This window comes from Klebsiella sp. K5-204 (assembly GCF_030128585.1).
Taxonomy (GTDB): domain Bacteria; phylum Pseudomonadota; class Gammaproteobacteria; order Enterobacterales; family Enterobacteriaceae; genus Klebsiella; species Klebsiella quasipneumoniae.
The window spans coordinates 228684-282203 of the sequence record NZ_JAKUZS010000001.1; the positions used below are offsets into that span (position 1 = coordinate 228684).

Genomic DNA, 53520 nt, shown 5'->3' on the forward strand with positions numbered 1-53520 from the left:
CACCACCACCACCGTAACCTGCGGTGGTGTGGGCGTATCTGTGACCGGCTCCTGACAAACAGATCCTCACTCCCCGCCAATGTGGACGGGGAGCGTCTTCTCCGTTCGTGACAGACTGAATGGAGACCCATCATGATTTCATCTGAACATGCCCTGTTAATTATCGATATGCAGCAGGGGCTTTTCCGTGGCCCGGTTTCCCCGTATCAGGCCGATGCGCTTCTGGCGAACGTTTGCCTGCTGATTGAAAAAGCGAGACAGGCTGAGGTGCCAGTCTTCTTTGCCCGCCATACCGGACCTGACGACTCTCCGTTCTCCGCGCAAAGTCCATTAACCCAACTGCTGCCTGAGATGGGGGTTAACTGCGAGCGGGATATCGTTTTGATTAAAAAATACCCCTCCTGTTTCCAGCAAACTGACCTTGAGCATCAGCTCGCCCAGGCCGGCGTAAAACAGCTGGTTATTGCCGGGATGAAAACCGAATTCTGCGTGGACACGACCTGCCGAGCGGCATCGGCGCTGGGATTACGGACGGTGTTAATCTCGGATGCGCACTCAACCATGGATAACGAACGTTTATCAGCGCCTGACATCATTGGCCATCACAATGTCACCCTTGCGGGGCCCTTTGTGACGCTGTCGACCGCCGCAGAGTGGCGCTTTTCGGCAGAGAAATAAGGGTGAAGAAAGGGAGCCTGAGGGCTCCCGTTTGCGACGCCTGCTCATCCGGTTTTACTGCGTAGGGCGACGCAGGGTGGAGGCGGGGTGACGCCGGAGCGCCTCTTCGGGACGCACCGGGCGCCGCACCAGCTCGCCGCCGCAGTTCGGGCAATGGCCGTTCAGCCGGGCCGTCATGCAGTCCTGGCAAAAGGTACACTCGAACGAACAGATAAACGCTTCGGGTGAGTCTGGCGGCAGATCTTTATCACAGCATTCGCAATTCGGGCGTAACTCGAGCATGACCTTCTCCTGTGGTTAACGGCGGTATCCGCCACGGCGGGCCAGCGGATGCTGTTTTTATATCACGGCCCGCACTGGCCGCCGAAGGGTTTCGCTGCGTTAACCTGCGCCTCAAAGCGTTGCCTTTCCGGGCTGCATCCCCGGCACGAGGATCACTTTGCGGCATGCCTCTTCACGCTTCTCAAAGATCTGATAGCCGCGCGCGGCCTCCTCCAGCGGCATATGGTGCGTGATAATCTCCTCCGGGGTGAGCAACCCTTGCTCAATTAGCGCCAGCAGATCCGGCAACCAGGCATGGACGTGGGTTTGCCCCATTTTGAAGGTCAGCCCCTTATCAAAGGCATCGCCAAACATAAATCCGTGAATGAAACCGGCGTAAACCCCGGGCACGCTGACAATGCCGCCGCGGCGCACGGCGGCGATGCACTGGCGCAGCGCTTTCCCGCTGCTGCCCTCGATTTTCAGGGTGCTGAGAACGGTTTCCGTGAGGCTGCCTTTCGCCTCGAAGCCGACGGCGTCAATCACCGCGTCGACGCCGCGATGGCCGGCGGTGTTGTCGATAATCCACTGCGCCGGGTCGTCATGGTGGTCGAAGTTTATCGGGATCGCGCCATAGCGCTGCTGCGCGAAGTCGAGTCGGTAATCGTTATGATCAATGATGAATATCTGCTCTGCGCCATTGAGCCTGGCGCAGGAGGCGCACAGCAGGCCAACCGGGCCGGCGCCAAAAATAGCCACGCTGCTGCCGGGTTTGACCTCGGCGTTTTTTACCGCCTGCCAGGCGGTGGGCAGAATATCTGACAGAAACAGCACCTTTTCATCGGGTAAGGTGTCCGGTACTTTAAACGGGCCGGTATTGGCTTTGGGAACCCGCACATATTCCGCCTGGCCGCCGGGGATCCCGCCGTACAAATCACTATAGCCAAACAGCGCAGCGGGTGGCGAAATACCTTTGCGATTGAGCGTCGCCCCCTGGCCGCTATTGGTGCTTTCGCAGGCGGCATATTGCTGCAGGCGACAAAAGAAGCAGTCTCCGCAGGCAATGACAAACGGGATAACCACCCGATCGCCTTTACGAACCGCGGTAACGTCCGAGCCGGCGTCCACCACTTCCCCCATAAATTCATGGCCGAAAATATCACCATGGTGCGTGCCGGGGATCTTTCCGCGGTAAAGGTGCAGATCGGAACCGCAGATCGCCGTCGCCGTGACGCGCAGAATAATATCGTCCGGCGCCTCAAGGGCCGGGTCGGGCATGGTGTCAACGCTGACATGATGGGGGCCATGATAAGTGAGTGCTTTCATAGAGTCTTCTCCTGGAGAGAATGGCTGATCGCATCAGGCGCAAAGGCAAAGTGACCTGACGCTAATGCCGCCGATAAACCACCGTGAAAATAAAGCGTAGAGTACTAATAATGGAACTGCGTGATATTCCAGTCGCTGAATATATGCCACGCTTCGCTTATTTATTGGCGTTATTTGCCTGTTTCCCCTGAATATGCCAGGCTTAATCGGGCATGATATTCGCTCCATTTTATTTTTCCAGTCGCTTCCCCAGCGGCTTTTTTTTGCCTTAAAAACAAGAAAAATTCCTAATTTCAGTCGGGCTACAGGCAATACTGCCGCTTCGTTATATAACCCAACGGGAGTAACCCGCCGGTATAAATAATTCTTTGCCGCATGGGTGGTCTCCATGCATTATTTCCCTGAACACAGTAAGTTAGCCGAAATGTGCCGTCTGGTTGTTTTTGATGTGTTTTATAGAATTATTCCGAATTGCTGCTAAAAGACATCGGAAACACCGGATAATAATTTGACTAACCAGCATTACCCGCTAGATTTAAATATCGAACGACGAGTGATACGGAATATTTTCGTATCGTACTGACATAACCGATATACATGAGGTGAAAATATGGCAGAGCATCGTGGTGGTTCCGGTAATTTTGCTGAAGACCGTGAAAAAGCTTCTGAAGCAGGTCGTAAAGGTGGTCAGCACAGCGGCGGGAACTTTAAAAATGATCCGCAGCGTGCGTCCGAAGCGGGTAAAAAAGGCGGACAAAACAGCCACGGCGGTGGCCGCAAGTCTGATAATTCCTGATTATCCTTTTCCTTGCACCCTGAAGTGAAAGTATCTCCTGCGAGTCTGTCACAGACTCGCAGTTATTTTCTGACTCCGGAAGGTATTTCTATGAATATGAAAAGCATTGAAGATGTATTTATTCACCTGCTCTCAGATACCTACAGCGCAGAGAAACAATTAACCCGCGGGCTGGCTAAACTGGCCAGAGCGGCGTCCAGTGAAAAACTCAGCGCGGCGTTCAATGCTCATCTTGAAGAAACCCAGGGCCAGATTGAACGTATCGACCAGATCGTTGAGCAGGAATCCGGTCTGAAAATCAAACGCATGAAATGCGTGGCCATGGAAGGATTAATTGAAGAGGCCAATGAAGTCGTTGAGAGCACGGAAAAAAATGAAGTACGTGATGCCGCGTTAATTGCCGCTGCGCAAAAGGTCGAGCATTACGAAATTGCCAGTTACGGTACCCTGGTGACCCTGGCGGAACAGCTGGGTTATAAAAAAGCGGTCAAACTGCTGGCCGAAACCCTGGAAGAAGAAAAACAAACCGATGTGAAATTAACCGACCTGGCGGTAGGTAATATTAATAAAAAAGCAGAAAAATAAACGCTCCCTGACACGAGGAAATCACGATGAATCACATTGAACATTATCATGACTGGCTACGAGATGCGCATGCCATGGAAAAACAGGCTGAATCCATGCTGGAATCAATGGCTGGCCGTATCGATAATTATCCGGATCTCCGTGCCAGAATTGAACAGCATATTAATGAGACCAAACGGCAAATTACCGTGCTGGAAGAGATCCTCGACCGCAACGAGATTTCGCGCTCGGTGATTAAAGATTCGATGAGTAAAATGGCGGCTCTCGGCCAGTCCATCGGCGGGATGTTTCCTTCCGATGAAATAGTCAAAGGCTCGATCAGCGGGTACGTCTTCGAGCAGTTTGAGATTGCCTGCTATACCTCTCTGCTGGCGGCGGCTGAAAAAGCGGGCGATACCGCTTCCATTCCGGCCATTGAGGCCATCCTGGCGGAAGAGCAGGCCATGGCCGACTGGCTGATCAAACATATTCCTCAGACCACGGAGCAATTTCTCCTGCGTTCAGATGCTGACGGCGTAGAAGCGAAAAAATAACCAGGAGGCAGGCCTATGTTTCGTCATGTGAAACAACTGCAGTATACCGTGCGCGTTGCTGAACCCAATCCGGGGCTCGCGAATTTACTGCTCGAACAGTTTGGCGGCCCTCAGGGCGAGCTGGCCGCCGCGTGTCGTTATTTCACTCAGGGATTAAGCGATGACGATCCCGGCCGCAAAGACATGCTGATGGATATCGCGACAGAGGAGCTGAGCCATCTGGAGATTATTGGCACCCTGGTCGGCATGCTAAATAAAGGCGCCAAAGGGGCGCTGGCGGAGGGCACCGAGAGCGAGGCGGAACTCTATCGTTCGCTCACCGCCAACGGCAACGACAGCCATATTACGTCGTTACTGTACGGCGGCGGTACCCCGCTGACCAATTCGGCGGGCGTGCCGTGGACGGCGGCCTACATTGATACTATCGGCGAACCCACCGCCGACCTGCGGTCGAACGTCGCGGCGGAGGCGAGGGCGAAGATCGTCTATGAACGGCTGATCAACGTGACCGACGATCCCGGCGTAAAAGACGCGCTGGCGTTCCTGATGACCCGCGAAGCGGCGCATCAGCTCTCTTTTGAGAAGGCGCTGCAGTCAATTCGCAACAACTATCCGCCGGGCAAACTGCCGCCCATTAGCGAGTACGCGAACACCTACTACAATATGTCTGAAGGTGGAGAAGTACGCGGCAGCTGGAACAGTGACAAACACTTCGATTATGTCAAGGATCCGCAGCCGGCCGTGGATGGCGGAGATGGCAGCGCCTCTGTCGGCCTGACGCCGGAGCAGGAAGCGCTGTGCAAAGCGATGCTGAAGCGAACAGAGTCTGACCCGCAGGGTGATCCTTTGACCGGCGCTGAACTGGGCGCCGGTAAGCAAAACACGTCATCATCGGCTAAGTGATGTTCGCATAAGCCCCGGCTGCGGCCGGGGCGTTTCATAATGATGGGTGCGGATTATGTTTGAATTTGACGCGTTTCATCTGGCCCGACTGCAATTTGCCTTTACCGTTTCCTTCCATATTCTGTTTCCGGCCATCACCATCGGCCTTGCCAGCTACCTTGTGGTGCTGGAAGGGATGTGGCTGCGAACCCGGGATAACGTCTGGCGCTCGCTCTACAACTTCTGGCTGAAAATTTTCGCCGTCAATTTTGGCATGGGCGTGGTTTCCGGATTAGTCATGTCCTATCAGTTCGGCACCAACTGGAGCGGGTTCTCCCAGTTTGCCGGCAGTATTACCGGCCCGCTGCTGCTGTATGAAGTGCTGACCGCCTTCTTCCTCGAAGCGGGATTCCTCGGCGTGATGCTGTTCGGCTGGAGCAAGGTGCCGCCGGCGCTGCATTTTTTTACCACCTGCATGGTAGCCCTTGGCACCCTGGTCTCCACCTTCTGGATCCTCGCCTCCAATAGCTGGATGCAGACGCCGCAGGGTTTTACCCTCGAAAATGGCCACCTTATCCCGCAGGACTGGCTGGCGATTATCTTTAACCCCTCATTCCCGTATCGCTTGTTCCATATGGCGATCGCCGCGTTCCTCAGCAGCGCCATGTTCGTCGGGGCCTCCGCCGCCTGGCATCTGCTGCGCGGCAACGACTCGCCGGCCATCCGCAAAATGCTGTCGATGGCGATGTGGATGGCGCTGCTGGTGGCGCCCATCCAGGCGGTGGTGGGGGATATGCATGGCCTTAACACCCTTGAGCATCAGCCGGCGAAGATTGCGGCGATTGAAGGACACTGGGAAAACCGGCCGGGCGAGGCCACCCCGCTGCTGCTGTTTGGCCTGCCGGATATGGAAGAGGAGCGGACCCGCTATGGCCTGGAGATCCCGGCGCTGGGCAGCCTGATCCTCACCCACAGCCTGCATAAGCAGGTGCCGGCCCTGAAAGATTTCCCGAAAGAGGACCGGCCCTATTCGCCCGCCGTGTTCTGGTCGTTCCGTATCATGGTTGGGATGGGTGTGTTGATGATTGGCTTAGGGATCTGCAGCGCCTGGCTGCGCTATCGGCGGCGGCTGTACCATTCGCGTCCCTTCCAGTGGTTTGCGCTCTGTATGGGGCCCGCCGGTCTTATTGCGCTGGTCGCCGGGTGGGTGACCACCGAGATGGGCCGTCAGCCGTGGGTGATCTACGGTTTGCTGCGCACCCGGGACGCGGTGTCGTTGCACAGTACGCTGCAGATGGCTATCAGCCTGCTGGTGTTTATCGTGGTCTACTGCGCGGTGTTTGGCGTGGGGTATTACTATATCTTCCGGCTTATCAAAAAAGGGCCGCAGCCGGTGACGGAGCTGACCTCGCAAACCGCAGGCACCCCGGCGCGTCCGCTCTCGGCGGCAGAGCCGGTGCGGGATGAGGAGAACGCATCATGAGCATCGATATCTCGGTGATTTGGTTTGTCATCATTGTCTTCGCCACGTTGATGTATATCGTGATGGATGGTTTCGATTTAGGCATCGGGATGCTGTTCAGCGTGGTGCATGACGCCGAAGAGCGCGATGTGATGGTTAACAGCGTGGCGCCCGTCTGGGATGGTAACGAAACCTGGCTGGTGCTCGGCGGGGCAGGGCTGTTCGGCGCGTTTCCGCTGGCTTACGCGGTGATCACCGATGCGCTGGTTATCCCGCTGACGGCGATGCTCATCGGCCTGATTTTCCGCGGCGTGGCGTTTGAGTTTCGTTTTAAAGCGGTTCCCTCGCATCGCACCTTCTGGGACTATGCCTTCGCCGGCGGCTCGCTGCTGGCGACCTTCAGCCAGGGGATTGTCGTCGGCGCCTTTATCAACGGCTTTGCGGTAGCCGACCGCCGCTTCGCCGGCTCGACGCTGGACTGGCTTACCCCCTTTAACCTGTTCTGCGGTCTGGGGCTGGTGGTGGCCTATCTGCTGTTGGGCACCACCTGGCTCATCATGAAAAGCGAAGGCGCGCTGCAGCAGCGGATGCGCGAGCTGACCCGCAAGGTGCTGCTGGCGCTGATGGCGGTGATCGCGGTGGTCAGCGTCTGGACGCCGTTGGGCTGGCGCTACGTGGCGGAACGCTGGTTTACGCTGCCCAATTTCTTCTGGTTCGTGCCGGTGCCGATCCTGGTGCTGACCCTGAGCCTGTGGATCTGGCGCCTGAGCGCGCGCCCCGCCAGCCACGCTCGTCCCTTTATCCTGACGCTGGGCCTGATATTCCTCGGCTTCAGCGGGCTGGGGATCAGCGTCTGGCCGAACATTATTCCGCCGCACATCTCCCTGTGGGATGCCGCAGCGCCGCCCTCCAGTCAGGTATTTATGCTGCCGGGGGCGCTGCTGATCATCCCGGTGATCCTGATGTATACCGCCTGGAGCTATTACGTCTTTCGCGGCAAAGTGTCCGGCAGCGAAGGCTATCACTGAGAGGACAGCAAGTCGGCTATTGATGATTGACCGGCGTGCCGCGCCGTCCGGTCAGGGATGACCGAAATGGTCGCGGACAGACCGGCGACCCGCTCCACCCCTGCGGGCAGGGTATCGATATGGATACGCACCGGCACACGCTGCGCCAGCCGCACCCAACTGAACGTTGGCTCGACCTGCGGCAGGCCCAGGGCGCCGGTTTCATCATTGGTATCGCCGATCCCGTGCCCGATGCTCTCCACATGGCCGGTAATAACAGGGTCGTAGCCCATCAGCGTGATGTGCGCGGTATCGCCAATGTGGATGTGGCGCAGACGGGTCTCTTCAAAATACCCCACCACCCAGAAGCTCTGACCATCGATAATGGCGACTGTCGTCACCCCGGCGGTGGCATAGTCGCCGGGGCGCAGCCGGAGATGGGTCACGTAGCCGGATACCGGCGCCCGCACGGTGGCATGCGCTACATTCAGCTGCGCCAGCGCCAGTGCCGCCAGCGCGCCCTGGTAGTTAGCGGCCGCGACGCTGGCCGCGCTGTTGGTCTGTTTCAGATCTTCGCTGGAGATGACGCCCTGGATCTGCGCCCGACGTCTGGCGGCATCCTGGCGCATCGCCATCTCCTGGCGTCGGGCTTCCACCTCCGCCTGAGCGCTGCTGACCGCCAGCTTCAGCCAGCGCGGATCGATGGTATAGAGTACCTCTCCCCGATTGACCCACTGGTTGTCTTTCACCGCCACGCTGGCCACCGGCCCCGAGACATTGGGGGCGATCTGCACCACGTCGGCCCGCATCCGGCCATCGCGGGTCCAGGGCGTCTGCGCCTCCTGTTTCCAGAAAATGAAAGCCAGTAGCGCGGCGGCGGCGACGGCGCCTAAGGTCAGGGCATAGCGGCCCAGAAGTGTCAGATACAGTGTCATACGGATAACCCCAGCGTGTGAACGCCCTGCAGGAGCAGGAAGAAAAGCGCGATAAAAAGGGACAGCCCCCACAGCGGCCGGCACGGCAGGCGACCCGGGCCGCGGGCGGAGAAGATAAGCGGTTGCAGCAACAGTGTAGCGAGCAGGGCGATAAGGCCGACAATCAGCAGGCCGGGGAAAAATACCCCGCCCAGCGCGAGGTCACGCATGGTTCTGGCTCTCCTCAGGCTGGTGTAAGGCGCAATACAGCGCGATGAGCGCTTCCGCGCGTTCGCGCGAGGCGGCATCGGTCGCCGGTAAAGCCTGGGCCAGCAGCGCATTGACCGGTTGCTCCAGGGCCGTCATGTCCGGCTGCGGGTTCAGCGCGTCCAGGAGCGCTTGCACTGCGTCCGCCGACGCACTGTCCGCCTGCTGATAGCGACGGCGCAGATGGATCACGGCGAGACCGGTACGAATATCGCGCAGCATCTTGTCAAGCAACTGACCGGCTGCCGGTCCACTCTGCGGCAGGCGGGGCAGCAGTAATGCGGTTCGGTCGATCATCAGGTTGGTCCAGCGGTGGGCATTGTGCGCCAGCCGGCCGCGAGCGGCGCGGCGGATATCGCGCTGGCACAGCGTCAGCAGACGACGGATAGCGGTTTCCGCCTGCACGGTTTGCAGCAGGCGCATACCAAACGCCGCATAACCGACGGCGATAAACAGCGCGAGCGCGGTATTGATCGCCGTCGCGAAGTCGCCACGGTAGCTGGCCCCCAGCTCGCACAATATCGGCAGCGTCAGGGTGATGCCCATCGCCATAAAGGTGGTGGCTGGCCGCGCCTGCAGCGAGCCGGCCAGCAGATAGACCGGGGCGAGCACCGCCGCCAGCAGCGCAAATTCGTTCACCTGCGGCAGCAGGACGAAGCTGTAGAGCAGGCTGAACAGCACGCCCCACACGCAGCCGATCAGGTATTTCACCAGATGCGCCGCCGGCGCGTCGAAGCTGGCGAACAGGCTACAGCAGACCCCGAGGATCGAGACCGCGGTGCCGCCATCGGGCCAGGCGGATCCTATCCAGATCAGGCAGCCGCTAAGGATGATGACGAAGGCGCCGAAGGAAGTCCGCAGGGCGCTGAGCGGGTCGCGATGGAAAACATAACCCTTCGCCGCGCCGGCGTCGGGGGGCAGGGCAGGCGACTGCCGACGATAAACCGCCTTCGCCAGCCGCTCGCTCTCCTGCAGGAGGCGGATGGCTTCCGCCAGATGGCGCGCCAGGCTGAGCCGCAGCGCCTCGTCCATGGTCTGCGCGTCAGCAGCGTACCGGACGATGAGCCGCTCGCAGCGGGAGAGAAGTCCGTCTGCCGAGGGCGCCGACCTGGCGGCTTGCGGGCCTGTTAGCCAGGCCTCTGCCTCCGCCAGCAGCGCCTGCAGGTCGTCAGGTGGCGGCCCGCTCCGCTGTAAACGGTCATATAATTCGCCATTGACGATCAACAGTCGCGCCAGCCGGTCGTGGATCGCTTTTCTCGCCTGGCGGTGAGGGACAGACAGGCCGTCATCCCAGGGCAGGTGGTGGTTGATGCCCTGGAGAAACTGCAGGCTCAGCGCCAGCCGCAGCGTTTCCGCCGCCACCGGCTTGCCTGCCAGCGTATCGGCGATCCGCTGCCGAGCGGTTGCCAGCGTCTGTGCCAGCGTGCTGTTAAACCGCCCGGCGATGCGCACCGGCAGCACGAAGCGATGGATCAGGCCGGCGCATAAGATACCGATGGCGATCTCTTCCACCCGGGTGACGGCGAGATCAAAGATCGTCCCGGGCGCGGAGACGGCGGGAAAGCCAATCAGGCTCGCGGTGTAACCCGCCAGCAGGAAGGCGTACCCGCGCGGCGTGCGTTCAAGCAGGGACAGGCAGAGGCTACCCGCGATCCACAGGGCCAGCACGACGCTGCACAGGATCGGCTGGTTAACGAAGGTGGGCACGATGATCACGGTGGCCGCCGCGCCGACGACGGTCCCGACCAGCCGATAGACGCTACGGCTCAACGAGGCGCCCGCCGAGGTCTGCGAGACGATATAGACGGTGATGATGGCCCAGGAAGGCCGCTGCAGACCGATGGAGAGCGCGAGATAGTAAGCCAGCATCGCCGCGGCGAAACTCTTCGCGGCATAGATCACCGCCTGGCCATCGCTGCGCAGCGCGGCTGAGGGTGTTTGCGGCATGAAACGGCGCGCGACGGCGCCTGCGGCCCGCAGCCAGCGGGCCTGACGAAAGAGGATGATGTTCATGCCGCCGATTATTGCCGGCTTGCGCTTGCGGAGAAATACTCTATTCTGTCAAAAAATACCTGAATCTTGCCAACCGTATGCCATCACCTTTTGCCAATACGCTGTACGATCCGGACGCGTCTTCCTGCCCGGCCGTCGCGCGCCATCTTGATTTTGTCGAGTATGAAGCCGAAGTGCCGGTGCATAGCCATCGCAAAGGACAACTGATTATCGTGCTGTATGGCGCGGTGCGTTGTCGGGCGGAAAATAACCTGTGGATCGTGCCGCCTCGCTGCGCGGTATGGATCCCGGGCGGTATTGCCCACAGTGTGACCGCCACCTGGAACGCGCGCCTCAACTACCTGTTTATTGAACCCGGGGCGGCGGCGCTGCCCGACAGCTGCTGCGCGCTGGCGCTCTCTTCCCTGATCCATGAGCTGGTGGGGCGGCTCACCCGCGAAGGGGCGGACTACGCGGCGGATAGCCATGCCGGGAGACTGACCCGGGTGACCCTTGACGAGCTGGCGACCATGCCGGCGCAGCGCCTGAATCTGCCCGTCTCAGCGCACCCCAAAATACGCGCCATGGCCGACAGGCTGGTGAGTCATCCAGACGATCGCAGTACCCTGCCGGTGTGGGCGAAACGTCTGGCGCTGAGTGAACGCTCCCTGGCGCGCCTGATGCGACGGGAGACCGGCCTCACCTTCGGACGCTGGCGCCAGCAGCTGCATCTGATTATTGCCCTGCAGGAGCTGGCCAGCGGCGTTTCGGTACAAAACGTGGCGGCTAAGCTGGGGTATGAGTCGGTGAATGCTTTCATTACCCTGTTTAAAAAAACGATGGGGACGACGCCGGCGCACTATTTTGCCGAACGGCAGACCGGCACTCGTTAAGAAAAAGGGACGGGCGACGACCGCTGGCCTGACGCCCGCCAGAGAGGGCGGGCAGGGGCTTAGGCTTTCGGCGACTTGATCTTAATAATAAATCGCTCATTCAGCCGGGTGATCCTCGCGCCAATGTCGCCAAACTCGGTGGCGATTTTAAAAAAATCGTCCGCGGCGACGTCGAAATCGAGTTCAATTTTCTGATGTTGTCCTGTCGCCAGTAATTCATAGAAATGGTCAAGGCTGCGGGCTTTTTCGCTGGGCATCGTATTTCTCCATGGTCAACCAATCAGCAGGGCGTTTATGACTTATCGCGCTTTCCGGATTATTCAGCAGAATGGCAATGGGGCCTGATATAAGATTATGCAATGACAGTAAGAGTGGGGTAGGGCGATATTATTCCGTGTTGTTAAACCGTGCGGTCGCGCGTTTGCCGGCGATACCATGACGGCAGGAACAATCCTGTGGCGTCGGCTGATGATAGACATTGTTTGATGACAATTTGATGTCAGTAAAATGAACCTGCAAGGGCTCGGGATTTCATATCGCTAAATAATTTTTATTCTGTGGCTGTTAAGGTAGTTCTTAACTACTTTATGGTGATGGGGCTTTATATTTTATGGCCAACGGCGAGGGAACAACGATGCAATTACTTGATTTATTCGCAGGCTTATTGTGGTTAAGCAGCGTTATTTTCCTGCTGTTTGTTCTTGATGTGGTCATCACCCGTTATCTTTATCGTAAATAACCGGCAGCGGCGACGGCGCTCGGCGTAGGGTACAGCGCCGGAGGATGATAGTATAACGCCGGGACTGATTCAGGAAGGAATGCGCGGTGGCCGGGAGAGTTGATTACGATATTGAAAAATACCAGTTTACCGAAGCCGGTGAAACGTCGCGGCTGCGGGAGCAGTGGCGCGAAGTCTATCAGGAGTGCCGTCAGCTGCAGGCCGGGGCAGAGGAGCGCCTGCGCATTGCGTTACTGAACGTCGACTATGTCACCAGCTTCGAGCTGCCTTTTCGCCTGCTGCTGGTGCGCGCGCCGCAGCTGATCGCCGACGTCCGCGAGACGCTGCAGCTCAGCCGTAAAGCCGCCGTGTTCAACGGCAAACGTTACGGCTGCGTCTACAGTTTGAAGCAGGATTTACAGGCTGTACCGGAGAGCTTTCATTACCACCTGACAAACCGCATTCGTCGCGTCGAAGCGACGGGCCTGACGGCGGCGCCGTACCAGCAGATCGCCCGGGAGATTAAACCTGCCCGGGATCGACTCCGCCAGGCATTAATCGCCGGCCTGCCGGTTACCGCGCTTGATGCTCTGTTCTGGTTCGGCAGTCAGCGGGTGGCGGCGGACATTGCCCAGCTGCGCCGGTCCGGGATGGCTATTGTCACTGAGGAGGTGGAGGTCAGCGACAATCTGTTCAATACCACCCGGCGGGTACCGGTTTATCGTCTGACCAGCGCGTGAGCGGGTCTCGCTTCGCCCAGCCGCTGCCTCTGCAGGCAGTCGACCATTGCGCCATCAAACCAGACGCACAGCCCTCTGGCGGCATGCCGCGGAGCCGGTTCCCGCCACGCGCTGACGCTGAGCATGATCAGCATCAGCGCCAGCGGAACCACGTATATTCTTTTCACTACCCTGTTCCCGCTTCGCCTTTTCTGCCAGTAAGGTAGCGGGAAAATATGACGTTTCGTTGACCCGGCTGCCTGATTTATCGCCCGCAGAAGGCATGGCCGGCGGGGCGTGCCGGGTGATGCGTTATTCATCTTCGGCATAACAATATGACAAAAACTGGCGGCTTGTTTTTTTCGTTTTTATTACATCATGCTTTTTATCCTGCAGGGAAAAAGCATGAAGTCGCCATGCCTGGCGGCGGGGTTATCTTGTAACTGGCTGGTTTGAAACGATATTTTAATTGTGATTTACGCGGGTCTGACAGCGGTGGCAAATTTATATTAATTCACTTTACCGATCAATAAATTATATCTTGATAGCTTTTAGCTATCGAATGTTTCTTATCGATCATTTTAAACTATTTTTGTTAGCGGGAAATATATGACATGCTTTAACCCTTTCTTATTTCTGGTATTTTTTAAATGGTTAATGAAAACGTGAAAAATACCTCTTATCGCTTCGTTCTGGAGCCCGCTATTAGCGATGGTGGCGGCTACCACTCGTGGGAATTGCTCACTAAAGACATTATAGCACCCGCACAAAATAACACCTCAGCGCCCACGTTTTCTTTCTCCACGCTCACCGAAAGCGATAAGCTTGCACTATTTACCCGACAAATCGAGTTGCTTTCCGTATTTGATTTTTCCCAGGTCGATAATAAGCCGATCTCTCTGAATATTGATGATTTATTAAGCCATTTTATTCTGACCGACCGCTATCTCTGTGATTTTCTGCGCTCCTGTAAAAACATTGCTCTGGAAATAAATGAGAATTTTCATGAATTTATCGCTGGCCGTGAACTGACGGCGCTGAGCACGCTGGCGGCGCTTTGCCCGGTCTGGCTGGATGACTTTGGTCGCGGACGAACGACGTTCCGGCTGCTGGAGCGATTTCGCTTTGATTGCGTCAAAGTGGATAAAGACTATTTCTGGGACAAAGAAAACGATCCCGCATTGCCCGGGCTGTTACAGGCTATTCATACCCTGACCGGGCATGTGATTGTGGAGGGGATCGAAACCGAAAAGCAAAAACGGCTCATCACTGCGGCCGGGGATATCATTGGTCAGGGCCGTTACTGGAAGGATGAATATATCTTTCTTTGCTGCTGAGCGCCCGCCGGGGTCAGGTTTCGGTTACCTGCCATTCTTTTCTTATCCAGTTTTAAACGAATGCTTTGTTACAGATAGTCTTTATTCCCGCGATGATAATCCAGTCTCTTTTACTTGCCTGAAGGATAACTCATTGTGAATACACGCTTGCGTAACACCCTGATCGCCATTGCGCTGACCACCTGCTTCACCGCCGCCAGCCAGGCGTCGACCTCGGCTGACGTGCCGTCTGTCTCGCAGGACCCGGTCGTCCAGCACCTGAAGCTGAGTGAGGATCAGGTCGCCAAAATCCAGGCGCTGCGTCAGGGCTTCGAGAACAGTGTGAGCCAGATTAAAATCAGCGGCTATCAGGACGGCGCCCTGGCCGACGTGATTCACTCCGGGAAATGGGATGAAGCCAAAGTCAAACAGCAGCTGGCTGCCTTTAGCCAACTGGATCAGCAGGTGCGCTATTATCGCGTGAAATACTACTTCGACGTCAGCCAGGTGCTGACCGCCGAGCAGCGTGAGCAGGTGAAAAAAGACCTCGCCGCGGCGATCAACTAACCCGCCTCCGCCATCCGCTCCGGATGGCGCTGCATCGGACGACAGACGCCGCGTTTCCGGCGCCTGTCGCCCCGCTTGACTGACTTACTGACCGTGGCCGTTTTCCAGACGGGCAAAATACTCCGGGGCAAACGGACGCGGGTCGACATCGGCAAACGGCGCACGCTCAAAGTGCGCTTTCAGCGCCCAGGGAACTGTGCAGTCAAAAATCGTCTTGCAGCTGATACCTTCCCCGCGGATCGACGGACTGTATTCCGGCGTCTGGGAAGGATCGAGCTGGTGACCGCGGATACCGGGGAGGGTGGTGATGCTGACATCCCCCTGCATGCGGGTAGTCATCGCCCACAGGATATCGTCGCTGTCAAAGATATCGACATCCTCATCAACCAGAATGATGTTTTTCAGTTCGGAATAGGTTGCCAGCGCCAGCAGCGCAGCCTGTCCCTGACGTCCTTCGTCGGCGGGCTGACGTTTTTTCACCTGCAGGATCCCCAGAAATTTACCGCCGCCCGCGGTGTGGGCGTAGACGTTTTGTAAAAAGCCCGGGATGGCGGCCTCGACGGCATTCCAGATACTGGCTTCGGTCGGCAGCCCGGCGAGGGTGGTATGTTCTTCCCCCGGTCCCACCAGCGTCTGCAGGATGGCATTGTGCCGCATGGTTACCGCCTTGACTTTGATCACCGGCAGCGACGGGTTGGCGCCGCCGCAGTAGCCGGGAAATTCCGGCATCGCGTGGCCGCTGTTGGTGTGTTGATCTTCTCTGACGCGCACGCCGGGCAGCAGTTCGCCTTCAATGACGATCTCGGCGCGGGCGATGGCTTTCTCCGGGACGCTGACGCCCTGCACCAGCTCCACCGGGCGCTGACGCAGCGCGCCGGCGACGCCCAGTTCGTTATAGCCAAACGGCGTGGTAGGGGCTTCGAAGCAGGCGCCAATATAGATGGCCGGATCGAGACCCATATTGATGGTTATCGGCAGCGGTTTGCCGGCAGCCTCGGCTTTCTGGCGAAACACTTCGATATGGCGGCCGGCGGCAAGAAACATCGACAGCTCATCCCGGCCCTGCACGCACAAGCGGTGGATGGTGACGTCGGTGAGCGAGGCGTCGTCAGGATCGCTGGCCAGCGCCAGGCCCAGGCAGAAGAAGGGGCCGGCGTCGATCGGGGTGTTGGTGGGCGCCGGGAGCAGGGTGCGCAAATCAAAGTCCGGATCGTCGGCCAGAAAAACCTGCTCCTGACAGGGGGCGCTGCCGGCCGGAACCACCACCGGCGCGACCGGTGTTTTCACCGCTTTACCCACCTCCAGCGCCAGCTGCGAAGCTTCGCAGCCCAGCAGCAGCGCCGCCCGCTGGCGGCTGGCGTGCATGCCCACCAGAATACGCGAATGCGGATAGCCTTTAATATTGTTAAACATCATCGCCGGGCCAATGCGGGTGGGGCGCTTCACGGTGCCGCCGGCGCCGATATGACGATAGACGCCGGCCAGCTCGGCGTTGGGGTCCACCGGATGATTGGTTTCGAGGTATTGATTGTCATGCTGTTGCAGCAGTGCGATGGCGTCGCGCAGATCCTGAATCGGTGCGGTCATGATGTTCTCCTTAGCGTGTCGATGCGCACAGTATGCTTCGCAGGCTAATGGTTATCAATTGCATCATTCATGCATTATTGATAAGATTTTTATTATCAATAAAACCCTGGAGTCCGGCCATGTCCTTGCGAGCGTTACGCCATTTTGTGGTCGTTGCCGAAGAGTTACATATGCACCGGGCGGCGGAGCGGTTACATATCGCCCAGCCCGCCCTCAGCCAGCAGATTAAACAGCTCGAGCAGCGTCTGGGGGTGGTGCTCTTCTCCCGCGCCAACCGCCGTCTGACCCTGACCGCCGCGGGCGAGGCCTTTTGGCAGAAGACGCGGCTGGCGCTGGAGATGGTCGACCAGGCGGCACTGGACGCTCAGCGCACCGCGCGGGGCGAGCAGGGAAGGTTGCATCTGGGGTATGTCTCCAGCGCGATGTACGACAGTAAACTGCCGGGGCTGCTGCGCGAGCTGCGCGCCGACTGGCCGGGGATTGAGCTGTCGCTGGTGCATGGCGATGTGCAAATGCTCTACGAAGCGCTGCTGGATCTGCGCCTGGATATCGCCATCATCCGGGCGCCGCTGGCCTCGCCGCCGGAGGCGCTGGTGGTCAGGCCGTTTGTGCGGGAAAAGCTCTGCCTGGCGCTCTATCAACAGCATCCGCTGGCGGGCGTGGGGGCGCTCAATCTGGCCTCATTGCGCTCGGATAACTGGATCTCGCTTGACGATCCGCAGGGCACCGGGTTGGAGCAGGTGTTTATTGACGCCTGCCGCGTCGCGGGCTTTACGCCGCAGGTGGCGCAGCGGATTAACGACGTCACCTCGATGATTAGCCTGGTCTCCGCCGGGGTCGGGGTGGCCCTGGTTCCGGTCTCGGCGCGGGCCTTACGCCTCGATAACGTGGTGTATATCGATCTTCAGGACCGGCTGGCGGAGAGTGAGCTGAGCATGGTTTACCACCGCCATATCCGTTCGGCGGTGGTGCGGAAAGTTATCTCGCTACTCAATGCGACCGAGCAATCACCCGGTTAGCTGGTCTTGAGGCGGCCAAAGCTGACAATCCTTGAGCGGCCCAGCTCTTTCGCCCGGTACAGCGCGGCGTCCGCCGCGCGCAGCAGGCTGTCGCTTTGGGTGTGCTGCGGGTAGCTGGCGATGCCAATCGACACATCCACCTGGCCTATCTCGGTCAGACCATCGCGCAGCGTCATCGCGTGCACCTGGGTATAGATCTCGCTGGCGCACTGGTGCGCCTCGGCTTCGTCAAGGCCGGGGAGCAGCACCAGAAACTCTTCGCCGCCGTAGCGGAAAGCCGTGCCGATATCGCGCACCGCGCGCTGCACGATGGTGGCGACGCTCTTAATCACCAGATCGCCGGCCTCGTGGCCGTAGCGGTCATTGATGGCTTTAAAATGATCGATGTCGATCATCAGACAGCTCAGCGGGGTGTGGGTATGGACCGCCAGCGCCATCTGTGAATGCAGCGCTTCGTCAAGATGATGGCGATTACGCAGGCCGGTCAGGGAATCGAACAGCGCTTTTTCCAGCAGGGCGCTGCGTAAGCGCTGATTGGCCAGCGCCAGGCCCAGCGCTTCCGCCATCAGCTCAAGGTAGGCCCGGGAAGGGGCGTCACTGGCGGTAACGTTCTGAAAGGTCAGCAGCCCGATGGCTTCGCCCTGGGCGATGAGCGGTACGCAGAGCGACTGGCCGGCGTGCGCCTCCGGCAGATGATAGCAGGTGATATCGGGTTCGCCCTGCACCGGCGGATGGCTGAGTCCCCGACGTATCGCCCAACAGTCGTCGGGTGAAAAGGGCGTCGTCTCCCCGGCGGGCGCCAGCCACTGCGCCACGCAGCGCATCTGCCAGGGGTCGGTATCGAGAATATACAGTTTCCCGGGGATCGTCGGGGCGATATTCGGCGCAAACAGTTCCGCCACCTTAATCACATCCTCAATGGTTTCACAGCCCTGCAGACGCTGGGTCATGCGCGCCAGCAGTTCGCGGATCGCCCAGTCAGCGTCGCGCTGCTGCTCCAGCTGCTGGCGGGCCAGGCCGTTCTCGCGAAAAATACGGATGGCCTGGGCCATATCGCCAATCTCATCCACCTGAGTGAACTGCGGCGTCTCCACCGCATAGTCCTGGGAGGCGAGACGCTGCACCACGTCGCTCAGGCGAACCACCGGGTAGAGCACCCGCCGTTTGAGAATAAAGCCGAGGACGAACAAAAACATCAGCGCGGTCAGGCCGACCATGATTTCCGACAGGGTGCGCCAGATCCGCGAGCGTTCGGTGGCCTGGTCAATGGCGACGGCGGCGCGATTTTCGAGCATCTGGCGGAAGCGATCGATCTGCGTCTGCATGCGTTCCAGCTCGGTCTCGTATGCATTGCCGTACAGCACGGCGATGGCCGCTGGCGCATCGCCGTGGGCGACATGCGCCAGGGCGGCCTGTTGTTCATCCTGCAGTTCAGCGGCAATCTGCAGGCCATCGTGTAGCAGCGCCAGCTCCTCGCGGCTGGCGCCGTTATCTTTCAATCTGGCCAGCCGCAGCTCAATGCTTTTGTCGGTCCGCTGCAGCTGCTGGTACTGCTCCAGCGTCTCCGGCGAGGGCTTAACCACGTATAGCCGGGCGAGGTCAGACAGCGCCCAGGCGTCGTTTTCCACCTCGTCGGAGAGGGTATCAAAGACCTGGCGCTGCTGTACCGCCTGGCGTTCGACGCGGTCTGCGCTGGAGGCCATGAGCATGGCGCTCCCGGAGGTCAGCGTCAGGCCGACGGTGATCCCGTAGGCCCAGTTGGTGATGGTGGCGATTCTCACCCTGTGTTTCCTTGCATGCAGATGAAGCTGTTTTAATTATAGAACCCGTCCCCGTCACGACGGCGGTCCGCTTCAGGGACGGTGCTCGCTGCGGGGGTGTTCGAGGGTCTGAAGAATGATGGCGTGTAGCGTTTCCGCATGGTGGCGCAAAACGAGAAAGACATCGCGATCCAGAGCGCCATTTATAACATCCGTTTCCATAATCTGTAAGGCCTCCTGCCAGGCCATCCCTTTACGATAAGGGCGATCTTCGGTCAGGGCGGTGAAAATATCGGCGATGGAGATAATGCGGTCGGCGAGGGTCAGGTGATCCTTTTCGAGATGCAGAGGGTAGCCGCTGCCGTCCAGTTTTTCATGATGATTCGAGGCCCAGTTGATAATGTCGCCAAGCTCGCTGTAGTCGCTAAGGAGATCCCCGGTCATGTAGCTGTGCTCGCGTACCTGGCTCAGCTCGTCGTCATCCAGCTCCCCCTCTTTTTCCAGAATAGAAAGAGGGATATAAACCTTACCAATGTCGTGCAGATAGCCGGCAACCTGTATTTGCTGGCAGATGGGCTCCGGCAGCTGCATCCAGTGGGCAAGCTGGCGGGCGATTTCCCCCACCATAATACTGTGGCTGGCGGTAAAGCTGCTGTAGGTGTCGACAATTTTGGCAATCAGCAGGCAGACATCTTTCAGACCGTCAATATCCAGATACAGCGTGTTGATGGGGGCAATAATTTCCAGCAGCCGTTGAATATGCCCGGGATGCAGGTGCTGCCAGAAGCTCGCATTTTCAGCGACCTCGCACAGGGTATCGCAGAGTAACGGATCGATCTCCCGGTGCAGGGTGACGAACTGCTCCACCACTGCCCGCGTGGGCCAGGCGGTCACGCGGCTATCCGCCGGCAGCAGCCGTTCAAAGGCATCGGCGAAATAGATAATATGCTGTTCGCGGCTGCCGCGGTGCTCCGGGCTAAAGTGGTGGTCGCGAATAAAGGGGACGATGGGCCGGAAGGTTGCTAACCCCTCGAGCATCGCCGCCCCCTGGCGCTGATGCGGATCGTGGATATTATCGATAGCATCCAGCGAATGAATGGTGCGTCTATCACCCAGTACGCCGATATCGTGCAGCAGCGCGGCGCAAAAGATGGTCTGCTGCCGCTCGGCAGGCAAGCCCAGCCTTTGCGCCAGTGTCAGGGCGATTAAGGCCGTTCGTTGCATATGCCGGTGCAGATCAGGGTTAATGATCTGAATGACGTTGGTGGTCAGCATCAGGGCCGACTTCAGGGCAATACGCATTTCTGTTCTCCGTTCGCGTCACCCGGCGGGCATAAATGACCTCGGGGGTGACGGAAGTGTCGATAATCTGATCCCAATGCGTGTTGTGTGTTGCTGAAAGGGTAAAAACTCATAATGTATGGGTTCATGGCGCTTGCCCGGTTCAGATCCAGTCATGCACCAGATTTGGGCGATGTTGATGCGAGAACCTTATTATTGTCTGATAGTTAACCATTTACCCCCCGTAAAAGATATCAATTCTGGCAAGCCCTTTGCATTAAGCAAGCGTAAGTTTGATTAATGTCTATGAAGGGAGTGACTTGTATGAATTTTAGAGCATTACTTGCCATTGCGTTACTGACGATGAGCAGCCTGGCGTTTAGCGAGACGCGCTTACCGCATATTGTCATTTTAGCCACCGGTGGGACGATTGCCGGCTCGGCGGCCAGCAATACCCAGACGACGGGCTATAAAGCCGGGGCAATTGGCGTGCAGACGCTGATTAACGCCGTGCCGGAAATAAGTAAAATCGCCCACGTCGAAGGTGAGCAGGTGGCGAATATCGGCAGTGAGAATATGACCAGCGATATTATTCTGCAGCTCTCGAAGCGGGTGAATGCGTTATTAGCCCGGGATGATGTCGATGGCGTGGTGATCACTCATGGCACCGACACCCTCGATGAAACCCCTTATTTCCTCAATCTGACGGTGAAAAGCAATAAACCGGTGGTCTTTACCGCCGCGATGCGTCCGGCGACGGCGATCAGCGCCGACGGGCCGATGAACCTGCTGGAAGCCGTTACGGTCGCCGCCGACCCGGATGCCCGTGGGCGCGGGGTCATGGTGGTGCTTAACGACCGCATCGGCGCGGCGCGCTTCGTCACCAAAACCAATGCCACCTCGCTGGATACTTTCCGGGCGCCGGAGGAGGGTTATCTTGGCGTCGTGGTGGGGGGAAAACCCCAGTTTGAAACGCGGGTGGATAAAATTCATACCCTGCGCTCGGTCTTCGATGTGCGTCAGCTGAAGGCTCTGCCGAAAGTGGTGATCATCTATGGTTACCAGGACGACCCGGAGTATATGTACGATGCGGCGATCGCCCATCATGCCGACGGTATTATTTACGCCGGCACGGGGGCGGGTTCTGTATCGGTACGTAGCGCCGCTGGTATTAAAAAAGCGCAGCAGGCGGGCATCGTAGTGGTGCGCGCCTCCCGCACCGGCAGCGGCGTGGTGCCCCCGGACGACAGCCAGCCAGGGCTGGTGGCCGATTCCCTCAACCCGGCGAAAGCGCGTATTCTGCTGATGACGGCGCTGACGCAGACGAAAAATCCGCAGCTGATCCAGCAATACTTCCACACCTATTGATCCTCTACGGCCAGGGCGTGGTTCGCGCCCTGGCCGCGTTGTTCTCTCAATCACCCGACGCGAGTGCAAACCGGCGGCGGATCATTGTCCGTCATTCACCCCCGCCTGTTTTTATGCGCGAGGCGTAAAGAAATATTTTTTTAGCAGCCGGCGAGGGCGCCATTAAAATGCCTCCGCAGGAAAAGACGAGTATTTTTAAAGCAGGCTTAAATAAGCCTATTCTTAATTATTGTCTTAAGGCGAATTTAATCTTCCTTATGCTGATAGATTAAACATGATACATTCCACGGCGCGCGCGCTTTAATTATCACGCCCACAAATGACGACGCGACGCGATGCGCCACGCCGCTGGCCGCGCGGCTTAGCGGACGACATCTCCCCGCAGGCAGGGCGCCCCCGATGAAGAATTCGGTTTTTTCTGCTAGTAACGCGGATGATTAGCGTGAAAATGATATACATGATGAATATATTAAAAGGGTCGCAAGATTTAAGTTTACATTTAGTAACATTTGTGCCGCAATTATGTTTTTTTGTCAGCACGCAGTTTTTTACTTGCCGGAAGGAATTTCGCCGGATTAGTATTGTCGAACTTGCTGTACGTACCGCCTAATGATGATAAATGGACTCTGTTTTCCTTAAGCGTTACCACATAATTAATGTTTACAGGAAAAATCATGGCCTGCGTATTTCATAAACAACTTTTACACCCGCGCAACTGGCTGACCTGGTTCGGGCTCGGCATTCTCTGGTTGATCGTGCAACTGCCTTATCCGCTGCTGCATTTTATCGGCACCAGCGCGGGTCGTCTTTCCCGACGCTTTCTCAAACGCCGCGAACATATCGCCCGGCGCAATATTGAGCTCTGCTTCCCGGAGATGTCGCCGGCGGCGCGCGAGACCCTCATCGATCAAAACTTTATGTCGCTGGGAATGGGACTGATCGAAACCGGCATGGCCTGGTTCTGGAGCGATGAGCGGGTTAAAAAATGGTTTGATGTCGAGGGCTTTGCCAACCTTAATCATGCGCTTAGCGGCGGGAAAGGGGTGATGGTCGTCGGCATACACTTTATGTCGCTGGAGCTGGGCGGGCGCGCCATGGGGCTGTGTCGTCCAATGATGGCCACCTATCGTCCGCACAACAGTCCGCTGATGGAGTGGGTGCAAACCCGCGGTCGCCTGCGCTCGAACAAAGCGATGATCGATCGCAACAACCTGACCGGCCTGGTACATGCCTTAAAATCAGGCGAAGCGGTCTGGTTTGCTCCGGACCAGGATTACGGCCCCAAGGGCAGCGTGTTTGCGCCGTTTTTCTCCGTCCCGCAGGCGGCTACCACCAACGGCACCTATGTGCTTTCCCGTTTATCGGGGGCGAAAATGCTGAGCATCAGCATGGTGCGCAAGCTGGATCGCCAGGGCTACAGCCTGCACATTAGCGAAGTGATGAATGACTATCCGGGTGAGGATAAGCAGATCGCCGCCGGCTATATCAACAAGGTGATTGAGCGCGAGATCCTGCGCGCCCCCGAGCAGTATCTGTGGGTGCATCGCCGTTTTAAAACCCGCCCGCTGGGTGAACCCTCCGTCTATTAACCTTCCCGCACAGGCTGCGCTTTCAAAATCCCGACAGTTGGGGTAACGTGAGCCGGATCATGTTTTAGTCGTGCGCGAAGGAGTGCAGAGTGTTCGCTGAGTTTGGTGTTCTGAATTATTTGACCTACCTGGTCGGGGCGGTGTTTATCATCCTCGTCCCTGGCCCTAATACGTTTTTTGTGCTGAAGACGGGCATTGCCCACGGCGTGAAGAAAGGCTATCTGGCGGCGGCGGGCGTCTTTATTGGCGACGCGGTGCTGATGTTTCTGGCCTTTGCCGGCGTGGCGACGCTGATTAAGACCACGCCGGTGCTGTTTAACGTCGTCCGTTACCTCGGAGCGATTTACCTGCTGTGGCTGGGGGGCAAAATGCTCTATGCGGTGCTGACCCAGCGTGACGGCCAGGCCGACGCCAGCGCAGAGCCGGCGAGCGCAATCCTCAAGCGCTCCCTGACACTGAGCCTGACCAACCCGAAAGCGATTCTGTTTTATGTGTCGTTTTTCGTGCAGTTTATCGACGTCAACGCCAAAGCACCCGGGGTGGCGTTCTTTATTCTGGCGCTGACCCTCGAGGTGATAAGCTTCTGCTATATGAGCTTTTTGATCCTCTCCGGCTCGTTTGTCACCCGCTACGTCAAAACCCGCAAGAAGCTGGCCAAACTTGGCAACAGCCTGATTGGCCTGGTTTTCGTTGGGTTCGCCGCGCGCCTGGCTACCCTGCAGTCCTGATCCCCACGGGCCGGTTACCCACAGACCGGCCCGCCGCCTCTTATTCTGCCCTGTAACAAAAACCCTTCATTTTTTATTGCATTGGTGTTACATATACAGCCGTTTATCGCTCAGCAAAAAGGAAGCCCGGATGATTCTGCAAAAACTCCTCAGCAATAAAAACTGCAAAAAATACTGTCTGTCGCTCGCGGCGGTGTTTGCTATCGCGCTGGCGGTGGTGGGACGGGCGACCTTTGGCGGCGTGGTGAGCGAGTACAATATGCCGTACTCGGAGTGGACGACGTCCATGTTCTTCCTGCAGGGGGCGATGGTGACGGTTTACAGCATCGTCTTTACCGCGCTCTTCGCTATTCCGCTCGGCTTTATTTTCCTCGGCGACGAGCGTCAGGATTAAGCGTCAATGGGCGAACCAAAGTTCGCCCTGTTTTATCGGCTCATCAACAGCGTGAAGCATTAATCATCGTCATGATAGTGATGATGGTGGTGATGGCGATGGTGGTGATAGCCATCGTCAACAATGCATCCCGATAACAGCGTGCACAGCGCAATAATCAACGGTAACACGATCGGTTTTTTCATCCTTACTTCTCCCGCTATTTTTCTTTCCCCGGGGCCGAGAATGCCGCGGCGGATAACGTGAGTGTAAAGCGTTAACTTATTGATGGGATAGGACAACTCCGCAATATCGCCGCGGCGATCACCACCAGCCGAACTGGGCGCCGGCCACCGCCACGATGGCGACAACCAGCATAATAATGGTGCTTTTTTTCATTATGCTCCGCCCGGCGCCGCATAGCCGCCGACAAAAAACCAGCCGAGAAAGACGACGGCGATGATAAAGATCGCCACCGGGAAAAGAATACCCAATTTCATGATAGTGTCCCTGTACCCACGAATGATGCCCAGCATGATACTGGATATCGCGTGACTTTAGTCAATATGAATAAAATTCTCCTGCCGGCGAGACTTCTTATCCTGATACATCGCCTCATCGGCAGCGCGTAAGGCCGCTTCAACATCGATACTCTGCGGATCGCAGATGACCACCCCGAAGCTGGCGCCCTCATAGTTGATACGCTGTTCGCCGAGGAAGTAGACGCCGCACAGGGCCTGGCGCAGGGTGGTGACATACGCCTGCTGCGCCGCGGGCGGCTGGGCGCTACCGACGATCAAAAACTCATCGCCGCCAAGGCGGCCAACGATATCTTCCCGGCGCGCGACGGCGGTGAGTCGTTCGCCGACCTGCACCAGAAAGCTGTCGCCGCACGGATGGCCGAACCGATCGTTAATGGCTTTGAAACCGTCGAGATCGATAAAAATGAGCGCGACCTGTTGCTGCTGAGCGCGGGCGGAGGCAAAGCGTAGCGCCAGCTGCTTAAACAGCGCGCGGCGATTAGGGAGCTGGGTGAGCTCATCGGTCGACGAGTGCAGCTCCAGCGCGACGTTTGCCGCCTGCAGCTGTTGCACCAGGGTGTCTTTTTCCACGTAGTGGGAAATGAGCTTCGCGAACAGGCCCATGACCTGTTCACCTTCAAGGTTATAAGGCTGTTGTTGCCGGCTGGTGGCGCAGAGGGTGCCGAACAGAGAGCCGTCGGCCAGGCGCACAGGAATGCTTAAAAAGGTGGCGATCCCCAGCTCCTGGGCGGCGATGCAGGAGTGCCAGCGACGGGCGACGTCATTGCTAAACGTACACTGATCCTCAAGGGCGCGTTTGCACAGAGATTCATCCCAGGGGACGGAAAATCCTTCCGGGATCTGCATTTCGCTGCTGTTGTGGGCGAACATGATCTGCTGCCGCTGGGCGTTAATATCGATGCGGGTAAGGTAGGTGGACTCCATTCGCGTCACCGCCTCCAGCATCTCCAGCAGCTGGCGCACCAGGGTTTCCAGGGACTGTTCCGTAGCGAGGGTTTGCGACACCCGGGCAAGAATAAAATCTGACATGAATAATACAGCTCCAGCACGCCAAACGTCACCCCAGCATATTGGGCTGCAAACGGACATCAGCGTCGAGTAAACAGTGATATTTTTAAATTTATCACATCTGTCTTGGGAATACTTGTCGACACGGCGGGAAAAAAGCCCCGTCGGGGGCGACGGGGAAAAACTCATTGATTATGGAATGATCTGTTCTCTGGTCAGTTCGAGAACAAGGGTTAATCTACGGGGGAAAAGTGCAGGCAAGATGGAGAAAACGTGGAGATTCAGGCTAAAATCCCCGGGAATTGAAGAAAGGGAGAAAAGATGAAAAAGTTACTGGCTATTTTGCCCCTGGCGCTGGCCGGCTGCGCCCAGCCGCAGCCCACCGCGCCGACGAAAACCATCGGCATGGCCAATCCCGCGTCGGTCTACTGCCAGCAATCCGGCGGCACCCGGGTGCCGGTGCAAACGCCGCAGGGCGTCAGCACCCAGTGCAAGCTGCCCAGCGGCGAAACCCTCGATGAGTGGGCGCTATGGCGCCGGGACCATCCGGCTAAATCGTAACCGGCAGGGCCGCCAGCCAGGCGGCCAGCACCCGGGCATGATTCTGCTCGGTGTTCTTCGCGGCGTACAGCAGCGTCAGCGGCTGGCGCTGCGCCAGCGCCGCCAGCCGCAGGCCCGTTTCGCGATGTGCGTCGAGCTCCTGACGATAGCGCTGGCTGAAGTGGTCGAAATCGATCGCCTCGCCGTGAAAGGCTTTCCGCAGCTCAGCGGACGGCGTTAACTCTTTACACCACTCATCGCAGGCCAGCGCCTCTTTTTTAATCCCCCGCGGCCAGAGACGGTCGACCAGCACCCGATAGCCGTCGCTGCTTTCCTGTGGATCGTACACCCGTTTACATTGAATCATCATCCTGCTCCCTCTGTGCCATCCAGGCGAGCAACTGCGGGATCTGCCCGTCGGAAAATACCGTGATGCCGTGAGCGCGCAGCAGGTCGGCGGCCACGCCGGCGCCCGCTTTGCGCCGCCCGCGAAAGGAACCGTCATAGATAAACTGACTGCCGCAGGTGGGGCTGCCGTCGGTGAGTAATGCCGCCTGACATCCCGCTTCCCGGGCGGCGCTGAGCGCCAGCCAGGCGGCCAGCTGATAATGTCCCGTGACGTCGCGGCCGTCGCTTTCCACGATCCGCGCCCGTCCGGCAAGCACATCGCCGCCGGCGCCGCCGAGGATCTCCGCCGGCAGGCGGGGCGTCGGCAGACCGGCCGCCAGCTCCGGGCAGTGGATCACCAGACGATCCGCCTGCTGCCAGCGGGACAGGGTCGCCGCCAGCTGCGCTTTCTCGCTACCGTTATATCGCACCTGGAATCCCATCAGGCAGGCGCTGACCAAAAGCTTACTTTTCATCCTCTCTCCCTTTTGCGCTTGCTCCAGTATACCTCACCCACCGGCCACGGCGGTGGGGTGAAAATAAGGATTGTGTTCCGCGGAGGGGATCGCTATCCTGACGTGCCTTGTGCTGCTCGTCTCGTCCAGACATAAGGAACCTGCTATGAAAACCCCTTTACGCCTCGCCCTCGTCGGCGATTATCACCCCGATATTGTTGCCCATCAGGCCATTCCCCTGGCGATAGACGATGCTGCCGCCGTGCTGGAGCAGCCGGTGAAATATGACTGGCTCGCCACCCCGTCGATCGCCTCCGGCGACGCGCTGGCGGAGTACGATGCCGTCTGGGTCGTTCCCGGCAGCCCGTATCATCACCCGGAAGGCGCGTTTGCCGCTATCCGCTATGCCCGTGAAAACAGCATTCCTTTCCTCGGCACCTGCGGCGGCTTTCAGCATGCGGTGATTGAATACGCCCGTAACGTGCTCGGCTGGCAGGACGCGGGTCATGCGGAAACCGACAGTGAAGGGCGGATGGTGATCGCTCCCCTCAGCTGCTCGCTGGTGGAGACTTCTGCCGTCGTCGAGCTGCGGGCGAATACGCTGATTGCCCGCGCCTATGGTCGGGAGAGCATTGAAGAGGGCTACCACTGCCGCTACGGGGTGGATAGCGCGTTTGCCGCGGAGCTGGAGCAGGGCGATCTGCGCGTCACCGGCTGGGATGAAGAGGGCGAGATCCGCGCCGTCGAGTTGGTGACGCACCCGTTTTTTGTCGCCACCTTGTTTCAACATGAACGCCACGCGCTGGACGGGCGTCCTGCGCCGCTGGTGCAGGCGTTGCTGCGCGCCGCGGCACAATAACCCTACCGGCAGCGGGCGCTGCCGGTCATTTTCAGGGATGAATCTCCCGGTCGCGCCCGGCGAGGGCGCCGCAGACCGCCATCACCAGCGAAATCAGCGCCACCGCCAGCAGCGGAATATGCCAGTCGCCATTGGCATCGTGGATCCTGCCCATCAGCGGCGGTCCGCAGGCGGCCAGCAGATAGCCGACGCTCTGCGCCATCCCCGACAGCGCCGCGGCCTGGTGCGCCGAGCTGGCGCGCAGGCCGATAAACGTCAGGCCGAGGATCATCGTGGCCCCGGAGCCAAAGCCGAACAGCAGCGTCCAGCCGATGGCCAGCCCTGGCAGCAGCCACAGCCCGGCGGCGCTGATGGCGCACATCAGGGCGACCAGCACCGCGATCCCGCGCTGGTCGCGCAGCCGATGCAGGATCAGCGGTATCGCCAGGCCGGGCGCGGCGGTCGCCAGCTGCAGCAGGCCATGCAGCGAGCCGGCCTGCGCTTCGCTATAGCCCATACTCTGCAGAATCGACGGCAGCCAGCCGATAATCACGTAATAGACCAGCGAGTTGATGCCGAGGAACAGCGTCACCTGCCAGGCCAGCGCCGACCGCCAGATCCCCCGGTTATGCATGGCGCCTGAGCCGGTCAGCGGCGCCTCCGCTTGACGCCGGGACTGCGGCAGCCAGCTGACGAGCGCCAGCAGCGGGAAGATCATCAGCAGCAGCATCGCCCCGCGCCAGCCGAATCCGGCCATCGCCACGGGGACCACCAGCGCCGAGCCAAGCGCCGCCGCGCCGCCCATCGTCAGGGAATAGGCGCCGGTCATCCGGGCGACATGCTGCGAGAAATCCCGTTTAATCAGCCCGGGCAGCAGCACGTTACCCAGCGCAATGCCGCAGCCGATCACCGCCGTGCCGATAAACAGCCATGCAGCGGAGGGCAGGGAGCGCAGGGCAATGCCGGCGCAGATCAGCAGCATCGCCAGCAGCAGGCTGCGCTCCATGCCGAACCGGCGGGCAACCCCAGCCGCCAGCGGCGAGACAAGGCCAAAGGCCAGCAGCGGCAGGGTGGTGAGCAGCCCGGTCTGCGCGGTGGTCAGGCCATAGTCGCTACGAATCGCGTCCAGCAGCGGCGCCGCGCCGGTAAAGACCACGCGCAGGGTGGTGGCGATGAGCAGGATACCGGCAATCAGCAGCGCGGGGCGGCGGCCGGTGGAGGAGATCACAGAAGACATATCATTCTCAAGGTAACTAACGAGGGGGGTTACGATAGCGACTTTGTCCCCTGTTTAAATCAAGCTAAAATGACAGATTATCGCTAATATCGGACAACATGATGATCGGACTGGGTCTGGATGGTTATGAACCGGACAGTGGCCACGAATCGGCTATTGCCTTTCGTATTCGGGTGGTGGAGGCGGAGCAGTATATTCCGGCGCATTCCCACCGTAAGGGGCAGCTGATCCTCGCCCTGCACGGCGCCTTGACCTGCGAGGTGGAGAACGCGATGTGGATGGTGCCGCCGCAGTATGCGGTGTGGGTCCCGGGGCAGCTTTCCCACAGTAACCGCGCCACCCCCGGCGCCCAGGTGTGCTTCCTGTTCATCGAGCCGGGCGCCGCGCCGATGCCGGACCGCTGCTGTACGTTAAAGATTTCCCCACTGGTGCGGGAGCTGATCCTCACCCTGGCGGAACGCGGCGGCGAGTCGCTGGCCGCCCCTGCCACGGCCCGGCTGGTGCAGGTGCTGTTTGATGAGCTGCCCCGGCAGCCGCAGGAGCACCTGCAACTGCCGGTATCGAACCACCCGAAAATTCGTCAGATGGTGACGATGATGGCCGAGGATCCGGCGCGCTGGCAGACCCTGAGCCAGTGGGCGGCGGAGTTCGCGATGAGCGAGCGCAATCTGGCGCGGCTGGTAGTGCGTGAAACGGGGCTGAGCTTTCGCCGCTGGCGCCATCAGCTGCAGCTGATCCTTGCGCTGCAGCAGCTGATCCGCGGGCAGACGGTGCAGCAGACGGCCCAGGCGCTGGGCTACGATTCCACCACCGCCTTCATCACCATGTTTAAGAAAGGGCTCGGACAGACGCCGGGCCGCTATCACGGCAGCCTGGCTACGACTTCCCAATAAACAACGAGATGATCCCGGCGGCAATCAGCGGCCCGACCGGGACGCCGCGAAACAGGGCGACGCCGAGCACCGTACCGACCAGCAGTCCGGCCACCAGCTGCGGCTGGGAGCCCATCAGCGAGACGCCGCGCCCGCCGAGCCACGAAACAAACACCCCGACCGCAATCGCCAGCAGTGATTTCCAGTTCATAAAGGAGTGGATCAGGGTCGACGGCGGCAGCGTGCCGCTGGCGATGGGCGCCATCACGCCGATAGTCAGAATGATGATCCCGACGGTCAGTCCCTGTTTCTCAATCCAGGGAAAGAAGGCGTTCAGCGGCGTGACGCGCACGATAATCAGCACGAGGATGGAGATCGCTACGGTGGTGTTATGGCTGATAAAGCCGAGCGCCGCCAGACCCAGCAGGATCAACAGGGTGGTATCAAACATGTACAGAGGTCCTTGCCAAAAAAAGAAAGCTAAAAAATATCCCGCTTACTCTACGCATCGTGGCGTGAATAAACAGGATTTTTGCGCCATGCGGCGGAAATCAGGGCCGATGCCCGGTTAGCTAAGACGGCGAAAGGTCGCGATCTCCGGTCGGGCGATATGTAAATAGTCTTCGGTATCGAGAATGATCGACCGGTCCAGGCGCCCGGCGTTAAAGGCGATTTGTGGAAAGCGCTCAAACAGCAGCGGGTCGGCCACCAGGCGCAGCGCCGGATGGAAGCTGAAGGGGGGAATGGCGCCGAACACGCAGGCGGTGAGCGCCTCCACTTCCGCCGGGCTGGCCAGCGAGGCTTTGCTGCCGCCGATATGCCGGGCCAGGCTGGCCAGATCGGCCTGCTGATCGGCGGCGAGGATCGCCAGCACATGCTGGTTGACGCCGTTTCCTTTTACTTTACAGACTAACGCTTTCGCGCCCTGGCCAAGCGCGGTGCCGCGGATCGCCGAGACGGCTTCGCACTGGCCGACCGCGTCGTGCGCCATCACCCGGTAGCGCGCCTGGTGTTCGTCGAGCAGCGCGCACAGGCGCTGGTGGATATTACCTTCTACTGCTTCAAGCATAGCGTCCTCCTGACAGCATAAAGCAGCCAGCTTAGCGCTGTTGCGCCAGCCTGCCAACGGTGGGCCGGGAAATTCACTATTCACTCATTATTGCTTCACAGTGCTGTGTTGCAATCCCGCAGGGCTGGATGAGTTTTGTAAATAAAAAAAAGAATGATTTTCATTTTCAATCGAACTTTTTTTATTTCGCTCAGTCTTTATCGGACGACACAGAATATTAATGATTGCCGTAATGAGGTTAGGATGATGCACGATGCAACCATGCAGGGTTCCCCACGCAAGAAGTTTAATAAAATAAGGGAGCTCAACAGACGGCGAAATTACTTTACTAAGAAAGTACGTAATTCCCTGCGGGTGGGAGTGGCGAAAGCGCTCTGGGATCGCCGACGCCGTCAGCCGGTGGATTTGTCGTCCGCGAAAACCGTCTTACTGATGCGCAATGAGGGGGCGGTCGGCGATGTGGTAGTGGATTCCGCGCTGGTGAAATGCCTGCATCAGTCAGGCTATATCGTTGATTTCCTGCTGACGACCTCTAATAGCCAGGTGATGCGTTATAACCCGCGGATCCGCCATATTTATGAAGCTGACCCGGTCACGTCCGCCGATTTTTTGCGAAAATTTAATCATAACGTTCCCCGCGACGTTATTAATGAACTGGCTAATAATAAGTACGATATTATTATTGACCCTTCGCTGTTCGATATTCCCGTGCATCGTCTACGGCTTTTCCGACAAATAAAAGCGAAATCGGTGCTCGGGTTTAATAAATGGCCGTCGATTAAGCACTACTCCCACTCATTTGATTTTGACTGCCAGCGCTGGCACGTGACGAAAACGTTCGAGTTGATCGCCGACTATCTCAAACTGGACACCTGCGGGCTGGATGCTTACGACCTGGCGATCCCCGGGCCGATTATGCAGGAGGTGGCGCAGTATCTGGCGTCGCTGAGCGGAAAAGCGGTAGTGATTAATATTTTTGCCGGCCATGCCGACCGGAGTCTCTCCCAGACGCAGCTGGCCGAACTCCTCGACAAGCTGCTGGCTCGCCATCCGGGGATCGCGGTGATTCTGCTCGATCACCGGCGCGAGATCCGCATCCCGCTGCCGCCGGAGGTGGTGGTTAATCCATTTAACACGTTGCACCATGCGATGGCGCTGATTGCCCAGGCGAAGCTGATTATCTCCCCGGACACCTCGGTGGTGCACATGGCGGCGGCGTGGAACAAACCGCTGATCGCGGTCTACAAGGACGTTCTGCTCAACAACCGTCTGTGGGCGCCGGGCTATGACAACGCCAGGCAGGTTATCGTTAAATGCGGGAAGGTGCATCAGCATCGCGAGCTGGTGGATCGGATAATGGCGGCGCTGCCGGAGACGCTGTGAGGCGATGAGGGGAGGCTCACCTGCTGGCCGTATGCAAGAGCCAGCAGGTGAGCGAAGGTTGCATTGCCAGTCTGCAACCGCCGCTATTGTACTGTTGCCCGTGGCTCTGCCACATCCGGGAAAGCTCTTAAAGAGGGGGGGGCCGCGAGGGACGGGCGGGATTACCCTTCAGTGAGCCACATGTCCGCCTCTTCAAACATCTCCTGCACCGTGCGGCTGATCAGCTCTTTTTCATGCTTGCTGGCGTCGGTGTTGATCGCCGGGAGCGTCATCATCGGCTTCACCCGCACTTCCGCCTCCGGAAAAATGCGCTGCATGCGTTTGGTCAGCTCGTTAAGAATGGTCTCTCTGGCGCCCGGCAGCCCGGCAAAATTGCGCTTGTCATAAATCAGTTCCACAAACATCTTCTGTCCTCTGTATGCTGATCGCGGGCGATAGTTTTACTGTATTAATGTACAGTGTCAAGCGATTGCCGCGGCGCTGCGCATCCGCCACCACGCGCGACGGGCGGGCTGCGCGCAAAAGCAGCAAACGGTTCGCCACCGACGACGGTGACCTTCAGTGACATCAAGGAGTTATTTCAGTGCTGGCGATTGATAGCTGGAGCCGATATTGACCGGCAAAACCGGCAAAACTACTGTATATATATTCAGTATTATATGGTGGGTTGAAAAATGAACTTTTACACGCCGGTTGAGCTACGTCAGATTGTCTCCTTCCCCTTTTTTGCCGACCTGGTGCAGTGCGGCTTTCCCAGCCCGGCTCAGGACTATGTCGAGAAGCGAATCGACCTCAACGAGCTGCTGGTGCAGCATCCCAGCGCGACCTATTTTGTCAAAGCCGCTGGCGACAGCATGATCGACGCCGGCATTGACGAAGGCGATCTGCTGGTGGTGGACAGCGCGCGCAAAGCGGAGCATGGCGATATCGTGATTGCCGCCGTCGGCGGCGAGTTTACCGTAAAAAAGCTGCAGCTTTTGCCGCGGGTGCAGCTTAACCCGATGAACCCGGCCTATTCGCCCATCGTGGTCGGCCGCGAGGAGACGCTCGATATTTTCGGCGTGGTGACCTACATCATCAAGGCGGCGGGCTGATCATGTTCGCGCACTGTGATGTGAACGCCTTCTATGCGAGCTGCCAGACCGCCTTCCGGCCAGACCTGAAGGGGCGGCCGGTAGTGGTGCTGTCGAACAACGATGGCTGCGTGATCGCCCGCTCGGTGGAGGCGAAGCCGTTTGTGAAAATGGGCGAACCCTACTTTAAGCAGAAGCAGGCGTTTCTTCGCCACGGCGTCGTGGCGTTCAGCAGCAACTATGAGCTGTACGCCGACATGTCCAGCCGGGTGATGTCCACCCTGGAAGAGCTCGCCCCGCGCTGCGAAATTTACAGTATTGATGAAGCCTTTTGCGATGTCAGCGGCGTGCGCCACTGCAGAGATCTGACTGACTTTGGCCGGGAAATCCGCGCCACGGTGCAGCAGCGCACCCATCTGACGCTGGGCGTCGGGATCGCCCCGACCAAAACCCTGGCGAAGCTGGCCAACCACGCGGCGAAGCAGTGGCAGCGGCAGACGGGCGGGGTAGTGGATTTATCTTGCCCGCAGCGGCAGCGAAAGCTGATGGCGCTGCTGCCGGTGAGTGAGGTCTGGGGCATCGGGCGGCGGATCGGCAAAAAGCTCGAGGCGATGGGGATCGGCACGGTACTTCAGCTCGCGGAGAGCGATATCCGCTTTATCCGCAAGCACTTCACGGTGGTGCTCGAGCGAACGGTACGGGAGCTGCGCGGCGAGCCTTGCCTGGCGCTGGAGGAGTTTGCCCCCGCGAAGCAGGAAATTATCTGCAGCCGCTCGTTCGGGGATCGCATTACGGCCTATGAGGATATGCGCCAGGCGATCTGCAGCTATGCCGCGCGGGCAGCAGAAAAGCTGCGCGGTGAGCATCAGTACTGCCGGTTCGTCTCCGCCTTTGTCAAAACCAGCCCCTTCGCGCTGAATGAACCCTATTACGGCAACAGCGCCTCGCTGAAGCTGCTGACGCCGACGCAGGATTCCCGGGATATTATCGCCGCGGCGACAAGCTGCCTGGACGGCATCTGGAAAGCGGGGCACCGCTATCAGAAGGCCGGGGTGATGCTCGGCGATTTCTACAGCCAGGGCGTCGCCCAGCTGAACCTGTTCGACGAGCTTGCCCCGCGGCAGAACAGCGCCAGGCTGATGCAGGTGCTCGACCAGCTGAATGCGAAAAACGGCAGGGGGGCGCTCTATTTTGCCGGCCAGGGGATCCAGCAGCAGTGGCAGATGAAGCGAGAGATGCTATCGCCGCGCTACACCACGCGATACGGCGACCTGCTCCGCGTCAGATAACGCGCTTTATCCCTGCACAGCAGCCGGAAAAACCGCCGCCAGCCAGTCAATAAAGACGCGGAGCCGGGGCGGGACGTGCCGGTGCCGGGCATAGACGACGTGAAAAGGATAGGGGGCCGGGCGCCAGGCGGCGAGGATCTCCACCAGTTTGCCGCTTGCCAGCGCCGGTCTTAGCGAATAGGTAAAGGTCTGCACAATGCCTAAGCCCGCCTCGACGGCGGCAATATGCGCGTTGCTCTCATTGATGCCGAGATGGGGCTCTGTCTTGAGCTCGGTACTGACGCCGTGACGCGTAAAGCGAAACGGAAACGCTCTGCCGCTGGCCGGCGACAGATAGCTGATGAGCTGGTGGCCATGATGGAGTTCATCCGGCGAGGCGGGCGTGCCGCAGCGCTGAAGATAGCCCGGGGTGGCGCAGGTAACCAGCGTCGCCTCGCCGATTTTACGGGCGATCAGCGTCGAGTCTTCCATCGGCCCGCCGCGGATGGCGCAGTCAATATTGCCGCTGATGAGGTCCGCGGGTTTATCGGCCACCTGCAAATCAATACGGATATCCGGCCAAGAGGTCATAAAGTCCGCCAGCAGCGGGATCAGCACATCGCGCGCGGTCGACCCGCCGATGGCGATCCGCAGATGGCCCTTCGGCTTATTGTGGGCGGTATTGAAGGAGGCGTCGATCTCTTCCAGGTCTTCCAGCAGGCAGCGAGCTTTTTCATAGTACTCCCGTCCTTCCGGCGTTACGGTAATACGCCGGGTGGTGCGCTGCAGGAGGGAAACCCCCAGGTGCGCTTCCAGTTGCTTGATGGTTTTGCTGAGGGTGGCGTTGGGCATATCCAGCGAGTCCGCGGCGCGGGTAAAGCTGCCGGCTTCGACAACGCGGGTGAAGGCTTTGAGGGCTGAAAACCGGTCCATTATGGGCGTGATCCTGGTTATTGGACGTCATTATCCACGGAGGGGAAAAGTGTTTTTCAGATTAGGCCATTTTTCCGCCTCTGTGAGGCGATTACAGTGCTTTCCATACCCGGCGGGACGCTTTCGCGAGCCTGGCCTGTTTATACTCTAACCAAGGAAATGCACCATGAGCAAAAAACTTGCGGATAAAGTGGCGTTAGTGACCGGCGGCAGCACCGGGATTGGCCTGGCGTCGGCGAAAGCGCTGGCGGAGCAGGGCGCGAAGGTGTATATCACCGGCCGCCGACAGGAGGAGCTGGATGCGGCGGTAAGATTCATCGGGCCCGCCGCCCGCGGGATCCGCGCCGACGCCGCCGTGTTAAGCGACCTTGACGCGGTATTTGCGACCATTGCCGATGAGTCCGGCCGCCTGGATGTGCTGTTCGCCAATGCTGGCGGCGGGGATATGCTGCCGCTCAGCGCCATCACCGAAGCGCACGTCGAGCGGATTTTCGCCACCAACGTGCGCGGGGTGGTGTTCACCGTCCAGAAAGCGCTGCCGCTGCTCACCGACGGCGCCTCGGTGATTTTGACCGGCTCTACGGCGGCGGTCAAAGGGACGGCGAACTTCAGCATCTATAGCGCCAGTAAGGCCGCGGTACGCAGCCTGGCGCGCTCCTGGGCGCTGGAGATGAACGATCGCGGGATCCGCATCAATGTCGTCAGCCCGGGTCCGGTGCGTACCCCGGGTCTGGGCGGGCTGGTGGCGGAGGCGGACCGCCAGGGCTTGTTCGACGCCCTGGCCGCCAGCGTACCGCTCGGACGGCTGGGCGAGCCGGAGGAGATTGGCCGGACGGTGGTATTTTTAGCGTCGGATGAGTCGAGCTTTATTAACGCCGCAGAGATCTATGTCGACGGCGGGCTGGCGCAAATTTAAGCGCCGGACTCCGCCAGGCGAGCCGTCCTGGCGGAGTCCGGGGCGGCTCGTGGTTTTGCCGATCGCTTACTCATCATCCGGGTGGGCAGCTTATTGCGCGCCCAGCTGTTTCATCAGCGTCAGGTTATCTTCAATATGCCAGTTGGCGGCAATTTTACCGCCGCTGATCTGATAGATATCGGTGGCGATAAAATCGATATTTTGTCCCTTCCCCTTCCGGGTGCCGAAGGTCCCGGTAAAGTGGCCATGAAAATGTAAGTGTGAGACCACCCGGTCACCGGCCACGATCATTTGTTCGACATCACAGCGTAAATCCGGCACCGCCTGGCGAAACGCTCTGGAGGCGAGGATCGCTCCTTCCGGCCCCTGTTGGCGCCCTTCCGGGGGCGTTTTATCGATAAAATTCCCCGCCAGCGCCGCCCTGGCCAGCGCGTCATCGCCGGTATTCCAGAACGTGGCGTATTGCCTGGCGACATATTCATTGGCGGCGCGTGTGGCAGCGGGAAGGCTGCTATCAACGATGAGCTGGGCTGGCTTCAGCAGATCCTGCGGGGCTGAAAACGCGGAGCCGGACATTCCGGCAAGCAGCAGCGCGGTGGCGCAGCGACGGCGCGTGAGGCCGCGTCTGGCCAGCGTGCGGGCAACAGCGACACCACGCCCGGCAGGTAACATGTTGTGGGTCATTTTCACTCTTTATGCTCCGTATAGAAGGGATAGTCGGTATAGCCCGCCGCCGTTCCGCCAAACAGCGTGCCGGGATCGCTGACGGTCGCCAGCGGCCAGCGGTGCTGAAGCCGCTGCGGCAGGTCGGGATTGGCAATAAACGGCCGGCCGAAAGCCACCAGGTCGGCGAGACCGGCGCCAAGAATGCGCTCCGCCTTCTGCTGATCGTAATTCCCGGCCACGATCAGCGTGCCGCTGAAGGTCGCGCGCAGCGTGTCGCGGAAGTGCCGGGGAACGGCTGGCGCATCGTTCCAGTCCGCCTCCGCCAGGTGGATAAAGGCGATACCCTGCTGTTCGCACCAGGCCGCCAGGGCAAGGATGGCGTCGATCACCTGCGGGTCATTCATCCCGCGCTGGGTAATGAAGGGGGAAAGGCGGATGCCCGTCCGCTCGCGGCCGATAGCGTCGCCGATGGCGGTCAGCACCTCCTGGGCAAAACGGATCCGGTTGTTCAGGCTACCGCCGTACTCATCGGTGCGCTGGTTGGCGGTACGCCGCAGGAACTGGTCGATCAGATAGCCATTGCCGCCGTGCACCTCCACGCCGTCAAACCCCGCCGCGATCGCATTGCGCGCCGCCTGGCGGTAATCGGCGACAATACGCTGGATATCCGACCGGGAGAGCGCCCGCGGCGGTGGGCAGTCCACCATCTGCCCCCGGCCTTGCTCATCCACCACCCAGACCTGGGCGTTCGGCGCCAGCGCCGAGGGGGCCACGGGTTGACCATCCGCATGAAAACGGGCGTGCGACATGCGTCCCACGTGCCAGAGCTGAGAAAAAATAACGCCGCCGGCCTGGTGTACGGCCCGGGTCGTCAACTGCCAGCCGGCAATCTGGGCTGCGGAATGCAGGCCGGGCGTCCAGGAGTACCCCTGTCCCTCGGGAGAGATTTGCGTCGCTTCCGTGACGATCAAACCCGCGCTGGCGCGCTGGCGGTAATACTCCGCCATCAGCGCGGAGGGGATATTTCCCGGCTGCAGGGCGCGCGCCCGGGTCATGGGGGCCATGACGATGCGGTTTTTCAGCGGCAGCGTACCGATGCGATGACGATCAAAAAGTGAGAGCGTATTCATAATGATGTCCCTTGCGAGTGGAATGGAAATCACTTTACAGTCGGGATCTGATTTTGATAATTAGACGAAAAACAGATTCACTTTTCGGGAAATGCGAAAAATGGGCAAGCTGGAAGATATGGCGCTGCTGGTGGCCGTCGCCGAGGCGGGGGGACTCTCCGCCGCCGGCAGACGGTTGTCGCTCTCGCCGGCCACCATGACTGCACGTCTGAAGGCGATGGAAGAGCGTTATCAGACCCGCCTGTTCCATCGTTCCACGCGGGCTATCACCCTGACCAACGCGGGGGAAGATTTTTATCATGCCGCGCGGCGCGTGCTGGAGGAGGCGCGCCACGCCGAGTCGTTGCTGACGCAAAAAGAGGGGGTCCTGAGCGGCGATATTCGCCTTTCCGCCCCCTCCGACTTTGGCCGACAATACCTTAGCCCGGCCATCGTCGACTTTACCCGCCGGCACCCGGAAGTGACCTTTTCCGTCTACTTAGGCGAGCGCGTGGAGGATCTGGTCGCCAACCGGCTGGATATGAGCATCCGCGTCGGTAACCTGCCGGACAGTAGCCTGGCCATCCGCCACATTCGTCCTAACCACCGAGTGCTGGTGGCCTCGACGGCTTACCTTGCCGCCCGTGGAACGCCTGCTTCGCCCGAGGCGCTGCATCATCATCGCTGCCTGGCGCTGGAGCGGCACGGCGTGGTGATGAACGAGTGGCGCTTTGAGGAGGCGGGAAAAGAGCAGGTCATCCGGGTAACGCCGGCGATGGTCTGCGACGATGGGGCACTGCTGCGGCAGTGGGCGCTCAGCGGGGCGGGGATCGCCGGTAAATCATGGTGGGATGTGAAGAGGGATGTCGAGGAGGGGCGGCTTCAGGTGTTGTTTGCCGACCGCTTCACCGGTTTCAGCCGGTTAGACCGCAAGGAGGTTGGGCTGCAGTTTGTCTTTCCCCAGCGAAAGCTGCAGCCCCCTCAGGTATCGGCGTTTATGGCGTTTTTTATCGACTGGCTGGAAGAGTCATCCCCCTCCAGCGCGAGGCGAAAGTGAGCAGAACATGACCTCAGCGCATCTGGCTGAGGATAATACGATCGAAAAGACGGTCGCCCAGCCAGACACGCATCCGGATAAGCAATTTGGCATACTTACCGACGGCATAACGGGGGCGTGGATTTGAGGCATTCACCGCGACCAGGACCACCTCGGCGATCGTCTGCGGGTCGCTGCCGGTGCCATGGCCGTACGTTTTTTGGATCGACAGGGCGACCCCTTTTACCAACTGACCATACGGTCCTGTGGCCGAACGTTTGACAATACTTTCACTGGCCGCATCGCCGAAGCCGGTTTCAATCACTCCAGGTTCGATGATAACCACCTTGATGCCGAAGTCGGCAACTTCCAGCCGCAGGCAGTCTGACCACCCCTCAAGTGCATGTTTGGTGGCGTGGTACCATGCGCCGAGGACGCTATACATCTTCCCGCCCATGGAAGAGATATTGACAATATATCCGCGACGGCGGGCGCGCATCGCGGGAAGCAGTAGTTGCGTGAGATGTGCCGCGCCGAAGAGATTGACCTCAAACTGGTAGCGAGCCTCATCGATGCCGATCTCTTCGACCGGGCCATACAGGCCAAAACCGGCATTATTGACCAGTACATCGACCCCTCCGGTCTGAGACAGAATGGTGTTCACGACCGCCAGCCGATCGTCCTGCCGTGAGAGATCCATCTGCAGGCATTGGGCCCCTAGCGAAGCCAGATCTTCCATTTTCCCGAGCTGCCGGGCAGCAACGTAAACCTGGTAACCCTCCTGGATAAGACGACGGGCAATGGCTTTCCCCATCCCTGACGATGCGCCGGTGACCAGCGCGGTTTTATTTTCCTGAATAAACATAAGCACCTCGGCAAGTAGACTGCGCTGAGTGTGCCTGCTGTCAGGCGCGGTGTCGCTGGCACGGTGCGCCACAATACTGGCAAAGCGCGCCATGACGCGCGCTTAGTTGAGGCGCATCATGTCTCTGAGGGTTTCTGGCGTCTGGCCGGTCCACGCCATAAAAGCCCGGTAGAAGGAATTTGGATCTTCAAAACCGAGCAGAAAGGCGATTTCATAGCCGGAAAGCGTGGTATTGAGAAGATAGTGGCGAGCCAGCGCTTCGCGACAAGCGTGAACAAGGGCGCGATAATTCTCTCCCTCCTGCGCCAGCCTGCGCTGCAGGGTGCGTTTGCTCATTCCCAGACGTTGCGCCGTATTGTCGATAGAGGCGTCGTTGCCCGGCAGAAGCTCCAGCAGGACTGCATGAACACGTTCAGCCGTTGAGGCCTGATCGCTAAGCTGGCTGAGACGACGCTTCAGCTCCGGCTCAAAGACCTGCCACATACCCTCGTTCACCGTCAAAAAGGGCCGCAGGGCATCAGCGGCGGCAAAGCTGATGGTCGCCCGCTTTCCACGCTGTATGGTCGTGCCGAAGAAGGCTGAAAAGTGGTGGGTCTGCTGGCGGGTGAGGGGCTGTGAGAGCGTTACTTTCACGGCCTGAACCGGTTCGCGGGTGGCCAGTCGGTTCAGACGAAGTAAAAATGCCAGCTCTGCCACTTCCAGAGAGGCAGGGATTTCTGTTGCTCCCAGCCAGCGCGGAGACACTGTCAGCGTGCCGTTCTGCACGACCGTCGTCTCCAGCACCATGGGGGCAATAAGCAGTTTATACCTGGCCAGCCGCTGGACCGCCTGCATCATGTGGGTACTACACAAGGCGGCGAACAGCGGGGGATCAAACACTTCCGCAGAGACCCTTTCTACAAAGGGCAAAGGAAAGGCCTGATCGTCGCTTTCTTTTTCCAGCACGCGCCAGAAACGCAGATACTCATCGGTAGTCAGACCGCGATTGATGTCTGAAAAGGTGTCGTCCGGCAAACCGGCCTGGCGGAGAAGATGTTCAGGCTCCATCCCTGCGTCTTTGAGCAGCGCTCGCCAACGGAGATTGAGAGAAAAAGTGCGGTTGCGTGCCATGGTGAGATTTCCAGCAGTGAACAGGGCTTTGATGTGCAACGCCCCCTGATAAGAGCATACCTTTTCCCACCCGCCAGTGACATTCCTCTTGTGCCATATTTGAAGTAAAGCACGCCAGCAATGAGAAGGGGGAACGGATGTGACACGCGGGGTCGTTAGCCACCTATAGAGTCTTGATCTCAAATATGATTAGATAGCTTTCACTTAAAACCAGTCAGTGGCTGCCATGAATCTCAGGGAAAAAATCATTAATGAATTCGGCGGGTTGTCGCCCGAGCTGCAACGCGCCGCCGAGTTCTCACTGCAAAATGCCAGTCAGCTGGTGGTGTTATCCATGCGCGCCTTCGCGGCGGAAGCCGGGGTAAAACCGGCGACGCTGCTGCGTCTGGCGCAGCGGCTGGGCTACCGTGGCTGGAGCGAGCTGAAAAGCGATTTCATTGACGACCTGGGGCTGCGCAATGATACATACGTATCAAAAGCGGAAAAAATGATGGCCCGCGGCACGCAAACGCAGCTGTATAAAGAGGTATTTCAGGCGCATCAGGCGAACCTGACCTTTACGCAAAACGAAAATGCCCAGCAGATGGAGCAGGCGGTGACCTTGCTCGATAGCGCGGAGAATGTCTATATCTGCGGATTCCGCGCCAGCTTTCCGATCGCGTGGTCGCTGTTCTATGTCTATCGACTGTTCAACCGCCAGGTATCGTTAATCGATGGCCTGGCCAGCAATATCGAAGTCTTTACCCGCGAACTGACCAACCGGGACTGCCTCTTACTCACCAGCTTTGCGCCCTATTCACGCGAATCACTGGATGTTTTACGGGCAGCCCGGCAGGCCGGGGCCAGGATCCTCGCCATTACCGACTCGCCGGTTTCCCCCTTAGCGCAGGCGGCGGACTGCACGCTGCTGTTTTCCATCGACAGTCCGTCATTTTTCCCTTCCGTGGTCTCCGGCATGGGGCTGGCGGAGTGTCTGCTGGCGATGCTGGTGGTGCGCCACGGCCGGGAGGCGGTGAGTAAAATTGAAAGTGCCGAACGCTATCTCATTGAGTCTGGCGCCTACGTGATCCCCGGTAAGTCCTGATAAATGATTCAAATGTATCAGTTATAAGTATAATAGATGCATTTATATCTTTAATTCGTTGACGTGATCCAAATGGATCCTGCAAGATACGCTCAATTAATGTAGCGGATTCAGGAGCAGAACCCAGTATGAGTCATGTCATTCACCGCAGCCTGCGTAGCACGCCGATGGTGGCCTCACGTGCGCAAGGGGCCTATATCTTTGATGCCCAGGGAAAACCGTATCTTGATGCCTGTGGCGGGGCGGCGGTTTCCTGCCTCGGACACGCGCATCCTGATGTGCTGGCGGCGATGCACCGCCAGATCGATCGGCTGGCCTATGCGCATACCAGCTTTTTCACCAGCGATGCCGTCGAGCAGCTTGCCGAACATCTCACCCGCACGGCGCCCGGCGAGCTTAACTACGCCTACTTTGTCTCGGGCGGTTCTGAGGCGGTAGAGACGGCGCTGAAGATGGCGCGGCAGTACTTTGTGGAGATCGGCCAGCCATCGCGCACCCGCTTTATCGCCCGTAAACAGAGCTATCATGGCAATACGCTGGGCGCGCTGGCGGTGGGGGGGAACGAATGGCGCCGTCGCCAGTTTGCCCCCTTATTAATGGATGTTATCCGCGTCTCCGCCTGCAATGAGTACCGCGATCGCCGGGCTGACGAGACCCAGCAACAGTATACCGAACGTCTGCTCAATGAGCTGGAGCAAGCCATCCTTGAGGCCGGCCCGGAAACGATCATCGGTTTCTGTGCGGAAACCGTGGTGGGAGCGACGACGGGAGCCACGCCGCCGACGCCGGGCTATCTGCAAGGGGTCCGCCGCCTGTGCGACAAATACGGCATCCTGTACATCGCGGATGAGGTGATGTGCGGTATGGGGCGGACCGGGACGCTGCATGCGTTTGAACAGGACGACGTGGTGCCCGATTTAGTGACCATCGCCAAGGGACTCGGCGGGGGTTATCAGCCGATTGGGGCGGTGCTGGCGAGTGAGACCATCGTCTCCGCGCTGAAGGCGGGCAGCGGATTGTTCCAGCACGGTCACACTTACATTTGTCATGCCACCGCCGCGTCGGCAGCCCTGGCGGTGCAGCAGGTGATCGCGCGCGATAATTTACTGGACGCTGTCAAACAGCAGGGCGCCTATCTGCACAAGGCGCTGCGCGAGGTGCTGGGGGAGTTACCGCATGTCGGTGATACGCGCGGACGTGGCCTGTTTGCGGGGGTCGAACTGGTGCGCGATAAAGACGACAAAACGCCGTTCGATCCTGCCCTGAAGCTGCACGCCGCGATCAAAGCAAACTGTATGGCGCGCGGACTGATGGTCTATCCCATGGGCGGCACGATCGATGACCAGTCTGGCGACCACATCCTGATTGCACCGCCGTTTATCATCACCCCGGCGCAGCTCGATTTTGTGGTCGATACCCTGGACTGTGTGATCCGCGAAGAGACGGGGAAATTATGATCAATCGTTTACCGCCCCTGGCGGAACAGGAATGGGACGATCGGCAGCGTCAGTTAGCGGAAGAGATCATCAATGGACCGCGCGGCGCCTTGCTGCCGCCCTTTGAACCGCTGTTGCGTAGCCCCGAGCTGATGGCGCATGCCCAGCGTATGGGGGAGTACCTGCGCTATCGCAGCGCGCTGGGCCAGCGTCTTTCTGAACTGGCGATTTTGCTGACCGCGCGGCACTGGTCGCAGCCGGTAGAGTGGGCGATCCATGCGCCGATAGCACGCGAGAAAGGGATCTCTGCCGCGGCGGTGCAGGCGATTAAGGAAAGGCGCCGGCCCGCGGATCTGCGGCCCGATGAGCAGGCGATCTATGACTTCTGTCAGCAGCTGCATCAACAGCAAAAGGTCAGCGATGAGACCTGGCAACAAGCCATTGAGTTATGGGGCGAGAAGGGCGTGGTGGATCTGATTGGAATAAACGGTTATTACAGTTTTCTCTCCATGGTGATGAACAGCGCGCAAACGCCAGTACCGGATACCTCTGACTCTCTGTTTTCTGAATAAGTTATCGATTTTATTCGGGCGCATAAAACTGCGCCCGGCATATCAGCTCTTATTATTAATTCTTCCGGCGAGATATTTCGCAGGATGACGTTCGTTGTAGGCTATTTCACTGACGCTGAGGGTAATTATGAGTGGATTATTTAAGAAATTAAAGCTGACGCTGGCATTAGTTATTTGTTCAGCCAGTTTTGTGACAGCAGCAGAAGATAAAATAACGGTGGGTGTCGATACTGCCTTTGTTCCATTTGAATTTAAACAAGGCGATAAATATGTCGGCTTTGATATCGATCTGTGGGACGCGATTGCGAAGAAAATGCATATCAGCTACGAATTAAGGCCGATGGATTTCGGCGGCCTGATCCCCGGTCTGCAGTCGCGTAATCTGGATGTGGCGATGGCGGGAATAACGATTACCGATGCGCGCAAGCAGGTCGTGGACTTCAGCGAAGGATATTATAATGCCGACCTGCTCATGGCCGTGAAAAGTACCGACAACTCCATTGTTAAATTCAGCGATTTGACCGGGAAAAAAGTCGGCCTTAAGCAGGGGACAGCGGCAGCCAGCTTTATGAAAAGCAAATATAAAGCGAATTATATCGAGTTCCCGAATATCGATAACGCTTACCTTGACCTGCAGGCCGGTAATCTCGATGCCGTGGTTCATGATTCACCGAATGTCCTTTACTACGTGAAGACGGCGGGTAACGGCAAGGTCAAATCCACCGGTGAGACGGACAGCATTCTGCCACAGCAGTATGGCTTTGCGATGCAGAAAAACAGCAGCCTGACGCCAAAAGTCAACCAGGCCCTGCAGGCTCTGCGCGCCGATGGCACCTACGACAAGATTTACGTAAAGTGGTTTGCTAAACAGCCGAAATAACCCTGCCAGGTCGGAGCGATCCGACCTCATATTTTCTTTACGGGTAGAAGCATGAATTTTGACAGTCGCTATATTTGGGATGCATTGCCGCTGCTGATGCAAGGTTTGCAGCTGACGCTGATTATTTCGTTATCAGGTTTATTAGGTGGATTAATCATTGGCTTGCTGGCCGGGACCTGCCGCGCATTAGGCGGAACAATATCCAAAACGGTATCGCTGGTGTTTGTGGAAGTCATCCGCGGGACGCCAATTATGGTGCAGGTGATGTTTATCTACTTCGCCCTGCCGATGGTGTTGCCGGTGCGTATTGATCCGGTTCCCGCCGCCATTATCACCATTGTGATTAACTCCGGGGCTTATATAGCGGAGATCACCCGGGGCGCGATTCTGTCGATTAATAAAGGATTTAAAGAAGCCAGCCTGGCGATGGGATTATCGCCGCGCAGCACCCTGTGGCATGTCATTATGCCGCTGGCTTTTCGGCGGATGATCCCGGCATTAGGCAATCAGTGGATTATCAGTATTAAAGATACCTCGCTGTTTATTGTCATTGGCGTGGCAGAATTAACCCGTCAGGGACAAGAGATTATTGCCGGCAATTTTCGGGCGCTGGAGGTGTGGACGGCGGTGGCGATGATTTATCTGTTTTTGACATTGTGCCTGAGCTTCCTGCTGAAACAACTTGAGAAAAGGATCCATATTTTATGAGCATGGTTGAATTTAGCGCGGTGGCGAAAAACTTCGGCGCCACTCAGGTGCTGCACGATATCAATTTAAAGATTGAAGCGGGCGAGGTAGTGGTGATCATTGGCCCTTCCGGTTCGGGAAAATCGACCCTGCTGCGCTGCATTAACAAGCTGGAGGCGATCTCTTCGGGAACGCTGCTGGTGGCGGGCATGCACATTACGGATCCGCACGCGAATGAGTGTGATATTCGCCGCGAAGCCGGTATGGTGTTTCAACAGTTTCATTTGTTTCCGCATCTGACCGCCCTGGAGAATGTTATGTTCGGTCCGCTTCGCGTGCGCAAGCAGAGTAAGGCCGCGGCGCGGGAGCAGGCGCTGGCGTTGCTGGACCGCGTGGGGCTGCGTGAACGCGCCAACCACTATCCGGCAGAGCTCTCGGGCGGTCAGCAGCAGCGCGTGGCGATAGCGCGCGCCCTGGCGGTGAAACCCAAAATGATGTTATTTGATGAGCCAACATCCGCCCTCGATCCCGAACTGCGGCATGAGGTGTTAAAGGTCATGCGATCCCTGGCCGAAGAGGGCATGACGATGGTGATTGTGACCCATGAGATTGGCTTTGCCAGAGAGGTGGCTTCCCGGTTGATCTTTATTGATGGCGGCACCATTGCCGAAGATGGTTCACCTGAGGCGCTGCTCACGGCCAGCAGCAATCTGCGTCTGCAAGAGTTTTTGCAACACGTATCCTGAACATAAGTGAATGATGACAATATGAAAACAATCGCAATCCGTGGTTCCGCCTATGCGGTCGGTCAGCAGCTTGGCGCGTTTGGTCGTGAGGCCTGGCATACTAAAATCAGGCAAACGGCGCTGTGGCAAACCGTAACCGCCCTGAAAACGGCGGAACAGACCCAGCGCATGCGCGCAGCCGTGCAGGCGCAGTTCCCGCTGATTTGGCAGGAGCTGGAGGGCATGGCGGAGGGGCTGCAGGCGCCGGTGGATGAGGTGTTCGCCTGGAACTGTCGCGGCGATCTGGTACGTTCGACGTCAGATGGCTGCACCACCCTGGCGGGGAGAAGCCCGGAGGGCGCGTTGATCATTGCGCACAATGAAGACGGCTTCCCGCAGCTGCGTGAAGAGTGCGCCATCGTCAGCGTAACCCCTGAGGTGGGCCTCGCCTTCACCAGCTTTGCCTATCCCGGCTCCCTGTGCGGGCATACCTTCGCGGTGAATGAGAAGGGGATAGTCAATACGGTCAACAATATTCGCGCCGTGCATCGTCCGGACGGCATGCCGCGCCAGATTGTGGCCCGCGCATCGCTGAACGCCGCCACCTTAGAGGAAGCCGTCACTTTGCTGAGCGCCACGCCGCGCGCGGGCGCATTTCACCATACCCTGGGCCAGATGGGCGATAGCCGTCTGTTTAGCGTGGAAGCCACCGGCTCCGGCAGCTCGGTGCTCGAGTTGTCCGCCACCGGCGGGCATGCCAACCATCTGATCCATCCCCAGCTTGCGGCCATTGAACAGATCGTGACCGGGAGCTCCGGTTCGCGCCAGCGGCGCCTGGACGCATGGCTGGCGACGAACCCGCCGCTGGATGGCGTGACAGCGAAAGCGATGCTCTCCGACCAGCAGGATCCGCTGTTACCGATTTACCGGCTGTCTCCCGACGATCCGGATGAGGAAAATACGCTGGCGACGGCTATTTTTACCTTGAGCGCGACCCGCGTCGTGTGGCAGGTCTTCACTCTGGACCGTGAAAACGCGGTTTTACAGGGCAGCCTTTAGCGGGCCGAGGGCGCTTTCAGCAGGGCGATCAGCAGCGTACTGCCCACCATGATCCCCGCCGCCAGCCACACCATTCCCGACAGGCCAGCTGAGGCGATCAGCTGGCCGCCGACAAGCGCCCCGGTGCCGATGGCGGCATTAAAAATGGCCACGTAAATGGCTGACGCCGGCTGGGCGACCGCGCCCGCGCTGCGCAGCAGCCAGGTCTGTAAGCCGACGAACACAATCGCGATGCCGGCGCCCCACAGGGCTAACAGTAGCCCGCTAAAACAGAACGGCAGTGGCGCAAGACGGGCGGCGCCAAGGATCGCCAGCGCGCCCCCGCTCAGCAGCAGCGCAGCGAAAATCAGCCCCTTCAGATGACGATCGATAAGCTTACCGGCGATAACGTTACCCAGCAGCCCGGAAACCCCTGACAGCAGCAGCAGGCCGGAGAGGGCGGTCGCCGGGACTCCCTGCAGATTTATCAGCAGCGGTTCAATGTAGGTGAAGGCGGCAAAGTGTGCGGTAATGATGCAGGCCGTGGCGCCATACAGACCAACGAGCAGCGGATTGCGGAAAATATCGCGATAAACACGCAGCCTGACGGAGGCAGGGGCCGCCAGCGGGGGCAGCGTTGAGCACAGCGCCGCAGCGGCGGCCAGTGACAGCAAGGCCATCGCCATAAACGCGTGTCGCCAGCCCGCCAGGGTGGCGATAAAGCTCGCCAGCGGTACCCCCACTACGCTTGCCGCCGACACGCCGCCAAAAATGATCGCCGTGGCCAGCCCCAGCCGGTGCGGCGGCACCAGCTGCGCGGCGACGATGCCAATTAAGGCCCAGAAGGCGCCATGGGCCAGGGCGCCAATCATGCGGGCACTCATCAGGGCGAACATCGAATAAGACCGGGTTGCGGCGAGGCAGGAAAGCGCCAGGATCAGCATCAGCCCGACCAGTAGCGCCTTGCGGGAAATACGCGCCGGCATCGCGCCGGAAAGCAGAGCCGCCAGGGCGCCCACCCAGCCATAGGCGGTGACGGCGAGGCCCATGCCGGATTCCGTCTGGTGAAAATCCGCCGCCAGGGCGCTGAGCATGCCCACCGGCGCCAGTTCGCTGGTGACGATCGAAAAGGCGCAGAACCCGAGCGCAACGACGGCTATCCAGACGCGCGCCGGCGCCGGGTGGAGGGGTAAAGCAATCTCTTTCATATCAGGCGTATCCTTAGGAAAGGTGCGTTCCGCGCGGTGCGCGGACGTTCAGGTGAGGAGCGAGCAGGCGACCGGATGGCCTGGTTGTCTCCGCGAGTGGCGTGCAGTATCATCCCTGTGAAACTGATAAAAAAGAGCGGAAAACGGAGAGTCGTTTTCCGTAAATGGAAAATAGATGACCGCAGAATTTAACTGGGATGATGCGCGCATATTCCTCGCCATCGCCCGGGCGGGAACGCTGAGCGGCGCCGCCGACAAGATGAACATGGGGATTGCCACGGTCTCCCGCCGGCTGGATCGGCTGGAGCAGGCGTTGAACGTTCCGCTCTTCAGCCGCCATCAGAGCGGCTATCGCCTGACCGACGATGGCGAAGCCCTGCTCGCGCGGGCTGAGGCGCTGGAATACGCAGGCCTGGCGTTCGGCGAAGCGGCGCAACTGCAGGGGCATGTCGCCGGGGTTGTCCGCCTGGCCACCGCTGACAACCTGGCCACGCATTTTATTCTGCCCTCCCTGAAGGGGCTCCTGGAGCAATATCCCGAGCTGCGGGTGGAGGTGATGAGCGGCGTGCAGCCGGTGAACCTGCACCGTCGGGATGCCGATCTGGCGATCCGCATGGTCAAGCCTGAGGCCGGGCATCTGACGTTAAAGCGTCTGGGGACGGTGGGGTTTGGCGTCTATGGCGCCGCCGGCTATCTGGCCGGGGCGGACGGCCTGTCGCTGAGCGAGGCGGACTTTGTGGGGTGGCCGGAAACTCACCAGCACCTGCCGGCCGCCCAATGGATCACGCGCACTCTGCGCGGCCGGCCGTGTAAAGTTGAAGCCAATACGCTCGTGGCCCAGGTTTCCGCGGTATCCGCGGGCCTCGGACTGGGCGTCCTGCCGCACTTTATGGCGAGGGCCTGCGGCCTGCAGTGCCTGCAGCCGGAGATCGGCGCGGATCAGACCCTCTGGCTGGTGATGCATTCCGACCTGGCCGGGTCAAGACGCGTGCGGGTTCTCGCCGACCATCTCATCGCTCTCTTTGCGGATCATCAAGAGCGGCTGGCGATGCCCTGAAGGGACGCGGCTTGGGCGTGTATCGATAAGACCCCCCGGGGCTGACGAGCCACGATTTTTTCCGCGCCCGCTAACAGTCATACTCACCGCGCAATATTCGGCCCAATGCTGCGCCGCAGTCGAAAATACTGCAGAGTGAGGGGATATACCCGTCCGGCAAAATAATTTTGCGTTGTTGCCAGCGCCGCCTTGTTGCGCTCCCCCAAAAATGCCTGTCGATGTTAGGGTGAGAGGTTGATTACCACAGGAGAACGCAAATGATTGTCAGGACCTGGCACGGCTGTGTGCCATTGCAACATGCCGAGGGGTTTGCAAAGCACCTTGAGCGGACCGGCGTGGAACACGCCCGGGGTATCTCCGGCAACAGGGGCGCGCTGGTGCGCCGGGAAAACCAGGGCGAATGGGCGCATTTCTTTCTCGCCACCTACTGGCAGGATCTCGCGGCGGTCAAAGCCTTCGCAGGCGAAGACTATCACGTCGCGGTCACCTATCCGGACGACGAAGTATTCGAACTGCTCTCCGACCCCTACGTGTTTCAGCATGAGGTTGAGGCCGTGTCGCCGCTGTAGGCTGCGTGTCGGGCATGCGGAAGTTAGGCCAACCACAGACGGTTGCTGGCCGCGTGAGATCTACCTCTATCTTGCATGGGCAGCCAGCCACCGTTGGGCGAACGTGGAATGACAGGAACACTTAGCGTTTGAGTGCGGCAACAATGGCGGCTTCCATTTTCTCCGGCGTCGTGAACGGCGCAAAACGCGTGAGGGGAGTGCCGTCGCGACCGATGAGGAACTTGGTGAAATTCCACTTGATCCGTCCGCCGAGCACGCCGGGCAACGCTTGTTTCAAATAACGAAACAGCGGATGCGCGGCGGGGCCGTTGACGTCCACTTTTTCAAACATCGGGAAGCTCACGCCGTAGTTAACGTGACAGGTCTGCTCGATTTCATCCGCACCGCCGGGTTCCTGCTTGCCAAACTGGTTGCAGGGGAACCCAAGCACAACCAGCCCCTGAGCCGCGTACTTTTGGTAGAGCGCTTCAAGGCCAGCATATTGCGGCGTGAAGCCACAATGGCTGGCCGTATTCACCACCAGAACCACCTTACCAGCATAGTCAGCCATGGAGAGGGGCTGTCCGCGCAGGCGGGTAGCCGTCAATTGATAAAAAGGGGTCATAGCAGGCTCCTGAGAGTAGAAACAGTTCAACGCTGACGATCGCGCGAATGTTTGAAGCAGATTAGGCAGTTATGATACACAGGGTTAGGGATTTGTACCTGGAGTGTTAAAAAAACGCCAGATGTCATAGAAAAAATCGCGAACAGGAACGGCTGAAAATGGTGAAATATATCTTATCGCTGGTCGTAGTGGCGATGCTCGCAGGCTGTACCAGCGCGCCAAACTTGCCGCCTCGGGATACCATTGTGGCGGTGAAACCCACAGAGTCCGGTATTGTCGCCAGCTCAGCGAAATACAGTTACCGCTTTGTCCGTGACGGTGTGCCTGAGGAATATCAGCGTTATAAGACCTTTTATGAGCGCTTTCACCAACAGGCTTCCGGCGTGCGGGTTAACTTTGTCGTGGAACAACATGAGGTAACGGCGGAATATCTGGTGGTGATGGATCAGCGCAAACTGGATGCCGGGCAGCATAGCGAGCTGGTAAATCAGTATCATGCGGTGCAGATTGATAACGATCGCCTCGGGGTGTTGTTTAAAGCGACAGGGTTTTGGACGGCATCGGACGCGTCAGATCTGGCCGCCGCCTACCAGTTAGCTCACCCCGTTGTGGTATCAATCAATGATAAGACCAAAACGATTAGCTCGCTTGGCGCCGTCGCCATGGCCCCGTTGTTTCCGTTTTACATGATGTATGGCTGTGCCATCGGGCCTTGTGTCTGAGGAAAATAGCCAGCAAGTCACTCGACTCACTGGCTGAGTATTTCACTACGCTTCACTTTTAGACGATTGTTTGTGAAACAGTTCACGGAATACCGGGTAGATATCCTCCTGGTCGCGGATATGCTGCATGGCGAAATTATCAAAGGTCGCCTGCAGGTGTTCATACTCGCGCCACAGGGTCTGATGCGCCCGGCGGGTAATTTCGATATAGCTGTAATAACGCACCACCGGCAGAATTTTCTTCGCCAGCAGTTCGTGGCACAGCGGGGAGTCGTCGGCCCAATTGTCGCCATCCGACGCCTGGGCGGCGTAGATGTTCCACTGCGCCGGGTCATAACGCGCCTGCACCACTTCATCCATCAGCTTCAGGGCGCTGGAGACGATGGTGCCGCCGGTCTCCTGAGAGTAGAAGAACTCGTGTTCATCCACCTCTTTCGCCTGAGTATGGTGGCGGATGTAGACCACATCGACGTTTTTATAGGTCCGGCTGAGGAACAAATACAGCAGGATATAAAAGCGCTTGGCCATGTCTTTGGTGGCCTGGTCCATCGAGCCTGAGACGTCCATCAGGCAGAACATTACCGCCTGGCTGGAGGGCTCCGGCCGTTTTTCGTAATTTTTGTAGCGTAAGTCAAAGGTGTCGATAAACGGCACCCGTTCAATTTTAGCCCGCAGTTCGGCAATCTCTTTGCGCAGGCGCTCCTCCTCCAGCAGCTGCACCGGTTCGCTGCGGCTGATGGTCTCCAGATCCTCCTCCAGGGCGCGCAGTTCACGGCGCTTGCCGGCGGTCATCGCCGTCCGGCGGGCCAACGAGTTCTGCAGCGAACGCACCACGCTGATGTTGGCCGGCACCCCGTTAGAGGTAAAGCCTGCGCGATGGGTTTTAAACTCGTTCAACTGCCGGTGCTGATTTTTCTTCAGGTTCGGCAGGGCGAGATCTTCGAACAGCAGATCCAGGTACTCATCTTTCGAAATCTGGAAGACAAACTCATCCTTCCCTTCGCCATCGG

The 53520-nt window shown here is 58.8% G+C and carries 64 protein-coding genes and 1 pseudogene (1 of these 65 cut by a window edge); 35 read left to right on the top strand and 30 right to left on the bottom strand.

The annotated features are described in order from the left end of the window. The first annotated feature begins 132 nt into the window (after positions 1-132). Positions 133-678 (top strand): cysteine hydrolase family protein, encoded by a 546-nt coding sequence (locus MKR05_RS01130; RefSeq protein ID WP_023289210.1) that lies wholly within the window; start codon positions 133-135, stop codon positions 676-678. Positions 679-732: 54 nt separating this feature from the next. Here MKR05_RS01130 and MKR05_RS01135 read toward each other — a convergent pair whose 3' ends face one another. The 3 genes from MKR05_RS01135 to MKR05_RS01145 all read right to left on the bottom strand — a co-directional run bounded on the left by MKR05_RS01135 (position 733) and on the right by MKR05_RS01145 (position 2655). Continuing rightward, complete coding sequence (locus MKR05_RS01135) at positions 733-960, bottom strand: DUF1272 domain-containing protein (protein WP_044522234.1); 228 nt, start codon at positions 958-960, stop codon at positions 733-735. A gap of 111 nt (positions 961-1071) precedes the next feature. After that, a complete protein-coding gene (locus MKR05_RS01140; protein ID WP_023289212.1) occupies positions 1072-2265 on the bottom strand; it encodes a zinc-dependent alcohol dehydrogenase in 1194 nt (397 codons plus the stop codon). A 33-nt stretch (positions 2266-2298) separates the two neighbouring features. Further along, positions 2299-2655 (bottom strand): hypothetical protein, encoded by a 357-nt coding sequence (locus MKR05_RS01145; protein WP_238875518.1) that lies wholly within the window; start codon positions 2653-2655, stop codon positions 2299-2301. 220 nt (positions 2656-2875) lie between these two features. Between MKR05_RS01145 and MKR05_RS01150 the strand changes: the two genes are divergently transcribed. From MKR05_RS01150 to cydB, 6 genes are all read left to right on the top strand, one after another. After that, positions 2876-3061: a general stress protein gene (locus tag MKR05_RS01150; RefSeq protein WP_004150795.1), complete on the top strand. Its 186-nt coding sequence runs from the start codon at positions 2876-2878 to the stop codon at positions 3059-3061. 90 nt (positions 3062-3151) lie between these two features. Beyond that, positions 3152-3646, top strand: coding sequence for a ferritin-like domain-containing protein (locus MKR05_RS01155; protein WP_023289213.1), 495 nt, complete (start codon positions 3152-3154; stop codon positions 3644-3646). Between the two features lie 26 nt (positions 3647-3672). Beyond that, positions 3673-4179, top strand: a complete 507-nt coding sequence (locus tag MKR05_RS01160) for a ferritin-like domain-containing protein (protein ID WP_023289214.1) — start codon at positions 3673-3675, stop codon at positions 4177-4179. A 15-nt stretch (positions 4180-4194) separates the two neighbouring features. Continuing rightward, positions 4195-5082 carry a manganese catalase family protein gene (locus tag MKR05_RS01165; protein WP_023289215.1) on the top strand — a complete coding sequence of 296 codons (888 nt, stop codon included), beginning with the start codon at positions 4195-4197 and terminating at the stop codon, positions 5080-5082. Between the two features lie 55 nt (positions 5083-5137). Beyond that, positions 5138-6544, top strand: a complete 1407-nt coding sequence (locus MKR05_RS01170) for a cytochrome ubiquinol oxidase subunit I (protein ID WP_064158287.1) — start codon at positions 5138-5140, stop codon at positions 6542-6544. Beyond that, a complete protein-coding gene (cydB, locus tag MKR05_RS01175; protein ID WP_048297273.1) occupies positions 6541-7551 on the top strand; it encodes a cytochrome d ubiquinol oxidase subunit II in 1011 nt (336 codons plus the stop codon). The genes MKR05_RS01170 and cydB overlap by 4 nt, the downstream gene beginning before the upstream one ends. Here the strand turns inward: cydB and MKR05_RS01180 are convergent. From MKR05_RS01180 to MKR05_RS01190, 3 genes are read right to left on the bottom strand one after another with little or no spacing between them, the layout of a single operon-like run. Then, the gene (locus MKR05_RS01180) at positions 7545-8465 is read right to left on the bottom strand and encodes an HlyD family secretion protein (RefSeq protein ID WP_048297274.1); all 921 of its coding nucleotides are present in this window, start codon (positions 8463-8465) and stop codon (positions 7545-7547) included. The two genes, cydB and MKR05_RS01180, sit on opposite strands and share 7 nt — an antisense overlap. Beyond that, positions 8462-8674, bottom strand: a complete 213-nt coding sequence (locus MKR05_RS01185) for a DUF1656 domain-containing protein (protein WP_023289219.1) — start codon at positions 8672-8674, stop codon at positions 8462-8464. The genes MKR05_RS01180 and MKR05_RS01185 overlap by 4 nt, the downstream gene beginning before the upstream one ends. Further along, complete coding sequence (locus tag MKR05_RS01190; RefSeq protein WP_238875516.1) at positions 8667-10724, bottom strand: FUSC family protein; 2058 nt, start codon at positions 10722-10724, stop codon at positions 8667-8669. The genes MKR05_RS01185 and MKR05_RS01190 overlap by 8 nt, the downstream gene beginning before the upstream one ends. Before the next feature lie 77 nt (positions 10725-10801). On the opposite strand from MKR05_RS01190, the gene MKR05_RS01195 reads away from it, so the two are divergent. Continuing rightward, complete coding sequence (locus tag MKR05_RS01195; protein WP_032452468.1) at positions 10802-11596, top strand: helix-turn-helix domain-containing protein; 795 nt, start codon at positions 10802-10804, stop codon at positions 11594-11596. 59 nt (positions 11597-11655) lie between these two features. Here the strand turns inward: MKR05_RS01195 and MKR05_RS01200 are convergent, their stop codons facing one another. Continuing rightward, positions 11656-11853, bottom strand: coding sequence for a hypothetical protein (locus tag MKR05_RS01200; RefSeq protein WP_023289222.1), 198 nt, complete (start codon positions 11851-11853; stop codon positions 11656-11658). A gap of 568 nt (positions 11854-12421) precedes the next feature. On the opposite strand from MKR05_RS01200, the gene MKR05_RS01205 reads away from it, so the two are divergent. The 4 genes from MKR05_RS01205 (at position 12422) to MKR05_RS01220 (ending at position 14916) form a co-directional block, all read left to right on the top strand. Continuing rightward, positions 12422-13054, top strand: a complete 633-nt coding sequence (locus MKR05_RS01205; protein WP_023289223.1) for a helix-turn-helix domain-containing protein — start codon at positions 12422-12424, stop codon at positions 13052-13054. 45 nt (positions 13055-13099) lie between these two features. Further along, positions 13100-13255 carry a hypothetical protein gene (locus MKR05_RS01210; protein ID WP_032429125.1) on the top strand — a complete coding sequence of 52 codons (156 nt, stop codon included), beginning with the start codon at positions 13100-13102 and terminating at the stop codon, positions 13253-13255. A gap of 428 nt (positions 13256-13683) precedes the next feature. Then, positions 13684-14370: an EAL domain-containing protein gene (locus tag MKR05_RS01215; RefSeq protein ID WP_049014933.1), complete on the top strand. Its 687-nt coding sequence runs from the start codon at positions 13684-13686 to the stop codon at positions 14368-14370. Positions 14371-14505: 135 nt separating this feature from the next. Continuing rightward, positions 14506-14916, top strand: coding sequence for a Spy/CpxP family protein refolding chaperone (locus tag MKR05_RS01220; RefSeq protein ID WP_023289225.1), 411 nt, complete (start codon positions 14506-14508; stop codon positions 14914-14916). Between the two features lie 84 nt (positions 14917-15000). Here the strand turns inward: MKR05_RS01220 and MKR05_RS01225 are convergent, their stop codons facing one another. Continuing rightward, on the bottom strand, positions 15001-16503 hold the full coding sequence (locus MKR05_RS01225) for a UbiD family decarboxylase (RefSeq protein WP_023289226.1): 1503 nt from the start codon (positions 16501-16503) through the stop codon (positions 15001-15003). 119 nt (positions 16504-16622) lie between these two features. Between MKR05_RS01225 and MKR05_RS01230 the strand changes: the two genes are divergently transcribed. Then, positions 16623-17522 (top strand): LysR substrate-binding domain-containing protein, encoded by a 900-nt coding sequence (locus tag MKR05_RS01230; protein WP_165457605.1) that lies wholly within the window; start codon positions 16623-16625, stop codon positions 17520-17522. Here the strand turns inward: MKR05_RS01230 and MKR05_RS01235 are convergent. Together MKR05_RS01235 and MKR05_RS01240 are read right to left on the bottom strand one after the other, a co-directional pair. Further along, positions 17519-19303: a diguanylate cyclase gene (locus tag MKR05_RS01235; RefSeq protein ID WP_248569311.1), complete on the bottom strand. Its 1785-nt coding sequence runs from the start codon at positions 19301-19303 to the stop codon at positions 17519-17521. The two genes, MKR05_RS01230 and MKR05_RS01235, sit on opposite strands and share 4 nt — an antisense overlap. A 72-nt stretch (positions 19304-19375) precedes the next feature. Next, positions 19376-20584, bottom strand: coding sequence for an HD domain-containing phosphohydrolase (locus MKR05_RS01240; protein WP_101990550.1), 1209 nt, complete (start codon positions 20582-20584; stop codon positions 19376-19378). A gap of 303 nt (positions 20585-20887) precedes the next feature. On the opposite strand from MKR05_RS01240, the gene fraE reads away from it, so the two are divergent. From fraE to MKR05_RS01260, 4 genes are all read left to right on the top strand, one after another. Then, complete coding sequence (gene fraE / locus MKR05_RS01245; RefSeq protein WP_044522254.1) at positions 20888-21931, top strand: fructose-asparagine asparaginase; 1044 nt, start codon at positions 20888-20890, stop codon at positions 21929-21931. Between the two features lie 674 nt (positions 21932-22605). Beyond that, positions 22606-23520 carry a kdo(2)-lipid IV(A) palmitoleoyltransferase gene (gene lpxP / locus MKR05_RS01250; protein WP_044522256.1) on the top strand — a complete coding sequence of 305 codons (915 nt, stop codon included), beginning with the start codon at positions 22606-22608 and terminating at the stop codon, positions 23518-23520. Positions 23521-23609: 89 nt separating this feature from the next. Then, on the top strand, positions 23610-24248 hold the full coding sequence (gene leuE, locus MKR05_RS01255; RefSeq protein ID WP_004203730.1) for a leucine efflux protein LeuE: 639 nt from the start codon (positions 23610-23612) through the stop codon (positions 24246-24248). Between the two features lie 130 nt (positions 24249-24378). Further along, on the top strand, positions 24379-24642 hold the full coding sequence (locus MKR05_RS01260) for a DUF2534 family protein (protein WP_004203731.1): 264 nt from the start codon (positions 24379-24381) through the stop codon (positions 24640-24642). A gap of 59 nt (positions 24643-24701) precedes the next feature. Here MKR05_RS01260 and MKR05_RS01265 read toward each other — a convergent pair whose 3' ends face one another. The 4 genes from MKR05_RS01265 to MKR05_RS01275 form a co-directional block, all read right to left on the bottom strand. After that, positions 24702-24827 carry a hypothetical protein gene (locus tag MKR05_RS01265; protein WP_004203733.1) on the bottom strand — a complete coding sequence of 42 codons (126 nt, stop codon included), beginning with the start codon at positions 24825-24827 and terminating at the stop codon, positions 24702-24704. Positions 24828-24945: 118 nt separating this feature from the next. Beyond that, a complete protein-coding gene (gene yoaJ, locus MKR05_RS27010; protein ID WP_137910537.1) occupies positions 24946-25020 on the bottom strand; it encodes a protein YoaJ in 75 nt (24 codons plus the stop codon). Continuing rightward, positions 25020-25121, bottom strand: a complete 102-nt coding sequence (locus tag MKR05_RS01270) for a YoaK family small membrane protein (protein ID WP_004150782.1) — start codon at positions 25119-25121, stop codon at positions 25020-25022. Before MKR05_RS01270 ends, yoaJ begins: the two co-directional genes overlap by 1 nt. Before the next feature lie 57 nt (positions 25122-25178). After that, a complete protein-coding gene (locus MKR05_RS01275; protein WP_017898645.1) occupies positions 25179-26192 on the bottom strand; it encodes a sensor domain-containing diguanylate cyclase in 1014 nt (337 codons plus the stop codon). A gap of 300 nt (positions 26193-26492) precedes the next feature. Between MKR05_RS01275 and MKR05_RS01280 the strand changes: the two genes are divergently transcribed. Next, positions 26493-26732, top strand: a complete 240-nt coding sequence (locus MKR05_RS01280) for a DUF333 domain-containing protein (RefSeq protein WP_023289245.1) — start codon at positions 26493-26495, stop codon at positions 26730-26732. Here MKR05_RS01280 and MKR05_RS01285 read toward each other — a convergent pair. Together MKR05_RS01285 and MKR05_RS01290 are read right to left on the bottom strand one after the other, a co-directional pair. Then, positions 26722-27060 carry a DUF488 domain-containing protein gene (locus tag MKR05_RS01285; RefSeq protein WP_072096655.1) on the bottom strand — a complete coding sequence of 113 codons (339 nt, stop codon included), beginning with the start codon at positions 27058-27060 and terminating at the stop codon, positions 26722-26724. The genes MKR05_RS01280 and MKR05_RS01285 overlap by 11 nt on opposite strands. A 4-nt stretch (positions 27061-27064) precedes the next feature. Then, entirely contained in the window at positions 27065-27574 is a 510-nt protein-coding gene (locus MKR05_RS01290) for a DUF523 domain-containing protein (protein WP_023289247.1), read from the bottom strand. 145 nt (positions 27575-27719) lie between these two features. Here MKR05_RS01290 and MKR05_RS01295 point away from each other — a divergent pair, with 145 nt between their 5' ends. Next, a complete protein-coding gene (locus MKR05_RS01295; RefSeq protein WP_023289248.1) occupies positions 27720-28412 on the top strand; it encodes a CTP synthase in 693 nt (230 codons plus the stop codon). 31 nt (positions 28413-28443) lie between these two features. Here MKR05_RS01295 and MKR05_RS01300 read toward each other — a convergent pair whose 3' ends face one another. After that, positions 28444-29619, bottom strand: coding sequence for a CynX/NimT family MFS transporter (locus MKR05_RS01300; RefSeq protein ID WP_238875538.1), 1176 nt, complete (start codon positions 29617-29619; stop codon positions 28444-28446). Positions 29620-29726: 107 nt separating this feature from the next. Between MKR05_RS01300 and MKR05_RS01305 the strand changes: the two genes are divergently transcribed. After that, a complete protein-coding gene (locus MKR05_RS01305; RefSeq protein WP_072096654.1) occupies positions 29727-30521 on the top strand; it encodes a helix-turn-helix domain-containing protein in 795 nt (264 codons plus the stop codon). On the opposite strand, the gene MKR05_RS01310 is transcribed toward MKR05_RS01305, so the two are convergent. The 3 genes and pseudogenes from MKR05_RS01310 to MKR05_RS01320 all read right to left on the bottom strand — a co-directional run bounded on the left by MKR05_RS01310 (position 30505) and on the right by MKR05_RS01320 (position 31821). Beyond that, entirely contained in the window at positions 30505-30951 is a 447-nt protein-coding gene (locus tag MKR05_RS01310) for a DUF441 domain-containing protein (protein ID WP_044522266.1), read from the bottom strand. The two genes, MKR05_RS01305 and MKR05_RS01310, sit on opposite strands and share 17 nt — an antisense overlap. Before the next feature lie 117 nt (positions 30952-31068). Beyond that, positions 31069-31569, bottom strand: coding sequence for a YbaK/prolyl-tRNA synthetase associated domain-containing protein (locus tag MKR05_RS01315; RefSeq protein ID WP_023289251.1), 501 nt, complete (start codon positions 31567-31569; stop codon positions 31069-31071). Between the two features lie 95 nt (positions 31570-31664). Further along, a pseudogene (locus tag MKR05_RS01320) lies at positions 31665-31821 on the bottom strand (hypothetical protein). Between MKR05_RS01320 and MKR05_RS01325 the strand changes: the two are divergent. Further along, positions 31816-32952 carry a glycosyltransferase family 9 protein gene (locus MKR05_RS01325; protein WP_238875536.1) on the top strand — a complete coding sequence of 379 codons (1137 nt, stop codon included), beginning with the start codon at positions 31816-31818 and terminating at the stop codon, positions 32950-32952. The pseudogene MKR05_RS01320 and the gene MKR05_RS01325 sit on opposite strands and share 6 nt — an antisense overlap. Positions 32953-33113: 161 nt before the next feature. Here the strand turns inward: MKR05_RS01325 and MKR05_RS01330 are convergent, their stop codons facing one another. Further along, a complete protein-coding gene (locus tag MKR05_RS01330; protein WP_101989504.1) occupies positions 33114-33356 on the bottom strand; it encodes a DinI family protein in 243 nt (80 codons plus the stop codon). A 270-nt stretch (positions 33357-33626) separates the two neighbouring features. Here MKR05_RS01330 and MKR05_RS01335 point away from each other — a divergent pair, with 270 nt between their 5' ends. Together MKR05_RS01335 and MKR05_RS01340 are read left to right on the top strand one after the other, a co-directional pair. Next, a complete protein-coding gene (locus tag MKR05_RS01335; protein ID WP_032452491.1) occupies positions 33627-34046 on the top strand; it encodes a translesion error-prone DNA polymerase V autoproteolytic subunit in 420 nt (139 codons plus the stop codon). Positions 34047-34048: 2 nt separating this feature from the next. After that, entirely contained in the window at positions 34049-35314 is a 1266-nt protein-coding gene (locus tag MKR05_RS01340; RefSeq protein WP_072422046.1) for a Y-family DNA polymerase, read from the top strand. Positions 35315-35320: 6 nt separating this feature from the next. Here the strand turns inward: MKR05_RS01340 and MKR05_RS01345 are convergent, their stop codons facing one another. Continuing rightward, complete coding sequence (locus tag MKR05_RS01345) at positions 35321-36226, bottom strand: LysR family transcriptional regulator (protein ID WP_023289255.1); 906 nt, start codon at positions 36224-36226, stop codon at positions 35321-35323. 166 nt (positions 36227-36392) lie between these two features. Between MKR05_RS01345 and MKR05_RS01350 the strand changes: the two genes are divergently transcribed. After that, the gene (locus tag MKR05_RS01350; protein WP_101992744.1) at positions 36393-37142 is read left to right on the top strand and encodes an SDR family oxidoreductase; all 750 of its coding nucleotides are present in this window, start codon (positions 36393-36395) and stop codon (positions 37140-37142) included. A 90-nt stretch (positions 37143-37232) separates the two neighbouring features. Here MKR05_RS01350 and MKR05_RS01355 read toward each other — a convergent pair whose 3' ends face one another. Further along, entirely contained in the window at positions 37233-37826 is a 594-nt protein-coding gene (locus MKR05_RS01355; protein ID WP_101991932.1) for an ester cyclase, read from the bottom strand. A gap of 2 nt (positions 37827-37828) precedes the next feature. Then, positions 37829-38938: an alkene reductase gene (locus MKR05_RS01360; RefSeq protein WP_238875514.1), complete on the bottom strand. Its 1110-nt coding sequence runs from the start codon at positions 38936-38938 to the stop codon at positions 37829-37831. A gap of 100 nt (positions 38939-39038) precedes the next feature. On the opposite strand from MKR05_RS01360, the gene MKR05_RS01365 reads away from it, so the two are divergent. Further along, positions 39039-39974, top strand: coding sequence for a LysR family transcriptional regulator (locus tag MKR05_RS01365; protein WP_044522280.1), 936 nt, complete (start codon positions 39039-39041; stop codon positions 39972-39974). A gap of 13 nt (positions 39975-39987) precedes the next feature. Here the strand turns inward: MKR05_RS01365 and MKR05_RS01370 are convergent, their stop codons facing one another. Both MKR05_RS01370 and MKR05_RS01375 read right to left on the bottom strand, forming a co-directional pair. Continuing rightward, positions 39988-40818 carry an oxidoreductase gene (locus MKR05_RS01370; RefSeq protein ID WP_044522348.1) on the bottom strand — a complete coding sequence of 277 codons (831 nt, stop codon included), beginning with the start codon at positions 40816-40818 and terminating at the stop codon, positions 39988-39990. 102 nt (positions 40819-40920) lie between these two features. After that, entirely contained in the window at positions 40921-41928 is a 1008-nt protein-coding gene (locus tag MKR05_RS01375) for an AraC family transcriptional regulator (RefSeq protein ID WP_238875535.1), read from the bottom strand. Between the two features lie 226 nt (positions 41929-42154). On the opposite strand from MKR05_RS01375, the gene MKR05_RS01380 reads away from it, so the two are divergent. The 7 genes from MKR05_RS01380 (at position 42155) to MKR05_RS01410 (ending at position 48371) form a co-directional block, all read left to right on the top strand. Then, positions 42155-43012 (top strand): MurR/RpiR family transcriptional regulator, encoded by an 858-nt coding sequence (locus tag MKR05_RS01380; protein ID WP_124074155.1) that lies wholly within the window; start codon positions 42155-42157, stop codon positions 43010-43012. A 128-nt stretch (positions 43013-43140) separates the two neighbouring features. Next, complete coding sequence (locus tag MKR05_RS01385) at positions 43141-44469, top strand: aspartate aminotransferase family protein (protein ID WP_284118033.1); 1329 nt, start codon at positions 43141-43143, stop codon at positions 44467-44469. Next, a complete protein-coding gene (locus tag MKR05_RS01390) occupies positions 44466-45020 on the top strand; it encodes a carboxymuconolactone decarboxylase family protein (RefSeq protein ID WP_023289262.1) in 555 nt (184 codons plus the stop codon). Before MKR05_RS01385 ends, MKR05_RS01390 begins: the two co-directional genes overlap by 4 nt. A gap of 127 nt (positions 45021-45147) precedes the next feature. Continuing rightward, positions 45148-45900, top strand: coding sequence for a glutamine ABC transporter substrate-binding protein GlnH (glnH, locus tag MKR05_RS01395; RefSeq protein ID WP_023289263.1), 753 nt, complete (start codon positions 45148-45150; stop codon positions 45898-45900). 51 nt (positions 45901-45951) lie between these two features. After that, positions 45952-46608: a glutamine ABC transporter permease GlnP gene (glnP, locus tag MKR05_RS01400; protein ID WP_023289264.1), complete on the top strand. Its 657-nt coding sequence runs from the start codon at positions 45952-45954 to the stop codon at positions 46606-46608. A gap of 2 nt (positions 46609-46610) precedes the next feature. Beyond that, positions 46611-47333, top strand: coding sequence for a glutamine ABC transporter ATP-binding protein GlnQ (gene glnQ, locus MKR05_RS01405; RefSeq protein ID WP_064158366.1), 723 nt, complete (start codon positions 46611-46613; stop codon positions 47331-47333). A 21-nt stretch (positions 47334-47354) separates the two neighbouring features. Next, positions 47355-48371 carry a C45 family peptidase gene (locus MKR05_RS01410; RefSeq protein WP_064158349.1) on the top strand — a complete coding sequence of 339 codons (1017 nt, stop codon included), beginning with the start codon at positions 47355-47357 and terminating at the stop codon, positions 48369-48371. Here MKR05_RS01410 and MKR05_RS01415 read toward each other — a convergent pair. Then, entirely contained in the window at positions 48368-49558 is a 1191-nt protein-coding gene (locus MKR05_RS01415) for an MFS transporter (protein ID WP_072422041.1), read from the bottom strand. The two genes, MKR05_RS01410 and MKR05_RS01415, sit on opposite strands and share 4 nt — an antisense overlap. A 175-nt stretch (positions 49559-49733) precedes the next feature. On the opposite strand from MKR05_RS01415, the gene MKR05_RS01420 reads away from it, so the two are divergent. Beyond that, a complete protein-coding gene (locus MKR05_RS01420) occupies positions 49734-50615 on the top strand; it encodes a LysR family transcriptional regulator (RefSeq protein WP_072422040.1) in 882 nt (293 codons plus the stop codon). A 70-nt stretch (positions 50616-50685) separates the two neighbouring features. Here MKR05_RS01420 and MKR05_RS01425 read toward each other — a convergent pair whose 3' ends face one another. Then, positions 50686-50781 (bottom strand): hypothetical protein, encoded by a 96-nt coding sequence (locus MKR05_RS01425; RefSeq protein ID WP_225319980.1) that lies wholly within the window; start codon positions 50779-50781, stop codon positions 50686-50688. 91 nt (positions 50782-50872) lie between these two features. On the opposite strand from MKR05_RS01425, the gene MKR05_RS01430 reads away from it, so the two are divergent. Further along, positions 50873-51184, top strand: coding sequence for a hypothetical protein (locus MKR05_RS01430; protein ID WP_044522295.1), 312 nt, complete (start codon positions 50873-50875; stop codon positions 51182-51184). Between the two features lie 121 nt (positions 51185-51305). Here the strand turns inward: MKR05_RS01430 and MKR05_RS01435 are convergent, their stop codons facing one another. Then, positions 51306-51788: a glutathione peroxidase gene (locus tag MKR05_RS01435; protein ID WP_072413013.1), complete on the bottom strand. Its 483-nt coding sequence runs from the start codon at positions 51786-51788 to the stop codon at positions 51306-51308. 158 nt (positions 51789-51946) lie between these two features. On the opposite strand from MKR05_RS01435, the gene MKR05_RS01440 reads away from it, so the two are divergent. After that, positions 51947-52510 (top strand): hypothetical protein, encoded by a 564-nt coding sequence (locus MKR05_RS01440; RefSeq protein WP_072413014.1) that lies wholly within the window; start codon positions 51947-51949, stop codon positions 52508-52510. A 45-nt stretch (positions 52511-52555) separates the two neighbouring features. Here the strand turns inward: MKR05_RS01440 and MKR05_RS01445 are convergent, their stop codons facing one another. Beyond that, positions 52556-53520 carry the 3' portion of a YeaH/YhbH family protein gene (locus tag MKR05_RS01445; RefSeq protein ID WP_012968476.1) on the bottom strand. 319 nt of this gene lie beyond the right edge of the window, so 965 of the gene's 1284 nt are visible here — the last part of the coding sequence; its start codon lies off the right edge, out of view; the stop codon is at positions 52556-52558.

What these genes read in the sequence shown, in the direction of transcription:
- MKR05_RS01130 (WP_023289210.1), top strand. Translation starts at nt 133, where the DNA reads ATGATTTCATCTGAACATGCCCTGTTAATTATCGATATGCAGCAGGGG.
- MKR05_RS01135 (WP_044522234.1), bottom strand. Translation starts at nt 960, where the DNA reads ATGCTCGAGTTACGCCCGAATTGCGAATGCTGTGATAAAGATCTGCCG.
- MKR05_RS01140 (WP_023289212.1), bottom strand. Translation starts at nt 2,265, where the DNA reads ATGAAAGCACTCACTTATCATGGCCCCCATCATGTCAGCGTTGACACC.
- MKR05_RS01145 (WP_238875518.1), bottom strand. Translation starts at nt 2,655, where the DNA reads ATGGAGACCACCCATGCGGCAAAGAATTATTTATACCGGCGGGTTACT.
- MKR05_RS01150 (WP_004150795.1), top strand. Translation starts at nt 2,876, where the DNA reads ATGGCAGAGCATCGTGGTGGTTCCGGTAATTTTGCTGAAGACCGTGAA.
- MKR05_RS01155 (WP_023289213.1), top strand. Translation starts at nt 3,152, where the DNA reads ATGAATATGAAAAGCATTGAAGATGTATTTATTCACCTGCTCTCAGAT.
- MKR05_RS01160 (WP_023289214.1), top strand. Translation starts at nt 3,673, where the DNA reads ATGAATCACATTGAACATTATCATGACTGGCTACGAGATGCGCATGCC.
- MKR05_RS01165 (WP_023289215.1), top strand. Translation starts at nt 4,195, where the DNA reads ATGTTTCGTCATGTGAAACAACTGCAGTATACCGTGCGCGTTGCTGAA.
- MKR05_RS01170 (WP_064158287.1), top strand. Translation starts at nt 5,138, where the DNA reads ATGTTTGAATTTGACGCGTTTCATCTGGCCCGACTGCAATTTGCCTTT.
- cydB (WP_048297273.1), top strand. Translation starts at nt 6,541, where the DNA reads ATGAGCATCGATATCTCGGTGATTTGGTTTGTCATCATTGTCTTCGCC.
- MKR05_RS01180 (WP_048297274.1), bottom strand. Translation starts at nt 8,465, where the DNA reads ATGACACTGTATCTGACACTTCTGGGCCGCTATGCCCTGACCTTAGGC.
- MKR05_RS01185 (WP_023289219.1), bottom strand. Translation starts at nt 8,674, where the DNA reads ATGCGTGACCTCGCGCTGGGCGGGGTATTTTTCCCCGGCCTGCTGATT.
- MKR05_RS01190 (WP_238875516.1), bottom strand. Translation starts at nt 10,724, where the DNA reads ATGAACATCATCCTCTTTCGTCAGGCCCGCTGGCTGCGGGCCGCAGGC.
- MKR05_RS01195 (WP_032452468.1), top strand. Translation starts at nt 10,802, where the DNA reads ATGCCATCACCTTTTGCCAATACGCTGTACGATCCGGACGCGTCTTCC.
- MKR05_RS01200 (WP_023289222.1), bottom strand. Translation starts at nt 11,853, where the DNA reads ATGCCCAGCGAAAAAGCCCGCAGCCTTGACCATTTCTATGAATTACTG.
- MKR05_RS01215 (WP_049014933.1), top strand. Translation starts at nt 13,684, where the DNA reads ATGGTTAATGAAAACGTGAAAAATACCTCTTATCGCTTCGTTCTGGAG.
- MKR05_RS01225 (WP_023289226.1), bottom strand. Translation starts at nt 16,503, where the DNA reads ATGACCGCACCGATTCAGGATCTGCGCGACGCCATCGCACTGCTGCAA.
- MKR05_RS01230 (WP_165457605.1), top strand. Translation starts at nt 16,623, where the DNA reads ATGTCCTTGCGAGCGTTACGCCATTTTGTGGTCGTTGCCGAAGAGTTA.
- MKR05_RS01240 (WP_101990550.1), bottom strand. Translation starts at nt 20,584, where the DNA reads ATGCGTATTGCCCTGAAGTCGGCCCTGATGCTGACCACCAACGTCATT.
- fraE (WP_044522254.1), top strand. Translation starts at nt 20,888, where the DNA reads ATGAATTTTAGAGCATTACTTGCCATTGCGTTACTGACGATGAGCAGC.
- lpxP (WP_044522256.1), top strand. Translation starts at nt 22,606, where the DNA reads ATGGCCTGCGTATTTCATAAACAACTTTTACACCCGCGCAACTGGCTG.
- MKR05_RS01260 (WP_004203731.1), top strand. Translation starts at nt 24,379, where the DNA reads ATGATTCTGCAAAAACTCCTCAGCAATAAAAACTGCAAAAAATACTGT.
- MKR05_RS01265 (WP_004203733.1), bottom strand. Translation starts at nt 24,827, where the DNA reads ATGAAAAAACCGATCGTGTTACCGTTGATTATTGCGCTGTGCACGCTG.
- MKR05_RS01270 (WP_004150782.1), bottom strand. Translation starts at nt 25,121, where the DNA reads ATGAAATTGGGTATTCTTTTCCCGGTGGCGATCTTTATCATCGCCGTC.
- MKR05_RS01275 (WP_017898645.1), bottom strand. Translation starts at nt 26,192, where the DNA reads ATGTCAGATTTTATTCTTGCCCGGGTGTCGCAAACCCTCGCTACGGAA.
- MKR05_RS01280 (WP_023289245.1), top strand. Translation starts at nt 26,493, where the DNA reads ATGAAAAAGTTACTGGCTATTTTGCCCCTGGCGCTGGCCGGCTGCGCC.
- MKR05_RS01290 (WP_023289247.1), bottom strand. Translation starts at nt 27,574, where the DNA reads ATGAAAAGTAAGCTTTTGGTCAGCGCCTGCCTGATGGGATTCCAGGTG.
- MKR05_RS01295 (WP_023289248.1), top strand. Translation starts at nt 27,720, where the DNA reads ATGAAAACCCCTTTACGCCTCGCCCTCGTCGGCGATTATCACCCCGAT.
- MKR05_RS01305 (WP_072096654.1), top strand. Translation starts at nt 29,727, where the DNA reads ATGATGATCGGACTGGGTCTGGATGGTTATGAACCGGACAGTGGCCAC.
- MKR05_RS01310 (WP_044522266.1), bottom strand. Translation starts at nt 30,951, where the DNA reads ATGTTTGATACCACCCTGTTGATCCTGCTGGGTCTGGCGGCGCTCGGC.
- MKR05_RS01315 (WP_023289251.1), bottom strand. Translation starts at nt 31,569, where the DNA reads ATGCTTGAAGCAGTAGAAGGTAATATCCACCAGCGCCTGTGCGCGCTG.
- MKR05_RS01325 (WP_238875536.1), top strand. Translation starts at nt 31,816, where the DNA reads ATGCACGATGCAACCATGCAGGGTTCCCCACGCAAGAAGTTTAATAAA.
- MKR05_RS01330 (WP_101989504.1), bottom strand. Translation starts at nt 33,356, where the DNA reads ATGTTTGTGGAACTGATTTATGACAAGCGCAATTTTGCCGGGCTGCCG.
- MKR05_RS01335 (WP_032452491.1), top strand. Translation starts at nt 33,627, where the DNA reads ATGAACTTTTACACGCCGGTTGAGCTACGTCAGATTGTCTCCTTCCCC.
- MKR05_RS01340 (WP_072422046.1), top strand. Translation starts at nt 34,049, where the DNA reads ATGTTCGCGCACTGTGATGTGAACGCCTTCTATGCGAGCTGCCAGACC.
- MKR05_RS01345 (WP_023289255.1), bottom strand. Translation starts at nt 36,226, where the DNA reads ATGGACCGGTTTTCAGCCCTCAAAGCCTTCACCCGCGTTGTCGAAGCC.
- MKR05_RS01350 (WP_101992744.1), top strand. Translation starts at nt 36,393, where the DNA reads ATGAGCAAAAAACTTGCGGATAAAGTGGCGTTAGTGACCGGCGGCAGC.
- MKR05_RS01355 (WP_101991932.1), bottom strand. Translation starts at nt 37,826, where the DNA reads ATGACCCACAACATGTTACCTGCCGGGCGTGGTGTCGCTGTTGCCCGC.
- MKR05_RS01360 (WP_238875514.1), bottom strand. Translation starts at nt 38,938, where the DNA reads ATGAATACGCTCTCACTTTTTGATCGTCATCGCATCGGTACGCTGCCG.
- MKR05_RS01365 (WP_044522280.1), top strand. Translation starts at nt 39,039, where the DNA reads ATGGGCAAGCTGGAAGATATGGCGCTGCTGGTGGCCGTCGCCGAGGCG.
- MKR05_RS01370 (WP_044522348.1), bottom strand. Translation starts at nt 40,818, where the DNA reads ATGTTTATTCAGGAAAATAAAACCGCGCTGGTCACCGGCGCATCGTCA.
- MKR05_RS01375 (WP_238875535.1), bottom strand. Translation starts at nt 41,928, where the DNA reads ATGGCACGCAACCGCACTTTTTCTCTCAATCTCCGTTGGCGAGCGCTG.
- MKR05_RS01380 (WP_124074155.1), top strand. Translation starts at nt 42,155, where the DNA reads ATGAATCTCAGGGAAAAAATCATTAATGAATTCGGCGGGTTGTCGCCC.
- MKR05_RS01385 (WP_284118033.1), top strand. Translation starts at nt 43,141, where the DNA reads ATGAGTCATGTCATTCACCGCAGCCTGCGTAGCACGCCGATGGTGGCC.
- MKR05_RS01390 (WP_023289262.1), top strand. Translation starts at nt 44,466, where the DNA reads ATGATCAATCGTTTACCGCCCCTGGCGGAACAGGAATGGGACGATCGG.
- glnH (WP_023289263.1), top strand. Translation starts at nt 45,148, where the DNA reads ATGAGTGGATTATTTAAGAAATTAAAGCTGACGCTGGCATTAGTTATT.
- glnP (WP_023289264.1), top strand. Translation starts at nt 45,952, where the DNA reads ATGAATTTTGACAGTCGCTATATTTGGGATGCATTGCCGCTGCTGATG.
- glnQ (WP_064158366.1), top strand. Translation starts at nt 46,611, where the DNA reads ATGGTTGAATTTAGCGCGGTGGCGAAAAACTTCGGCGCCACTCAGGTG.
- MKR05_RS01410 (WP_064158349.1), top strand. Translation starts at nt 47,355, where the DNA reads ATGAAAACAATCGCAATCCGTGGTTCCGCCTATGCGGTCGGTCAGCAG.
- MKR05_RS01415 (WP_072422041.1), bottom strand. Translation starts at nt 49,558, where the DNA reads ATGAAAGAGATTGCTTTACCCCTCCACCCGGCGCCGGCGCGCGTCTGG.
- MKR05_RS01420 (WP_072422040.1), top strand. Translation starts at nt 49,734, where the DNA reads ATGACCGCAGAATTTAACTGGGATGATGCGCGCATATTCCTCGCCATC.
- MKR05_RS01430 (WP_044522295.1), top strand. Translation starts at nt 50,873, where the DNA reads ATGATTGTCAGGACCTGGCACGGCTGTGTGCCATTGCAACATGCCGAG.
- MKR05_RS01435 (WP_072413013.1), bottom strand. Translation starts at nt 51,788, where the DNA reads ATGACCCCTTTTTATCAATTGACGGCTACCCGCCTGCGCGGACAGCCC.
- MKR05_RS01440 (WP_072413014.1), top strand. Translation starts at nt 51,947, where the DNA reads ATGGTGAAATATATCTTATCGCTGGTCGTAGTGGCGATGCTCGCAGGC.